A 55,807-nucleotide genomic window follows, 5' to 3' on the forward strand; every position below is an offset into this window, starting at 1 on the left:
GATAGCAGACCTCGAAATGCAGGAAGGGATGGTCCTCGATGCAGCCCCAGTGGCGGCCGTAGAGCGTATCGCCGCCGATGAAGTTGATCGCGCCGGCGATATAGCGCCCGTCGCGCTTGGCCATGACGAGCAGGATGTCGTCGGCCATGCGCTCGCCAATCAGCGAGTAGAACTTACGGGTGAGGTAGGGCCGGCCCCACTTGCGCCCGCCAGTATCCATATAGAATTTGAAGAACTGGTCCCAGATGCGTTCCGTCAGGTCGCGGCCGGTCAGCCAGTCGATGCCGATACCGTTTTCGAGGGCGGCGCGGCGCTCCTTGCGCAACGCCTTGCGTTTGCGCGAGGCAAGCGTTTCGAGAAATTCCTCGTGATTGGCATAGCCGTCATTGATGAAATGGAACTGCTGGTCGGTGCGATGCAGATAGCCGTCCATCTCGAAGACGCCGATCTCTTCGTCCGGCACGAAGGTGATGTGGGCCGAGGAGATGCCGAGCCGCCGCACCACCTCCTTCAGGCTTTCGGCGATCGCGCTCTGGATCGGTAGCCGTTGCAGCCCCTCGGCGACAAGAAGACGCGGGCCTGTCGCCGGGGTGAACGGGATCGAGCACTGAAGTTTCGGATAATAACGCCCGCCGGCCCGCTCGAAGGCGTCGGCCCAGCCGTGGTCGAAGACATATTCGCCCTGGCTGTGGTTCTTGAGATAGCCGGGCAGGGCGCCGATCAACTCGCCGCGATCGGTCTCGAGCAGCAGATGGTGGCCGAGCCATCCCGTCTCTGCGTCGGCCGAGCCGGATTCCTCCAGCGACGATAGAAAAGCGTGTGAAACGAAAGGGTTGTAGGCAATCGTAGCGCAGGCCTTCGACGCTCCGGAAAGCTTGGCCCAGCTCTCCGGGGAAATCGCGGTAAAGGAGCGTTCGACGCGAATGGATAGTTCGTCAGTCATCGGACAAATGCGAAGCCTGTGGGAGGATGGTTTCGGCTCTGTCTCAGTCTGCGCATGATCTTGGCCAAAAAGCGAGCGTCAAGCAGCCACACGCGGATCGAAGCCTTCGAAGGTCATCTGGTCTGCGTTTGCGAATGTAAGCCGGCGCGCTGCTTCGTCACGCACCGTCCAGGTAATGACAGGAATGCCCTTTTCGCGTTCGCTGGTGATAAAGGCGTTCGGCAGATCGCCATAATGATAGGAGATGAAATCGAGACCGATCTCCATCGCCTTCGCATGCGTCTTGAACGCCTCCGGCGTGTTGCCGTCGGCCGTCAGCCCGAGCGGGTAAGGTGCGCCAAGCGCCTTCAGATCGCGCAGCAGCCAGTGGTTAAAACTCATCAGCGCCACCTTGCCCTCATAGCCTTCGAGCACCTCGAGCACGGCTTCGGCGAAACCTTCGTCATCGGCCTCCCGCCCCTTGAGCTCTAGCACCAGCGGCACCTTGCCCTTGACGAGATCGAGGAGCTGGCGCAGCGTCGGCACCTTGTCGCTAGTGCCGCCGATGGCGATCAGTCCGAGTTCCCGGGAGGTGCGCTCGCGGATGTCGCCGTGGAGGTTGCACAGGCGCTGCAGGTCCTCGTCATGAAAGATGACCGGTACGCCGTCGGAGGCGTAGTGCAGGTCGCATTCGATCGCAAACCCCGCTTCGACGGCGCGCGAGAAGGCGGAAAGCGTGTTTTCCCAGACATGCGTGTTGAGATCGTGATAGCCGCGATGGGCGACCGGCAGGTCCCTGATCCAGGCAACATTGGTCATTCTGCGATTTCCATGATAGCGTCTATCTCGACGGCGGCATTCAGCGGCAAGGCCGCCATGCCGACAGCGGCACGCGCATGTTTGCCGGCTTCGCCAAGCACGCCGGCAATCAGGTTCGAAGCGCCGTTGATGACGAGATGCTGCTCGACGAAGTCGGGCGCCGAGGCGACGAAGCCGTTCAGCTTGATGACGCGCCGGATACGGCCGAGATCGCCGCCAAGTGCCGCCTTTGCCTGGGCAAGGATGTTGATGGCGCAGAGTTCTGCGCCGCGCTGGCCCGTTGCAACGTCGACGGTCTTGCCGAGATGGCCCGAGACAGTGACCTTGCCGCCTTCGAGCGGCAGCTGGCCGGAGATGTAGAGAAGATTGCCGCTGATCACATAGGGAACGTAATTTGCAGCAGGTGCTGCGGCTTGGGGCAGGGTTATCCCCATCTCAATCAGGCGCGCTGCAATTTCATCGGACATTTTCGTCTCCGCTTTTGTTGTCAATTCTTCAAAAATTATGCATCAAGACTAGAATCTTTAATATGACAGTTTCGAGCCTCGATTTGGCCGAAAGCGTTCTTATAACATCGCGACCGAGTCCAACAGGAGTTAATGAATGTTCCGATCGAGTCTTGTCGCTCTGCTTCTCGCCAGCGTTTCCGCCAATGCATGGGCGGCTGCGCCCGCGGTTAGCGCTGCGATCGCGACCGGCCTCGTCGCACATCGCGCCGTCTACGATCTGGAACTGAAGGACGCCTCGGACCGCTCTGGCATCGCCGGCATGTATGGTCGTATGGTCTATGAGTTCGACGGCAGCTATTGCCAGGGCTTCACCACCAATTTCCGCTTCGTGACACAGATCGACACCGGCGACAGCGTGCGTGTCAGCGACCAGCAGACGAAGACCTTCGAGAACCTGAAGGACGGCAAGTTCACCTTCGACACCAAATCCTTCACCGACGAGCAGCTCGACAAGGAGGTCAACGGGGCGGCGCAGGACCAGCCGGATGGTGTCAAGGTCGATCTCAAGCAGCCGGCGAACCGTGAACTGCAGCTTGCTGAAAGCCGTTTTCCCACTGAACATATGCTCGATGTGATCCAGCACGCCAAGGACGGCAAGCGCTTCTTCGAGGCGCGCGTCTTCGACGGTTCCGATGACGGCGACAAGTCGCTGGCGACGACGACGATCGTCGGCAAGCAGGAGACGCCGATCGCCGAGGAAGCCGATGCCGGCAATGCCGGCGCCTTCTCGAAGACGGCCTTCTGGCCGGTGACGATCGCCTATTTCAACGAGAATGCGAAATCCGATGCTTTGCCGGTCTACCGCATGTCTTTCAAGCTCTATGAGAACGGCATCACCCGCGACCTGACGATGGATTACGGCGATTTCGTCCTGACCGGCAAGCTCGCCAAGCTGGAGCTGCTCGACCGCAAGGCCGAGGTTTGCAAGTAGGCGACGAGCTCTCGCCCGTCATAAAACTGTATCATAAAATTCACTATGGTTCGGCGATCAGCGATGACTGAGTCGCCGTCTGTCGTCCTGCTTTTCGGGTCGGTGCGATCCTGCTGCCGGCCGAGGTCGATGCCATCCTGCCGATGCCGGATGCAGGCGTCATGCTGTCGCTGCAGCCGACGCTGGCAGGCTGAGCCGCCAGGTTTTTTCGGCATAAGTCTTGCTTTTGTGCCAAATCGAATGTATGGGCACCGGCATTCCACACGTAAGGCATGGGATCGTCCGGGAGAAATCCGGGCTGTTCCGCCCGGTGGCATCCTCGAAGAGGGTGCTGTTCGCCTTGCGGAGGTTCAACCGGAAAAGGAGTAACAAGGCATGGCATTGCCTGATTTTTCTATGCGCCAGCTTCTTGAAGCAGGCGTCCACTTCGGCCACCAGACGCATCGCTGGAACCCGAAGATGAAGCCTTACATCTTCGGCGATCGCAACAACATTCACATCATCGATCTGGCCCAGACCGTTCCGATGCTGTCGCGCGCCCTTCAGGTCGTCAGCGACACCGTTGCCCGCGGCGGCCGCGTTCTCTTCGTCGGCACCAAGCGCCAGGCGTCTGAGATCATTGCCGACAGCGCCAAGCGCTCGGCCCAGTACTACGTCAACTCGCGCTGGCTCGGCGGCATGATGACGAACTGGAAGACGATCTCCAACTCGATCCAGCGCCTGCGCAAGCTCGACGAGATCCTGAACGGCGAAGCCCAGGGCTTCACCAAGAAGGAACGCCTGAACCTCGAGCGCGAGCGTGAAAAGCTCGACAAGGCCCTCGGCGGTATCCGCGATATGGGCGGCACGCCTGACCTGATGTTCATCATCGACACCAACAAGGAAAAGATCGCGATCGACGAAGCCAAGCGCCTCGGCATCCCGGTTGTCGCCATCATCGATTCGAACTGCGATCCGGACCTGATCGACTATCCGATCCCGGGTAACGACGACGCATCGCGCGCGATCGCTCTTTACTGTGAGCTGATCTCCCGCGCTGCCATCGACGGCATCGCGCGTCAGCAGGGCTCTTCCGGCCGCGATCTCGGCGCATCCTCCGAACTTCCGGTCGAACCGGCTCTCGAGGAAGCAGCCGAAGGCTGATGAAAGCGGGCGGATCCAAAGATCCGCCAAAGCTTACAGAGACTGGGAAAGGCCGCTCGCGACTCATCGAAGTTCGGCGGCCTTGCCCGTTTCAGGGCGAAGGCATCAGGCTCTTCGCCAGAGAAGTTTCGTTATGGCGCGTCTTCATCACGCTGTCATACATACAGGTACATTTCGTGCCTCAATCCGGTGCTGAGCCGCGCTTTACGGCCCACCGTATGAACCGACAAGAGGAAGCTAATGAGCGAGATTACGGCTGCAATGGTGAAGGAACTGCGCGAAAAGACCGGCGCAGGCATGATGGACTGCAAGAAGGCTCTTGCTGAAACCGGTGGCGACATGGAAGCGGCGATCGACTGGCTGCGCGCCAAGGGCATCGCCAAGGCCGACAAGAAGTCCGGCCGCACCGCTGCCGAAGGCCTCATCGGCGTTTCGAGCCAGGGCACCAAGGCCGTCGTCGTCGAAGTCAATTCCGAAACCGACTTCGTCGCCCGTAACGATGCCTTCCAGGAACTCGTCCGCGGCATCGCCAAGGTCGCCGTCTCGACCGACGGCACGGTCGACGCCGTTGCCGCTGCGACCTACCCGGCATCCGGCAAGTCCGTTTCCGACACGATCAAGGATGCGATCGCCACGATCGGCGAGAACATGAACCTGCGCCGTTCGACCGCTCTCTCGGTCGAGGACGGCGTCGTCGCCACTTATATCCACAATGCTGTTTCCGACGGCCTCGGCAAGCTCGGCGTTCTCGTGGCGCTGAAGTCGACCGGCGACAAGGAAGCCCTGAACGCCATCGGCCGTCAGGTCGCCATGCACATCGCGGCGACCGCGCCGCTGGCGATCCGCCCGGAAGAAGTCGATGCCGCCGTCGCCGAGCGCGAGCGCAACGTCTTCATCGAGCAGTCGCGCGCTTCCGGCAAGCCTGACAACATCATCGAAAAGATGGTCGAAGGCCGCATGCGCAAGTTCTTCGAGGAAGTCGCTCTTCTCTCGCAGGCTTTCGTCATCAATCCGGACCTGACGGTTGCTGCCGCCATCAAGGAAGCTGAAAAGGCCGTCGGCGCGCCGATCGAAGTTGCCGGCATGGCCCGTCTGCTGCTCGGCGAAGGCGTCGAGAAGGAAGAAACCGACTTCGCGGCCGAAGTTGCGGCTGCCGTCAAGGGTTGATCTTCCAGTCATAATTGGGAAAACACGAAGGGCATCGCGTGACAACGCGGTGCCCTTCGTGTATCGGGCATTCACGGCAATTTACGAGGAGCCAAGATGTCTTTAGAGCCTGTCTATAAACGCGTTCTACTCAAGGCTTCCGGCGAAGCGCTCATGGGTGGCCAGGGTTTCGGGATCGATGTGACGGTGGCGGACCGCATTGCATCCGACATAGCCGAGGCACGGCATATGGGCGTGGAAGTCGGCGTCGTCGTCGGTGGCGGCAATATCTTCCGCGGTGTCGCGGTGGCGTCCAAGGGCGGCGACCGGGTCACCGGCGACCATATGGGCATGCTCGGCACCATCATCAACGCGCTGGCGCTGGCGACCTCGCTGCGCAAGCTGAACATCGACACGGTGGTGCTTTCGGCCATCTCCATGCCCGAGATCTGCGAGAGCTTTTCGCAACGCGCAACCCTTTATCATCTGTCGATGGGACGCGTGGTGATCTTTGCCGGTGGCACCGGCAACCCCTTCTTCACCACCGATTCCGCCGCAGCACTTCGCGCCGCCGAAATGGGCGCGGAAGCGATCTTCAAGGGTACGCAGGTGGACGGCATCTACACCGCCGACCCGAAGAAATATCCCGATGCGACTCGCCTCGACCGCTTGACGCACCAGGAAGTGCTGGACAGGGGGCTTGCGGTGATGGACGTTGCCGCCGTGGCGCTCGCCAGGGAAAATTCCATTCCGATCATCGTCTTCTCGATCCACGAGAAGGGTGGTTTTGCTGAAATCTTGACGGGCGGTGGCCTCAAGACCATCGTCTCCGACAACTGATAAAGCTGCGCCGCGGTTTCGGCGCAGCCCTCGCCAGACGGGAGCATCGACATGAGTGAAGGTATCGATATCAAGGAACTGAAGCGCCGCATGGACGGCGCCATTTCCGCATTTAAGAGCGACATCGCATCGCTGCGCACCGGCCGTGCTTCGGCCAACATCCTCGACCCGGTGACGATCGAGGCCTATGGTTCTCGCATGCCGCTGAACCAGGTCGCCAACATCACCGTGCCCGAGCCGCGCATGCTGTCGGTTTCCGTCTGGGACAAATCGATGGTCAGTGCTGTCGAGCGCGGCATCCGCGAATCCAATCTCGGCCTCAACCCGATCGTCGACGGCCAGAACCTGCGCATTCCGCTGCCGGAACTGAACGAGGAGCGCCGCAAGTCGCTCGTCAAGGTGGCGCACGACTATGCCGAAAAGAGCAAGGTGGCGATTCGCCATGTCCGCCGCGACGGCATGGACGGCCTGAAGAAAGCCGAAAAGGACGGCGTCATCGGCCAGGACGAGAGCCGGGCGCAGTCGGAACGTGTACAGAAGATGACGGACGAGACGATTTCCGAAATCGACCGCTTGCTTGGCGAGAAGGAAAAGGAAATCATGCAGGTCTAGTGGATCTGTGCCTTTGCCTGGAAAGACCGGACGGGAAATGTCGGAATCTATATTTGTGACTGTGCCAGAGCATGTTGCCATCATCATGGACGGCAATGGCCGTTGGGCCAAGCAGCGTGGTCTGCCGCGCACGATGGGCCATCGCAAGGGCGTCGAGGCGGTGCGCGAGACAGTACGCGCCGCCGGTGCGGCCGGCATAAAATATCTGACCCTCTTTGCCTTCTCCTCGGAGAACTGGCGCCGGCCAGAAGCCGAGGTCTCCGATCTGCTCGGCCTGCTCAAGGCTTTCATCCGGCGCGACCTCGCCGAGCTCCACCGCCAAAACGTGCGGATCAAGGTGATCGGCGACCGCCACAGCCTGCGCAGCGATATTCTCGGCCTGCTTCTGGAGGCGGAGGAGACGACCAAGGACAACACGTCACTGACGCTCGTCATCGCCTTCAACTATGGCTCGCGCGACGAGATCGCCCGCGCCGTGGTGAGCCTCGCCAGGGATGTCGAGGACGGCCGCCTGAGGGCGCAGGATATTACACCCGCGCTGATTAACGCCCGCCTCGATACCGCGGGTATCCCCGACCCGGATCTTATTATTCGCACCAGCGGCGAAGAGCGGCTTTCCAACTTCCTCCTGTGGCAGGCCGCCTATTCGGAATTCATCTTCCTTCCGGAATACTGGCCGGATTTCAGCCCTGAGATCTTCCGCTCGGCGCTCGAGAAATTCGCCTCTCGCGACCGGCGCTTCGGCGGCCTGTCGTCGCAGGCGGCTGCGGTCGGCACCTGATGCAGAGGGAACTGAAGCTCCGCATCGTTTCAGGATTGATTCTTGCGGCCATCGTTCTTGCCGCCACCTGGTATGGCGGCCTTGCCTTCCGTATCCTGGCGGTCGCCATTGGCCTGCTGATCTACTATGAATGGTCGAAGATCACCGGCATCGCGCGGGATTGGATCGTCAATGCCGTCGGCTGGATCGGTGAGGCGGCGGTCGCCTTCCTCGTGCTTGTCGGCAATTTCGAATTCGCCGCCGGCATGTTGGCCGGCGTCACCGCCGTCGGCATAGCCCTGGTCATCCTGCATGGTACGAGCCGCTGGTTGCCAGTGGGCCTGTTTTATGCCGGCGTCACCGGCCTGGCGCTTGCCGCGATCAGAAGCGATGACCGGCTTGGCCTTTACGCCATGCTCTTCGTTTTTGCCGTCGTCTGGGCGACCGATATCCTTGCCTATTTCGTCGGCCGGGCGCTCGGAGGACCGAAGCTTGCTCCTTCGATCTCGCCGGGAAAGACCTGGTCCGGCGCAATCGGCGGCGCCGTTTCGGCGGTCGCAGCCGGCGTCGTTCTCATCCATTTTCTCCTTCCGGGCGCTGAAATCATCGCCGCCTTCGCAGCGCTTGTTCTCTCCATTTGCAGCCAGTCCGGCGATCTTTTCGAATCGTTCATCAAGCGGAGATTCGGCGTCAAGGATTCCAGCCGTCTCATTCCGGGCCATGGCGGTGTCATGGACCGTGTCGACGGACTGATTTTTGCCTGTTTTTCGGCGTTCTTGCTTGCAGGGCTTTTTTCCCTGATAAAGGGGACCGGAATGACGTCGCTTGGCGCGGCATTGTTCGGACTCTGACAACGCGGCAGTCTGACGGAAGGCACTCATGGAAACGCTGAGCGGCATATACGCATTTTTGATGGGGAATATCGTTACCTTCATCCTCGTGCTGTCTCTGCTCGTCTTCGTGCATGAGATGGGCCATTACCTCGTCGGGCGTTGGAGCGGCATTCGCATCCTTGCCTTTTCCGTTGGCTTCGGTCCGGAGATATTCGGCTTCACCGATCGCCACGGAACGCGGTGGAAGATCGCGGCGATCCCGCTTGGCGGCTACGTCCGGTTCTTCGGCGACGAGGATGCCTCGAGCAAGCCCGACACCGACAAGATCGCCGCCATGTCCGAGGAAGACAGGGCGCGCTCCTTTGCTGGCGCCAAGCTGTGGAAACGCGCTGCAACCGTCGCGGCTGGCCCGATCGCCAATTTTCTGCTGGCGATCGCCATCTTCACCATTCTTTTCTCGGTCTATGGCCGCACGATCGCCGATCCTGTCGTTGCCGAGGTCAAGCCTGATGGCGCCGCGGCTGCCGCTGGCGTGCTTCCAGGCGATCTATTGGTCGCCATCGATGGCGGCAAGGTCGAGACCTTCGACGACGTGCGCCGCTATGTCAGCATCCGTCCGAGCCAGAAGATCGTCGTGACCATCGAGCGTGGTGGGCAGAAGCTCGATCTGCAGATGGTGCCGCAACGCGTCGACATGACTGACCAGTTCGGCAACAAGGCTGAGGTCGGCCAGATCGGCATCGTCACCAACCAGCAGGCCGGCAATTTCCGCCTGCAGACCTATACGCCGCTGCAGGCGTTGCGTGAGGCTGTGCTCCAGACCCGGGATATCGTTACCGGCACCTTCAAATATATCGCCAACATCTTCAGCGGAACGATGCGCGCCGATCAATTGGGTGGGCCGATCCGCGTGGCGCAAGCTTCGGGCCAGATGGCGTCGCTTGGGATAGGCGCGGTGTTGCAGCTTGCGGCGGTGCTTTCCGTTTCGATAGGATTGCTTAACCTGATGCCGGTTCCGGTACTTGATGGCGGCCACCTGATGTTCTATGCGGTGGAAGCGGTGAGGGGAAAACCGCTGGGCTCTTCGGCCCAGGAAATTGCCTTTCGCATCGGCCTGGCGATGATACTGACATTGATGGTTTTCACGACCTGGAACGATATTGGCTCGTTGAGAGGGTAAACGAGCAAGGCGAGGGTAATTACTATTTATTTACGATGTTTCAAGGCTGTAGTGGCGAATGGGTCACGCTTGCAAATGAAGTAAACAGAAATTAACGACCTGCCTTGCTTGTATGTCAAAAGCGGGTAAAACGACACACGTGACCGGAATCGGGTTCTCCTGGAACCGGGGACGAGGGAAACAAAAGGTAATGGGTGAAATGAAGGCTGGTTCAAAGTTTTTGAACGCAGTATCGGCGGTTGCGCTGTCTGCTAGTGTTGTTGCTTCGGGCGCAGGTGCTTTGACGTTCGTTTCCGCTACGGCCGCTGAGGCCGCGGTTATCCAGCGCATCGATGTGCGCGGCGCAAGCCGTGTCGGCGCGGAAGCCGTTCGGTCGAACCTCACCATCGCTCCTGGAAAGAGTTTTTCGAACAGCGATATCGATGCATCGGTCAAGCAGCTCTACGGGACGGGTTACTTCTCCGACGTCAAGATCTCGGTCTCCGGAAGCACGCTCGTCGTCAACGTTCAGGAAGCCCAGCTCGTCAATCAGGTCGTCTTCAACGGCAACCGCAAGATCAAGGACGACAAGCTCGCGACGATCGTCCAGACCCACGCTGCTGGTCCCTACAGCGACACCCAGATCCAATCCGACATTCAGTCGATCAAGGAAGCTTACGCTGCCACCGGCCGCAGCGAGGTCGAGGTCACGACGCAGGTGGTGCCGCTCGGCGAAGGCCGCGTCAACCTCGCCTTCGTCATCAACGAAGGTGATCGCACCAAGATCGATTCGATCAACTTCGTCGGCAACAATGCCTACAGCGCCGGCCGCCTGGCTGCCGTCATCAACACCAAGCGTTCGAACTTCCTGTCGTTCCTGACCCGCAAGGACGTCTATAACGAAGACAAGCTCCACGCCGACGAAGAAGCGCTGCGCCAGTTCTATTACAATCGCGGCTACGCCGACATGCGCATCGTTTCTTCCGATGCCGCCTTCGACGACGCGACCAACAAGTACACGCTCACCTTCAACATCGAGGAAGGCCAGCGTTACGACTTCGGACCAGTGACCGTCCAGTCGACCGTCGAAGGCGTCGGCTCCGACCAGTTGCAGCCGCTCGTACGCACTCGCGAAGGCCAGGTCTATAACGCCAAGGAAGTGCAGAAGTCGATCGAGGCGATCTCCGATCAGGTGGCGTCTGCCGGTTATCCCTTTGCGCGCGTCACGCCGCGCGGTAACCGCGACCTCAACAACAACACGATCGGTGTCGAATATCTGGTCGACCAGGGCGAGCGCGCCTATGTCGAGCGCATCGAGATTCGCGGCAACAGCCGCACGCGCGACTACGTCATCCGCCGTGAATTCGACATGAGCGAAGGCGACGCCTTCAATCAGCAGATGATCACCAAGGCCAAGCGTCGCCTCGAAGCGCTCGGCTATTTCTCCTCAGTCAACATCTCCACCCAGCCGGGCAGCTCCCCGGACCGGGTCGTGGTGGTTGTCGATGTGCAGGATCAGTCGACCGGTTCGTTCGGTGTCGGTGCGGGTTATGCCGCCGGCGGCGACGGCCTGCTGCTCGAAGCCTCGATCGAGGAAAAGAACTTCCTCGGCCGCGGCCAGTATATCCGCATCTCGGCCGGCGGCGGTCAGGAAGGCTCGCGCGCCTACGGCGTCAGCTTCACCGAGCCTTATTTCCTTGGCTACCGTCTGGCGGCAGGCTTCGACGTCAACCGCAGCGAAACGTCGAGCAATGACAACTACGATTACGAGGAAACCAGTGTCGTCCTGCGCGTCACCGCGCCGATTACCGAGGATCTGGCGACGACCTTCCGTTATAACTACAAGCAGATGAAGTATGACGCTGATAACAGCGATCTTTCCGATCTGTCTGCTCCGTATCAGCACCTGGTTGAGGACAGCCCGTGGACACGTTCTTCCGTCTCGCAGACGCTGACCTACAACACGCTTGACGACACGGTCCTGCCACGCGAAGGCATCTATGCGACGGCGACGCAGGAAATTGCCGGTCTCGGCGGTGACTCGCAGTTCTACAAGATCTACGGCAAGGCTCGTTACTACCGTCTGCTCGCCGACGATGCCGATATCATCGGTTCGGTCTCGGCTTCGGCGGGTTATGTCATCGGCTTTGGCGACCATCTGAACGTCTTCGACCAGTTCACGCTGACCAACGGTGACATTCGTGGCTTCGAAAACAAGGGTATCGGCCCGCGCGTTTCCGGTACCAACGACGATCCGCTGGGCGGTACCACTTATTTCACAGCATCGGCCGAAGCGACCTTCCCGATGCCCGGCTTCCCGCGTGACTTCAACCTGCGCGGCGCGGTCTTCGCCGACGCCGGCACGTTGTTCGGCAACGACGTTGACCTGAGGGGCGACGGCATCGAAGGCGAAGACGCCTCCCTGCGCGCTTCCGTCGGTGTCGGTGTCGTCTGGCAGTCTCCCTTCGGTGCGTTGCGTCTGGATTACGCGATCCCGGTCCTCAAGGAAGACTTCGACAAGACGCAGAACTTCAAGTTTGGCATCAACAACCAATTCTGATATCGGCAGTCCGGAACTGTAAGACTCAATTCCGTTCTGGAGCATTGCCGATGGAGCAAAACGTTTTCTTTCTGCCCCATGAAGGTCTGAAGCTCGCTGAGCTGGCAGAGTTTCTTGGGGCGGAACTTGTCAATTCCGACCATGCCGGTGTTATTGTCAGGTCCGTTGCCCCCATCAGCCGGGCACGGGCAGGCGATGTCTGTTATATCCTGTCGCGCCGCAGCCGCGATGAGCTGGCGACATGCGAAGCCTCGGTGGTGATCTGCGACAAGGCGCTTGCTGATCTCGTACCTCAGCATATCCCGGTCATTCTGTCGTCCAATCCGCATGCGGCCTTCGCGATGGCGGGCGGCCTGCTTTATCCCGCAGCCTTGCGCCCGGTCACCTTTTCGCCAGGTGAAGGCGAGATCGCGCCAAGCGCGGTGATCGATCCGAGCGCCAAACTCGAAAAAGGTGTGATCGTCGAGCCGATGGCCGTCATCGGTGCGCATGCTGAGATCGGCGAGGGGACGCGCATTGGCGCGCAGAGCATCATCGGTCCGGGCGTCAAGATCGGCCGGGATTGTTCGATTGCGGCCGGTGCGAGCATTCTCTGTGCACTGCTCGGCAATGGCGTCATCATCCACAACGGCGTCCGCATCGGCCAGGATGGTTTCGGCTACGCGCCGGGTCCGCGCGGCATGATCAAGATCGTCCAGATCGGCCGGGTGATCATTCAGGACAATGTCGAGATCGGCGCCAACACCACGATCGACCGCGGCGCCATGGACGATACGGTGATCGGCGAGGGCACCAAGATCGACAACCAGGTCCAGATTGGCCACAACGTTCAGATCGGCCGCCATTGCGCCGTCGTTGCGCAGGTCGGCATCGCCGGTAGCGCGAAGATCGGCAATGGCGTGCAGATCGGCGGCCAGGTCGGCATCAAGGGGCATGTGACGATCGGCGACGGCGTGCAGATCGCCGCCCAAAGCGGTATCATGACCGATCTTGCCGCCGGCGGACAATATGGTGGCACACCTGCGCGTCCGCTAAATGACTATCTGAGAGATGTCGCGCAAATGATGTCCAAGACGAGAGTGCGCGGGAAGAAACCTGGAGGCGAGCAAAATGACTGAGGAAGCCACGACAACGCTTTCTTCGGCTGACATCATCGAGATCATGAAACTGCTGCCGCATCGCTACCCGTTTCTCATGGTCGACAAGATCATCGAGATCGACGGCGACAACACAGCGATTGGCATCAAGAACGTCACCGTGAACGAACCGCATTTCACTGGCCATTTTCCGGAATCTCCGATCATGCCCGGCGTTCTCTTGATCGAGGGCATGGCCCAGACCGCGGGTGCGATCTGTGCCAAGAAGGATGGACAGCCCGGCAACCTCGTCTATTTCATGACCATCGAGAATGCGCGCTTCCGCAAGCCCGTCGTACCCGGCGATCGTGTTGAATTCCATGTCAAGAAGCACAAGCAGCGCGGCAATATCTGGAAATTCCATTGCGATGCCAAGGTCGACGGCGCGCTTGTCGCCGAAGCCGATATCGGCGCGATGATCGTTCGTAAGGATCAGGCATGAGCACTATCGCCGAAAGCGCCCGCATTCATCCGATGGCCGCCGTCGAAGACGGTGCTGTTATCGGTGAGGGCGTCAAGATCGGTCCCTTCTGCCATGTTGGGTCGCACGTCGTCCTGCATGCGAATGTCGAGCTTTTGTCGCATGCGGTCGTTACCGGCCGCACCGTGATCGGCAAGGGCACGCGCATCTTCCCGATGGCGGTCGTCGGCGGCGATCCGCAGAGCGTGCATCACGGCGGCGAGGAGACGACGCTGACGGTCGGCGCCAACTGCACGATCCGCGAAGGCGTGACGATGAACACCGGCACGGCCGATTTCGGCGGCCAGACGATCGTCGGCGACAACAACCTCTTCCTTGCCAATTCCCATGTCGCGCATGACTGCCGGGTCGGCAATCACGTGATCATGTCGAACAACGTCATGCTCGCCGGTCATGTCGTCATCGAGGATCGTGTCATCCTGGGCGGTGGCTCGGCCGTTCACCAGTTCACCCGCGTCGGCCGTCAGGCCTTCGTCGGCGGGCTCTCGGCAGTGAGCTACGACGTCATTCCCTACGGTATGCTGAACGGCAATCCCGGGCTGCTGAGCGGCCTCAACGTCGTCGGCATGACGCGCGCCGGTGTCGACCGCGCCGTCATTCATAGAGTGCGCCGCGCCTACAAGTCGATCTTCGAAGGAACGGGCTCGGTCCGCGAAAACGCCGCCGCCATCCGCGAAGAATATGCCGATTGCGAGCAGGTGGTCCACATCCTCGATTTCATCGCCGCTGACAGCGACCGCGCCTTGTCCTCGCCGACCCGGGGACAGAAGGGCTAGTCCGTGACTTTATCCGGCGACACCGCTGCGGGCCGGCTGGCGATCATCGCCGGCGGCGGCCTTCTGCCTTCCTATGTCGCCGAAGCCGCGCGAGCGGCGGGTGAAAATCCCGTCATCGTCGCGCTGAAGGACGAAAGCGACCGGCGCTGGGAAGGGTATGACCATGCCGTCATCGGCATCGGCGATTTTGCAGCTCTCGAGGGCCTCTTGAACCGCTACGGCATCGGCCGTGTCGTCATGTCCGGCAGCGTGCGGCGCCGGCCGGAATGGCGCGAGGTGCGCCCGACGCTGCGCACTCTGATGAAGATGCCGGCCGCGATCCGCACCTTGCTGTCCGGCGGCGACGATACGGTGCTGCAGATGGTGATCCGGCTGATCGAGGGAAACGGCCGGCGCGTCGTCGGTGCCCATGAGATCGCCCCCGACCTTCTTGCCGCCGTCGGCCCGCTCGGCACGGCGATACCGGGCGAAGAAGACCGGCGCGATATCAACCGCGCGGCGGAAGCCGCCGAAATGCTCGGCCGGCTCGATGTCGGCCAGGGCGCCGTCGCCATCGGCGGGCGTATCGTCGCGCTGGAGGGTCTTGAGGGCACGGACGAGATGCTGGAGCGTGTCGCGGGTCTCAGAGCCGCCGGGCGCATCTCGCCGCGCCGCCGCGGCGCGCTTGTCAAGCTCTGCAAGCCGCAACAGGATATCCGTGCCGACCTGCCGGCGATCGGCGTTTCCACGGTCTTGAACGCGAGGAAAGCCGGCCTTGCCGGCGTCGCCGTCGAGGCCGGCCGCTCGCTGGTGCTCAATCGCGCCGCCGTCATCAAAGCCGCTGATGAGGCCGGGCTTTTCGTCTGCGGCATCGATCGCGGCCTGCCGTCATGGGGGCTCGAATGAACGGGGCGCCGCTGAAGATCGCCGTCATTGCCGGCGAGGTGTCGGGGGATCTGCTTGGAGCAGATCTCATTGCCGCCCTGAAGCGGATTCATAGCGGACCGGTGGAACTCGTCGGCGTCGGCGGCGAGGGGCTGCAGGCGGAAGGCTTGCGGTCCCTGTTCGATTTCTCCGAGCTGTCGATCATGGGCATCACCCAGGTGCTGAGTCGGCTGCCGAAGCTCTATACCCTGATCCGCCAGACGACGGCTGCCATCATTGCCGCAAAGCCTGATATTCTTCTCATTATCGACAGCCCGGATTTCACCCATCGCGTCGCCAAGCGTGTCCGCACCGCGCTGCCCGATCTGCCTGTTGTCGATTACGTCTGTCCGAGCGTTTGGGCCTGGAAGGAATATCGCGCCACGCGCATGCTCGGCTACGTCGATCATGTGCTCGCCGTCCTGCCCTTCGAGCCGGCAGTGATGCGCACGCTCGGCGGGCCTGAGACCACCTATGTCGGCCATCGCCTGACCGCCGATCCGGCGCTGCTCGAAGCGCGGCGGTTGCGCGCCGGGCGCGCACCCGTCGGCGAAGCGGGTAAGACGATCCTGATGCTTCCTGGGTCAAGATCCTCCGAAATCAGCAGGCTGCTGCCGTTTTTCGAGGACGCGGCCAGGGAACTCGTCGCCCGCAACGGCCCGATGCGTTTCCTGCTGCCCACCGTGCCGCACAATGAAGCGCTGGTGAAGGGTCTCGTCGCCGGCTGGGCCACGCCGCCGGAGGTCGTGGTCGGATCCATGCAGAAGTGGAAGGCCTTTGCCGAAGCGGATGCGGCGATGGCGGCTTCCGGTACGGTCATCCTCGAACTCGGCCTTGCCGGCGTGCCGACGGTGTCCGTCTATAAGACGGATTGGATCATCAGCCTGCTGACCAAGCGCATCAAGGTATGGACGGGCGCATTGCCCAATATCATCGCCGATTATGCCGTCGTGCCGGAATATCTGAACGAGGTGGTCCGCGGCGCAAGCCTGGCGCGCTGGATGGAGCGGCTGTCGGCCGATACGCTCCAATTGAAGGCAATGAACGAGGGTTACGATCTCGTCTGGCAACGCATGCAGACCGAAAAGCCGCCCGGCGAGCACGCCGCCGAGATCCTTCTCGACGTGCTGGAAAAGAAAAAACCCGGTCATTTCTGACCGGGTTTTCTTTTGGGTTCTTTTAAAGCGATCAGCGCTTCGAAACCGGGATGTAATCGCGCTTCGGTTCGCCGACATAGAGCTGGCGCGGACGGCCGATGCGCTGTTCCGGATCCTCGATCATCTCGTTCCACTGCGCGATCCAGCCGACGGTGCGGGCAAGCGCGAAGAGCACGGTGAACATGGTCGTGGGGAAGCCCAGCGCCTTCAGCGTGATGCCGGAATAGAAGTCGATGTTCGGATAGAGCTTCTTTTCGATGAAATATTCGTCGGTGAGCGCGATGCGCTCCAGCTCCATCGCCACTTCGAGCAACGGATCATCCTTGATGCCGAGTTCGCCGAGCACTTCATGCGTCGTCTTCTGCATGATCTTGGCGCGCGGATCGTAGTTCTTGTAGACGCGGTGACCGAAGCCCATCAGGCGGAACGGATCGTTCTTGTCCTTGGCGCGGGCGATATATTCCGGAATGTGGTCGACCGAGCCGATCTCGTTCAGCATGTTGAGCGCTGCTTCGTTGGCGCCGCCATGCGCGGGGCCCCAGAGGCAGGCGATGCCGGCGGCGATGCAGGCGAACGGGTTGGCGCCCGACGAACCGGCGAGACGGACGGTCGAGGTCGAGGCGTTCTGCTCATGATCGGCATGCAGGATGAAAATGCGGTCCATGGCGCGGGCAAGCACCGGATTGACCACATATTCCTCGCAAGGCACGGCAAAACACATGCGCAGGAAGTTCGAGGCATAGTCGAGGTCGTTCTTCGGGTAAACGAAGGGCTGGCCGATATGGTACTTGTAGGCCATGGCGGCAAGCGTCGGCATCTTGGCGATCATGCGCAGGCTGGCGACCATGCGCTGGTGCGGATCGGTGATGTCGGTGGAGTCGTGGTAGAAGGCCGACAGCGCGCCGACGCAGCCGCACATGACGGCCATCGGATGCGCATCGCGGCGGAAGCCGGTGAAGAAGCGGCTCATCTGCTCGTGCACCATGGTGTGGTGCGTGACGCGATAATCGAAATCCTTCTTCTGCACGGTGGTCGGCAGTTCGCCGTAAAGCAAGAGGTAGCAGACCTCGAGGAAGTCGCCATGTTCGGCGAGCTGCTCGATCGGATAGCCGCGATGCAACAGGACACCTTCGTCGCCGTCGATGTAGGTGATTTTCGATTCACAGGATGCAGTCGACGTGAAACCCGGATCGTAGGTGAAGGAAGCCGTGTTCTTGTAGAGGGCACCGATATCGATGACGCTCGGGCCGATCGTGCCGCTTTTAACGGCAAGGTCGACTGATTTGTCACCGATTTTTATTGTAGCGCTTTGATCCGTCATGCTGATCCTCCGAAATGGCGGTGGCGCCATAAAAGCGCCATAGGGGTTAAGCGTCCTCACCGATAGCTATATGATCGCGAGGCTAATGCCAAGTTACCGTGATGGCATTTTGTGCATTGCAGTATCACCTTTTAGGCACTGCAGCGATGAGCCGCATGCATATCGGAAGCCGATGATTCGACTGCTCTTTTGGCTCTTTCAATTTTCCCTCACTTTTCAATCGATTATTCTTGCCGGATTTGATTGGCGGTTGCATTCTGCCTGTCGGGGCGAGTGACCTTGGGCAGCACATGCAGGAGTTGACGACAGTCGAATTGCGGCCGGAAGCAGGCGCCGGCCTTGCCGACTCCGCCGGTTTTTCTCCGGCTGTCGTGGTGACGCGGCTGCCAACGACGCAGTCGGCGACACCGTGGCGCCACCGGCTGCCGGCAGCAGCCTCGCAATCACTGCGTGCCGGCATGCGCATGCTGGGCGAAGAGGCGGACCATGGCCGCCTGCTGCTGTTCTCACCGGTCTTCCTCGGGGCCGGCTCAGCCTTCTGGTTTCTAGCGGCATCGGACTTCCCGCTCATTGCATCGCTGCTCTGCCTGTTGGTGCTGACCGTCGCGGTTCTCATCGCCAGCCGCAGCCGGGCGGCTTTGCGGGCAACGCTGCTGGCGCTTGCACTTGTCGCCTGCGGCGTGGTCTCGGCGCAGCTCGAGAGCCGACGGGCTTCGACCGTGATCCTCGATTCATCAGTGACGACGACGGTGACCGGCCGTGTCGAGCGGCGCGAAGGCGATGGTCGCGGGCGGTGGCGCTATATTCTTGCCGTCACCGGCACAGAGGCGCCGGAGGTGAAGCGGCCGCCGGGGCGCATAACCGCGATCGTCCGCGGCGCGGACGCGCCTTTCGAGATCGGTGATATCATAACCGGCAGAACACGGCTGACGCCGCCAGCAGGTCCAGCGCTTCCTGAGCTCAACGACTTCTCCTTCGGTGCCTATTTCGATCGCATCGGCGCCAACGGCTTCTTCTACGGTGCGCCGACAAAGGTCGATTTGCAGGCAGGTCCGCAAGCGGCCAGATCGACGACGGAAGCGCTGCTCGAAGGTCTCTACCGGCTGCGCAGCGGTATCGGCGACCGCATAAGGTCGATCCTGCCCGGCGACACCGGCGCTTTTGCCGCTGCTCTGGTGACGGACGAGCGGCGCGCCATCTCGAATGAGACGACGGAGGCGCTGCGCCAGTCCGGTCTGGCTCATATCATCGCTATCTCCGGCCTCAATATGGCGCTGTCAGCCGGCATCTTCTTCGTCGGTTTCCGCATGCTGCTCAGCCTCTTTCCCGGTGTCGCCCAAGCCTATCCGACCAAGAAGATCGCCGCTGCCGGCGCGCTCATCGCCGTCACGGCCTATTTCCTGATCTCCGGCTTTGCCGTCTCGGCCGAACGCGCCTTCATCATGATGGCGATCATGTTGATTGCCGTCTTCTTCGACCGGCCGTCGATCAGCCTGCGCAATGTCGCTCTCTCGGCGCTCGTCATTCTCGCCATTTCACCGTCTGAGGTCTTGGGTCCGAGCTTCCAGATGTCCTTTGCTGCGACATTGGCGTTGGTATCTGGCTACCAGCTGTGGAAGGACCGGCGCGTCCGCGAAAACGCTTTCCTGAAGCTGCCGGTTTTTCGGCCCGTCGTTACGGTTGCGGGTTTCTTCGGCGGCGTCTTCCTGACCTCGCTGATCGGCGGCTTTTCTACCGCGCTGTTTTCGATCGAGCATTTTCATCGCCTGACTGCCTATGGCCTGCCGGCAAACCTCGCGACGATGCCGATCATCTCCTTCATCATCATGCCGGCCGGGTTGCTGGCGATGCTGCTCATGCCTTTCGGTCTGGATGTTTTGCCTTGGAAGGTCGTCGGATTCGGCCTCGATCTGGTGATCTCGATCGCAAAGACGGTGTCCGGCTGGGGTGGCGACATCGGCATCGGCCGCTTGCCCGCTTGGTATTTCGCGATAGCCGTCGCAGGCTTTCTGCTGCTGACGCTGCTCCGCACCCGGCTGCGCCATATCGGCACGTCGATCATCGCGATCTCGACGCTAGTCCTCTTGCTTCTGCCGGTTCCCCGGCCGCCGGATCTGGCGATTTCGGAGGATGGTGGTCTCGTCGCAATCGTCGAGGCGGGGGCCATGGCTTCCAACCGTGAAAGACCGCCGGATTTCATCTTCGACCAGTGGCAGAGAGCGCTGGTCCTGCCGACGCATCACCCGCCGAAGATGCTGGATGGTCCTGTTATTCCGCCGGAGGGAGAAGACCGCCGCGTCAGGCTTTCCCGCGATCAGCAGAACGAAGCAAGGTCGGCGATGCGGGCGGCTGCAGCGGCCGGTGAAGCAAACCGCTTTTCCTGCGTCAAGAAGGCCTGGTGCACATCAAGGCTTGGCAATGGTCACGTGGTTGCTGTCATCGACAATGCCGCCTATCTCGGTCCGGCATGCGACGCGGCCGATATCGTCGTGACGTCGGTCCGCCTGCGCTTCAACAGCTGCCGCTCAGGGGCGACGCTCTTCACCGGCGAAACGTTGCGCAAGACCGGTTCCGTCGAGTTGCGCTTCGCCGACGCCGGCCTGGAGGTCGCAACCGCATTCGATGCATTGTCGCGGCCATGGATGCGGCATCGCGCCTATGACTGGCGCAGCAACAGTTTTGCCGAATCCAGACTGCCTGATGTCAGTGATAGCGGCGAATGAGGCCGACGAGCTTGCCCTGAACCTTGACGCGGTCCGGCCCGAAAATCCGGGTCTCGTAAGCCGGGTTGGCCGCTTCCAGTGCGATCGAGGCGCCCTTGCGGCGGAAGCGTTTGAGTGTCGCTTCTTCGTCGTCGACGAGAGCAACGACGATGTCGCCAGGACTTGCGGTGCTGCCGTTGCGAATGATCACGGTGTCGCCGTCGAAGATGCCGGCGTCGATCATCGAATCGCCCTTGACCTCCAGCGCATAATGTTCACCGGAACCGAGCATGTCGGCCGGAACGACGATGTCGTGGGTGTTGTTCTGGATCGCCGAGATCGGAACACCGGCGGCGATACGGCCCATGACCGGCACGGAGACCGAGTTGCCGTTGTCGGCGACGGGTTTTGTGGGAGCAGGAGTGGCGACCGGCTGCGGCTTGCCAAGGCTGCCCTCGATGACGCTGGGCGAAAAGCCCCGCCGGGGCTGAATGCTGGGGCTGTAGGCCTCCGGAAGCTTGATGACCTCGAGCGCACGGGCGCGGTTCGGTAGGCGGCGAATGAAGCCACGTTCCTCGAGCGCCGTAATCAGCCGGTGAATCCCGGACTTGGAAGCGAGGTCCAGGGCATCCTTCATTTCGTCGAAAGATGGCGGAACGCCGGATTCCTTCATGCGCTCATGAATGAAAAGGAGAAGCTCCTGTTGTTTGCGCGTGAGCATCGACGTTGTGACCTCGTGATTGAAACAAATCCAGAACAGACACTATATGTTCCATATGTGTTCCGCAAGTAGCTAAATTTCCGTAAAACTTGGCGCCAACTCGTTGAGATTTTTATTTTCATTCGCCGGATTGGGACACATGTCTTGCATTGAGGGGCGCGCCATCGCACATCTCTTGCCGTTTCCAGGAGGGATATCATGAACGAGCGTTCCGCCAAGCCGCACCCGCTGGATCATGTGGTGCTGCCCGTCGTCAACATTGATCTGGCGCGCGAGAGGCTTGGCAAGCTCGGCTTCACCGTTGCCGCCGATGCACGCCATCCCTTCGGAACGGAAAACGCCTGCGTCTTTTTTGCCGACAAGACCTATCTGGAGCCGCTCGGGATTGCGAGTGTCGAGGAGAGCGAGGCCTCAGCGCGGCAAGGCAATGTTTTCACCGCCCGCAACCGGGCCTTCCGCTTCCGCTGCGGCGAGGAGGGGCTTTCGGGGCTTGCTTTCGGTAGTAAGGATGCCGGCATCGATCATCAGAACTTCGTCGGCAACGGATCGAGCGCCGGCGAGATGCTGCAGTTCACCCGGCCGATGACGATGCCGGACGGTTCTGAGAGCATCGCCGGCTTCAAGCTGGCTTTTGCCGGCGACCTGCGCGCGCCCGATCTCTTCCTTTTCAGCGTCGAACGCGTCAATCCGCTGCCGGCCGACCGCGGCGCGCTGGAGACGCATGCCAATGGCGTCACCGGCATTGCCGAGATCGCGCTCTGCGCGCCTGATGCCGCCGCTTTCGGGGCCTTCGTCGGCCTTGCCGCGGCGCAGGCGGCAGTCGAGAAAACCGGTTTTGGCGTCAATGTTGCTGCTTCGAACGCGAAAATCAGCCTGATGACGCCGGAAGGGCTAGAAGCCTATTTCGAGATCGCCGGCTCATCCGCCGATCGCGGCCTGCGTGGCCGGGCAATCCTCTTCATTGTCGCCGATCTTGCCGTGACAGAAGCGCATTTGGCTGCTAACGGGGTGACATACACGCGCAAGAACAATCGCATTCTGGTGAAGCCCGCGCCCGGGCAGGGCACGCTCTTCGCCTTCGAGGAGACACGATGAGCACTGAGACGAATTCCGAAGTCAAGATCGGCGAAGGCCAAGGCCAGGTCACCTTTTCCAATACCGGCCGCCTGTCGCTGATTGCCGGTCCCTGCCAGATGGAGAGCCGCGACCACGCCTTCATGGTTGCCGGCACGCTGAAAGAGCTTTGCGCAAAGCTCGGCATCGGCCTCGTTTACAAGAGCTCCTTCGACAAGGCGAACCGCACCTCGCTCTCGGCTGAACGCGGCATCGGGATCGAAAAGGGCATGGAGGTCTTTGCCGACCTCAAGAAGGAATTCGGCTTTCCTGTCCTGACCGACGTTCATACCGCCGAGCAATGCGCGGAGGTGGCAAAGGTCGTCGACGTCCTGCAGATCCCGGCCTTCCTTTGCCGACAGACCGACCTTCTCATCGCCGCCGCCAAGACCGGCCGCGTCGTCAATGTCAAGAAGGGCCAGTTCCTCGCTCCCTGGGATATGAAGAACGTCCTGAAGAAGCTCAACGCCAGCGGCAATCCGAACGTGCTGCTGTGCGAGCGCGGCGCCTCCTTCGGCTATAACACGCTGGTTTCCGACATGCGCTCGCTGCCGATCATGGCGGCGATGGGCGCGCCCGTTATCTTCGATGCCACCCATTCCGTGGCGCAGCCGGGTGGGCAGGGCGATTCCTCCGGCGGTCAGCGGGAATTCGTGGAAACGCTGGCGCGCGCAGCAGTGGCCACCGGTATTGCCGGCGTCTTCGTCGAAACCCACCAGGACCCCGACAATGCACCTTCGGACGGCCCCAATATGGTCTATCTCAAGGACATGCCGCGGCTGCTTGAAAAGCTGCTTGCCTTCGATGCGGTCGCCAAGGTTTGACGTTCAACAGCCTGACATGATCGTGCTATAGGCATGTCGCGAAAAAGTGTGCAGCGGTTTTGCGACAACGACATGCGGAAAGCCAAACACCTAAAGCGTGGCAAGCGAATCTGAAGATCGCGACGCGCTTTAGGCGAGATCCGAACGCTGGTTCGAAGGCTGGAAATTGCAGCATTGTAATTTGCACGCCTTCGACTAAGACAGGTTTCGAACCGACTTATCACCACCCACCGAGCAGGAAGAACCCATGACTGCAATCACCGATATCATCGCCCGCGAGATTCTCGATAGCCGTGGCAACCCCACCGTCGAAGTCGATGTCTATCTCGAAGATGGCAGCATGGGCCGCGCGGCCGTTCCCTCGGGCGCCTCCACGGGCGCGCATGAGGCGGTCGAACTGCGCGACGGCGGCAAGCGCTACCTGGGCAAGGGTGTCGAAAAGGCGGTGGAAGCCGCCAACACCGAGATCTTCGACGCGATCGGTGGCATCGATGCTGAAAACCAGATCCAGATCGACAACATCATGATCGAGCTGGACGGCACGCCGAACAAGTCGCGCCTCGGCGCCAATGCCATCCTCGGCGTGTCGCTCGCCGTCGCCAAGGCTGCCGCCCAGGCGTCCGGCCTGCCGCTCTACCGTTATGTCGGCGGCGCTTCCGCCAGCCTGCTGCCGGTGCCGATGATGAACATCATCAACGGCGGCGCCCATGCCGACAATCCGATCGATTTCCAGGAATTCATGATCCTGCCGGTCGGCGCCGATTCGATCGCCGAAGCCGTGCGCATGGGTTCGGAAGTCTTCCATACGCTGCGCAAGGAACTTGCCGCGCAGGGCCATAACACCAATGTCGGCGACGAAGGCGGTTTCGCACCGGGTCTGAAGAGTGCTTCGGAAGCTCTCGACTTCATCATGAAGTCGGTCGAGAAAGCCGGCTACAAGCCGGGCGAGGACATCTACCTCGGCCTCGACTGCGCCTCGACCGAATTCTTCAAGGACGGCAAATACGTTCTCGAAGGGGAAGGCCGCACGCTGGAATCGGGCGCCATGGCCGAATATCTGGCTGAGCTCGCCGCCAAGTATCCGATCATCTCGATCGAGGACGGCATGGCCGAAGACGATTGGGACGGCTGGAAGACGCTGACCGACCTGACCGGCAAGAAGACCCAGCTCGTCGGCGACGATCTCTTCGTTACCAACTCCGCCCGTCTTCGCGACGGCATCCGCATGGGCGTCGCCAACTCGATCCTCGTCAAGGTCAACCAGATCGGCTCGCTGACGGAAACGCTCGATGCCGTCAACACGGCGCACAAGGCGGCCTATACCGCCGTCATGTCGCACCGCTCCGGCGAGACCGAAGATTCGACCATCGCCGATCTCGCGGTCGCCACCAACTGCGGTCAGATCAAGACCGGCTCGCTGTCGCGTTCCGACCGTCTTGCCAAGTACAACCAGCTGATCCGCATCGAAGAGGGCCTCGGCCCGCAGGCCCAGTATGCCGGCCGCTCGATCATTCGCGGCTGATCGGATCTGATGTTCAATGCTTGACCCGCGCCTTCCCGGCGCGGGTTTTTTATTGCGCGGTTTTTAGAGTCAACGAACGGTTAATCTCTGCGCGTTAGATTGAACGAATTGGTAATGCGTTCAAGAGCATGCGTGTATGTGGACAAAGCATCATAAGAAGAGAAAGATCGGTCGCTTCGTCATTCCGGCCATGACGGTCGCCTTCCTCTCCTATTTCGGTTATCATTGCATCCATGGCGATTACGGCCTGCGCGCAACGGAGACGTTCGAGCATCAGCGTGTCGCGCGTGAAAAAGAGCTTGCAGTCTTGAAGGCGAAGCGCGAACATCTGGAAAATCAGGTCGCGCTCCTCAGTGACGGCTCGCTCGACAAGGATATGTTGGACGAAAAAGCGCGTTATCAGCTCAACATGTCGCGCGCGGACGAGATCGTCATATTCAACCATTATTCCAATTAACCGAAAACAGGTTAATTGGAATTTTCATAGTTCTTCCAATAATTTAGCAGCGAATACGAGCCATGCAATTATGGCATTGCTGTGGTCATATTTCTTCCCTATGGTACGCCCCACCAAGAAACGACAAACCCATAGGGAGGGTTGAATGGCGCCGCGAAAGACCGCGACCGTTTCCAGCCGCAAAACTGCAGCAAAACCGGCAGCCAAAGCATCGAATGGAGGCCCTGTAGCCGACTTCGATCGCAATGAAGAGCTCAAGGCCTATCGCGAGATGCTTTTGATCCGCCGCTTCGAGGAGAAGGCCGGCCAGCTTTACGGCATGGGCTTCATCGGCGGCTTTTGTCACCTCTACATCGGTCAGGAAGCTGTCGTCGTCGGCATGCAGATGGCGCAGAAGGAAGGCGACCAGGTCATCACCGCCTATCGCGACCACGGCCATATGCTGGCAACCGGCATGGAAGCACGCGGCGTCATGGCGGAACTGACCGGGCGTCGCAGCGGCTACTCCCACGGCAAGGGCGGCTCGATGCACATGTTCTCGAAAGAGAAGCATTTCTACGGTGGTCACGGCATCGTCGGTGCCCAGGTCTCGCTCGGAACGGGTCTTGCCTTCGCAAACCGCTACCGCGGCAACGACAATGTCTCCATCGCCTATTTCGGCGACGGCGCCGCCAACCAGGGCCAGGTCTACGAGAGCTTCAACATGGCTGCTCTCTGGAAGCTGCCGATCGTCTATATCGTCGAGAACAACCGTTACGCCATGGGGACGTCGACCGCGCGCGCCACTGCGCAGTCGAACTACTCGCTTCGCGGATCCGGCTTCGGCATCCCCGGCATTCAGGTCGACGGCATGGACGTCCGCGCCGTCAAGGCTGCGGCCGACGAGGCGCTCGAACATTGCCGTTCCGGCAAGGGCCCGATCATTCTCGAAATGCTGACCTATCGTTATCGCGGTCACTCCATGTCCGACCCGGCGAAATATCGCTCCAAGGACGAAGTGCAGAAGATGCGCTCCGAGCATGACCCGATCGAACAGGTCAAGGCTCGCCTCGTCGAAAAGGGCTGGGCTTCCGAAGACGATCTGAAGGCGATCGACAAGGATGTCCGCGATATCGTCGCCGACAGTGCCGATTTCGCCCAGGCCGATCCGGAGCCGGATGCATCCGAGCTCTATACCGACATTCTGCTCTAATCGGGGAGGGAACCCATGCCTATCGATATCCTCATGCCCGCCCTCTCTCCGACCATGGAAGAAGGCACACTGTCCAAATGGCTGAAGCAGGAAGGTGACAAGGTCACCTCCGGCGACGTGATTGCCGAAATCGAAACCGACAAGGCGACGATGGAAGTCGAAGCCGTCGATGAAGGGATCATCGGCAAGCTGCTCGTCGATGCCGGCACTGAAGGCGTCAAGGTCAATACCAAGATCGCCGTTTTGCTGCAGGACGGCGAATCCGCTTCGGACATTTCCGCCGCCAAGCCCGCCGCCCCGGCAGCGCCCGCCGTTGCCCAGGAAGAGAAGCCGACCAGCACCGGTTCCGCCTCCGCGCCGCTTCCGGCCGAGCCGAAGGCTGTCGTTCCGAACGACCCCGAAATCCCGGCCGGCACTGAAATGGTGTCGACGACCGTGCGCGAAGCGCTCCGCGACGCCATGGCCGAAGAAATGCGCGCCGACGAAAACGTCTTCGTCATGGGCGAGGAAGTCGCCGAATACCAGGGCGCTTACAAGGTCACGCAGGGGCTGCTGCAGGAATTCGGCCCCCGCCGCGTCGTCGATACACCGATCACCGAGCATGGCTTTGCCGGCGTCGGCGTCGGTGCCGCAATGGCCGGCCTTCGCCCGATCGTCGAATTCATGACCTTCAACTTCGCCATGCAGGCGATCGACCACATCATCAACTCCGCCGCCAAGACGCTCTATATGTCCGGCGGCCAGATGGGTGCTCCGATCGTCTTCCGCGGTCCGAATGGTGCCGCGGCTCGCGTCGGCGCCCAGCACAGCCAGGATTATGCAGCCTGGTACAGCGCCATTCCCGGCCTGAAGGTCGTCATGCCCTATACGGCATCCGACGCCAAAGGCCTGCTGAAGGCTGCGATCCGCGATCCGAACCCGGTCATCTTCCTCGAAAACGAAATTCTCTACGGCCAGCACTTCGACGTGCCGAAGCTCGACAATTTCGTCCTGCCGATCGGTAAGGCCCGCATCCATCGTCCGGGCAAGGACGTCACTGTGGTCTCCTTCGGCATCGGCATGAGTTATGCGACCAAGGCTGTCGCCGAACTCGAGAAGATTGGCATCGACGTCGAACTGATCGACCTTCGCACCATCCGCCCGATGGACCTGCCGACTGTCATCGAATCGGTGAAGAAGACTGGCCGTCTGGTCACCGTCGAGGAAGGTTATCCGCAGTCCTCCGTCGGCACCGAAATCGCCACCCGCGTCATGCAGCAGGCCTTCGACTATCTCGATGCGCCGATCCTGACGATCGCAGGCAAGGACGTTCCGATGCCTTACGCCGCCAATCTCGAAAAGCTTGCCCTTCCGAACGTCGGCGAAGTGGTCGATGCGGTGAAGGCTGTTTGCTACAAATAAGGGGAGGGTGTTTCGATGCCGATCAATATCACGATGCCCGCCCTCTCTCCGACCATGGAGGAAGGCAATCTTTCCAAATGGTTGGTCAAGGAAGGCGACAAGGTCAAGTCTGGCGATGTGATCGCCGAGATCGAGACCGACAAGGCGACGATGGAAGTCGAAGCCGTCGATGAAGGCACGGTCGCCAAGCTCGTCGTTGCTGCCGGCACCGAAGGCGTCAAGGTCAATGCGTTGATCGCGGTTCTCGCCGCCGATGGCGAGGATGTCTCCGCTGCCGCAAGCGGCGCGGGTTCCGCCGCCCCAGCGCCGAAGGCAGACGGTGCAGCGGCGCCGAAGGCCGAAGCTGCACCGGCTCCGGCCCAGTCCACTCCGGCTGCGGCACCTGTAACCGCCGCCGCGCCGGCCTCGGTTTCATCGGATGGCAGCCGCACCTTCTCTTCGCCGCTTGCCCGCAGGTTGGCCAAGGAAGCCGGTATCGACCTTTCGGCAGTCGCAGGCTCCGGCCCGCACGGCCGCGTCGTCAAGAGCGACATCGAAGCCGTCGTTGCCGGCGGTGGCGCCAAGGCTGCTGCTGCGCCCGTATCCGCTGCCGCCCCGCAGGCTGCCGCGCCTGCTCCGGCCGCCGCTGCACCGAAGGGCGCGTCCGAAGAAGCCGTGCTCAAACTCTTCGAACCGGGCTCTTACGAGCTCGTGCCGCATGACGGCATGCGCAAGACGATCGCCAGGCGACTGGTCGAATCCAAGCAGACGATCCCGCATTTCTACGTCAGCGTCGATTGCGAGCTCGATGCGTTGCTGGCGCTGCGCGCCCAGCTGAACGATGCGGCTCCGCGCAAGGACAACGCTCCGGCCTACAAGCTCTCGGTCAACGACATGGTCATCAAGGCCATGGCTCTGGCGCTGCGCGACGTTCCGGATGCCAACGTCTCCTGGACCGACAGCAACATGGTCAAGCACAAGCACGCCGATGTCGGCGTCGCCGTCTCGATCCCCGGCGGCCTGATCACCCCGATCATCCGCAAGGCCGAGGAAAAGACCCTGTCGACGATCTCCAACGAGATGCGCGATCTCGGCAAGCGGGCCAAGGATCGCAAGCTGAAACCTGAGGAATATCAGGGCGGCACCAGTTCGGTCTCGAACATGGGCATGATGGGCGTGAAGAACTTCGCAGCCGTCGTCAACCCGCCGCATGCGACGATCCTCGCGGTCGGCGCCGGCGAGCAGCGGGTCGTCGTCAAGAAGGGCGAAATGACGATTGCCACCGTGATGTCCGTCACGCTCTCGACCGACCATCGCTGCGTCGACGGCGCGCTCGGCGCCGAGTTGCTCCAGGCCTTCAAGGGCTACATCGAGACCCCGATGGGCATGCTTGTCTGATAGCGGCGCGGAGGCGGAAATGACCAAGACCGTTCTTTGCTATGGTGACTCGCTGACTTGGGGTTATGACGCCGAGACGATCGGCCGTCATGATTACAAAAATCGCTGGCCGAGCGTGCTTCAGGCAGCGCTCGGCCATGAGGCGCGCGTCATCGCCGAAGGCTTGAACGGTCGCACTACCGCTTTCGACGACCATCTCGCCGATTGCGACCGCAATGGTGCGCGCATCCTGCCGACGATCCTGCAGACGCATGCACCGCTCGACCTCGTCATCCTTCTGCTCGGCACCAATGACATGAAGCCGGTTGTGGCAGGTTCCGCCTTTGCCGCCTGCCAGGGCAACAGCCGCCTCGTGCGGCTGATCCGCAATCATGCCTGGCCCTTCGAATTTGATGGGCCGGAGATTCTGATCGTGGCGCCGCCGGCGATCCGCGCGACGGGCAACGTGCCCTTCGCCGCATCCTTTCCCGGCGGTATCGAGGAATCGGCAAAGCTTGCAACGCTCTATCGTGATCTTGCCGACGAACTCGGTTGTGGCTTCTTCGACGGCAATTCCGTCGCCAAGACCACGCCGATCGATGGCATTCACCTCGATGCGGACAATACGCGCGCGCTCGGACGCGGGCTGGAATCGATCGTGCGGATGATGCTGGGGATCTGACCATGGCCTCCTTCATCGCCCTCCGGCAGGCCTCACGGCGGGATGCCTCGGAGCTGGCGATTCTGGCGGATATCGCATCGCGCGGGTTTGCCTCCTGGCTCTGGTTTGCCGGTGTGGAAAACGGCGTGAGCGATACGCCGCTGGAGCGGGGCCGGCTGAAGATGAGCGAGGAGGAAGCCGTCGGCGGTTGGCGGGATGCCGTCATCGCCGAGGCCTATGGCGAGGTTGCGGGTGTGGCGATCGGCCATGCGCTGGGTGAGGGGATAGGCGATATCGAGGCGACGATTCCGGCAACCGCACCGATGCTCGCCTTGCAGAAAACGGTTGTGGGAAGCTGGTTCATCGGCAGTCTCGGCGTCTATCGCCATCTGCGCGGCATCGGCATCGGACGCAGGCTGCTGGACGATCAGATCGAAAGGGCCGATCGGCGGCCCGTCAGCCTGATCACCGCAAGCGACAACGAAGCGGCTTTATCGCTTTATGGAAGAAACGGGTTCCTGGAGGCTGCGCGCGCCGATGCCGTGCCGCTCTTCGAAAATAGCAAGAGACACGCGTGGGTGCTCATGACCCGCAGCGCAGCATAACAAAGGCAGGAAACACATGGCTGAATCCTACGACGTCATCATCATCGGCTCGGGTCCCGGCGGCTATGTCGCTGCTATCCGTGCCAGCCAGCTCGGCCTCAAGACCGCGATCGTCGAGCGCGAGCATATGGGCGGCATCTGCCTGAACTGGGGCTGCATCCCGACCAAGGCGCTGCTGCGCTCGGCCGAGGTGCTCGACCACGCCAATCACTTCAAGGATTTCGGCCTCGTTCTCGAAGGCACGGTCAAGCCGGATGCCAAGGCCGTCGTCGGCCGCTCGCGCGCCGTCTCCGCCCGCCTGAATGCCGGCGTCGGCTTCCTGATGAAGAAGAACAAAATCGACATCATCTGGGGCGAAGCGAAGATCACCAAGCCCGGCGAGATCGTTGTCGGCAAGGCGTCGAAGCCCGTTGTCGAGCCGCAGCATCCGCTGCCGAAGAACGTCAAGAGCGGCGAGGGCACCTATACCGCCAAGCACATCATCATCGCGACCGGCGCCCGTCCGCGCGCGCTGCCTGGCATCGAGCCGGATGGCAAGCTGATCTGGACCTATTTCGAGGCGCTGAAGCCGGATGTTTTGCCGAAGTCGCTGATCGTCATGGGCTCAGGCGCGATCGGCATCGAATTTGCAAGCTTCTATCGCTCGATGGGCGTCGATGTGACCGTCGTCGAAGTCATGCCGACCATCATGCCGGTCGAGGATGCCGAAATAACCGCCATCGCCCGCAAGCAGCTTGAAAAGCGCGGCCTCAAGATCTTCACCAGCGCCAAGGTCACGAAGGTCGAGAAGGGCGCCGGCAGCGTCACCGCCCATGTCGAGACGGCCGATGGCAAGGTGCAGCAGATCACTGCCGACCGGCTGATTTCGGCCGTCGGCGTTCAGGGTAATATCGAAAACCTCGGCCTCGAGGCGCTCGGCGTCAAGACCGACCGCGGCTGCGTCGTCATCGACGGCTACGGCAAGACCAATGTCGCCGGCATCTATGCGATCGGCGATGTCGCCGGCCCACCGATGCTGGCGCACAAGGCAGAGCATGAGGGCGTCGTCTGCGTCGAAAAGATCGCCGGCCTCCCGAACGTCCATCCCACAGACAAGGGCAAGGTCCCGGGCTGCACCTATTGCAATCCGCAGGTCGCCTCTGTCGGCATCACTGAAGCGAAAGCCAAAGAGCTGGGCCGCGACATCCGCGTCGGCCGCTTCTCCTTCGCCGCGAACGGCAAGGCGATCGCGCTCGGCGAAGACCAAGGCATGGTGAAGGTGATCTTCGACAAGAAGACCGGTGAGCTGCTCGGCGCCCACATGGTCGGCGCCGAAGTCACCGAGCTCATTCAGGGCTTCGTCGTGGCGATGAACCTCGAGACGACCGAGGAAGAGCTGATGCACACGATCTTCCCGCATCCGACCGTGTCCGAAACGATGAAGGAAGCGGTGCTCGATGCTTACGGCCGTGTGCTGAACGCTTGAGAATTTCCGAAGCTGCCCTTTATGTCCGGAGTGGAAAGCCACGCCGCTAGGGTGGAAAAAACGAAAGGAAATCATCATGTCTATGGAGACGCAGGCGTTGCTGGTATTTTTGCTGATCGGGCTGGTTGCAGGCTTCCTCGCAAGCCTGGTCGTCGGTGGCGGCGGGCTGATAAGATGCCTGCTGAGCGGCATCATCGGCGCCTTCGTCGGCGGTTATCTGTTCAGCGCGCTCGGTATTTCGCTGGGCATTGAAAACGCGCTGGTGGTGCAGATCATCCACGCCACCGTCGGCGCCATCATCGTGGTTCTGATCGCAAGGGCGGTCGCTTGAGGCGTAACTGAGGGCAGGGCATGGAAAGCGTCGGTTGGATTTCGGCAATCATCATCGGTGGGCTTGCGGGCTGGCTCGCCGGCAAGCTGATGGAAGCGCGATACGGGATTTTTCTGAACATCGTGCTCGGCATCGTCGGTTCGGTCGTCGCAAGCGCCGTCCTCGCGCAATTCCATGTCGAGGTGGTCGGCGGACGGCTCGGTTATTTCGTGACGGGTTTCCTCGGAGCCTGCCTGTTGATATTCCTTGCGCGGCTGGTGCGGCGCTAGATCCGATCGATTTGCCGCATAGGGGCGGTAGAAAGCTGAAACTGCAATGGTGACGATCCTCGATACGATCAATCCCGACGCCAAGCGCGTGCGGCATCCCGAGAAGGCGCATCGGCCTGATACGGAAGTCATGCGCAAGCCGGACTGGATTCGCGTCAAGGCGCCGACCTCCAAGGGTTATGCCGAGACGCGCGCGATCGTGAAGGAGCACAAGCTCGTCACCGTCTGCGAGGAGGCCGGCTGCCCGAATATCGGCGAGTGCTGGGACAAGAAGCACGCGACCTTCATGATCATGGGCGAGATCTGTACCCGCGCCTGTGCCTTCTGCAACGTCGCCACCGGCAAGCCGAATGCGCTCGACATGGCCGAGCCGGAGAATGTCGCCAAGGCGGTCAAGGAGATGGGCCTATCCCACGTCGTCATCACCTCGGTCGACCGTGACGACCTGGAGGACGGCGGCGCCGAACACTTCGAAAAGGTGATCTGGGCAATCCGTGCCGCCTCGCCGATGACGACGATCGAGATCCTGACGCCCGACTTCCTGAAGAAGCCGGGTGCGCTGGAACGCGTCGTCGCCGCCAAGCCCGACGTCTTCAACCACAATATGGAAACAGTGCCCGGCAACTATCTGACGGTTCGCCCCGGCGCCCGCTACTTCCATTCTGTCCGCCTGCTGCAGCGGGTGAAGGAACTCGATCCCACCATGTTCACCAAATCGGGCATCATGGTCGGTCTTGGCGAAGAGCGAAACGAAGTCCTCCAACTGATGGATGATTTGCGCACAGCCGATGTCGACTTCCTGACGATCGGCCAGTACCTGCAGCCGACGCGCAAGCACCACAAGGTCGAAAGCTTCGTCACCCCCGACGAGTTCAAGTCTTATGAGACCGTCGCCTACAGCAAGGGCTTCCTGATGGTCGCCTCCAGCCCGCTAACCCGCTCCTCCCACCATGCCGGCGACGACTTTGCCCGGCTGAGAGCGGCGCGCGAGAAGAAGCTGTTGATGGCGGCCGAGTAACATCCGGCATTTGCTTTTTGATTGAACCGCGGCGATCTTCGCTGCGGTTTTTCTTTGGGCAGTCGACTATGAACATCACCCGCGGATTGAAATCGACTCTCATCGAACCGACGGTATCCCGTTGATCGGCTGTCCCGGCAGCGGCGAGAGCATGCTGGCAAAGCGGCTCTCGCGAGCGAGCGGCCTTCGCTACGGCTCCATCAAATCAAAAATGCAACTGTAATGTCACTCAGGGCCGGCGGATCGCCCATTGCAACGCGGGATAGCTGCCGATCATCTCGAACGCGCCAGCGCCGACTGCTTCGCGAACAGCGACCGCGACGCCACTATGGGCATGATCGAGAGCCTCGTGCCAATCATCGCCGGCGATGATACCGCCGGATTTGACTTTACGCTTCAGCACTTTGAGCTCCTCGACCGTGCCATCATAGGAGTGCGAAGAATCCAGATAGACCCAGTCGAGATGGTCGTCGGGAAGCTGCTCTAAGAAGGGCACCGAATAGTCGACATGGACCGATACGTTTGCGCCTTGCGCAGACCTTTTGATACGTCGCGAGGCCACATCGTGGGCGCGGCTCGTCGATAACCGGCCATTGGCGGTATAGATGCCCCAGTCCGGATAGAAATTTCCGAAAATCAACCACCAAGGATCGACGAAATAGGCAGACTTCGGTTTGGCCCGGTCCAGCAGAATGGTCGAGAACAATCCGGTAAACACGCCAAACTCGGCGCCGACACCACCCTTGGGGAACAAATCGCAGAGAAATTGCCTGCTCTTCAATCGGTGGTCGGACAAAAACTCAGCCTGTAGAAATTTCGAGTCTAACGGTATGCTCCCGACCGAAAGTATATCTTGTGCGTTTCTGATAAAATGCTCTGTCAAGAAGCTCATTCGCGCCGCACCCATAATTTTCGGCAATGTATAGGTTGTGAATATAGGGCGAGCAAGCGATATTATTAGACGCGTTCTGGATTTGGTGCAATTATATTATATATCATAAATACTTAGTATTGATGGTATATAAAGAGTACATATGGGATTATTGTTTTATTTATATTGGCTTGCCATCGTGAGGGAGAAGCGGCAGCCTTCGCGCGTATTTGATGCGGCATCTTGCGCGGTCAGCTTCGGAAATTCAGCCGTGCTACACTGACGGCGCACCCTGGCGCACCCTCGTTAAGTTGGTGGTCTCCAGCCTTGAAGACAGTTGGGTGTATAAAAATAGCCGCTCGGATGCAGATACTGGCCGTTGTCCATCCACGGTTTATAAAACCGCGCCAATGTAGCGGCGCGCCCGCGAATCTTGTCGATGAAGCTGGCCGGTTGATAATGATCGCCGGGCACGCTGTAAGGTTCGGCTACGGAATATTCCGTCTGTACACCTGCGTTCGACGTCCCCTTTAATTCTAAGAACGCGATGAGCTCAGCATTGCTGATGCGATGCCATCGCCAAAATTCCGGTCCTCTTGTGCAAACGCCTATATAATTGAGCGATATTTTAACCGCGAAAACCAATACGACGACGAACACGAAGCCTGACAGCAGTGTGACGAAGGTCCGCCTAGCGCTGCTTTTCTGTAGGCGAATCAAGCCAACCTCCATCGGCCTAGGGACTTTGCGCTTCGTCGTTGATTCATTCCCATCTCCGAAACGCAATGCACCGAATCTTCTTAGCGGAGTGTACTACGGTAGAAGGCAGACCCGGTCGCCGTCCCGTCAATGTTACTTTGCTTGAAATTTCTACTCGTCATGTTTGTGAAATGGCAGAGTTGACGTCAATCACTGTTTGCAGAATTTGATGTGTGCAAGTTATGGCTATTGTCTTCATCCGGCTGTGCCGCGATGGGGCTCGGCAATTTGAAGCGCTCTTGAAGCTTTGGCGCGCGCGCTTCTTCAACATTTCGAGCGATAACTCTCTCAGTTGGTCGAAATCGGACGTTCTCGACCCCGCCGATGTACCCGTGCATGGCTTCCAACAAGTTGTCCTCGCGCGGAAGGAAGAGGCTAAAATCCCGCCGCCAGATGCGCGAGCTTCTTGATCTTCTCGGCCGGCCCGATTAATTGCCGCCTATGCCGCAATTCGAAACGCACCGTCCCGTCCCGCATACGCCCGAGCAGATGTTCGACCTCGTCGCCGATGTCGAGCGCTATCCGGAATTCCTGCCGCTCTGCGAAGCGCTGGCCATCAGGAGCCGCAAGGAGCGCGACGGCAAGATCCTGCTCGTCGCCGACATGACGGTCGGCTACAAGGCGATCCGCGAGACCTTCACGACGCAGGTGCTGCTGAACCGGGCCGAGCACGTCATCGAGGTCAAGTATATCGATGGCCCGTTCAAATATCTCGACAATCGCTGGCATTTCGCCGAGACGCCTTCTGGCGGCTGCACCGTCGATTTCTTCATCGACTATGAGTTCAAGAGCCGCATTCTCGGCGCGCTGATGGGCTCGATGTTTGACCGCGCCTTTCGCATGTTCACCGAGGCCTTCGAGACCAGGGCAAACAGGATCTACACGCCGGCTTGATGAGCGAACCCGCGTCAGGCAGCAAGGAGCGAGCGTACCATCTCCAGCGCCGTCCTGATCGTCGCCAGCCGAACCTCGCTGCGGCCGATATCGCCATAGAGCATTTTCCGATGGATGAGCGCGCCGGCGCGCGATTTGGCGGCGAGATGCACCAGGCCGACCGGTTTTTCCGCCGATCCGCCGCCAGGGCCGGCAATACCGGTGACGGCAACGGCGATCTCGGCGCGCGAACGGAAGAGGGCGCCATGCACCATCTGTTGCGCCGTTTCCTCGGAGACGGCTCCGAAACGCAGCAGCGTTTCCGCCTGTACGCCGAGCATCTCCATCTTTGCGGTATTCGTATAGGTGACGAAGCCGCGGTCGACGACGGCTGATGAACCCGATATCTCCGTCAGCGCCCCGGCAATCAGTCCGCCGGTGCAGGATTCGGCTGTGGAGAACATCAGCCCCGCAGCCGTGAAGTCACGGATGATCGCCTCCGCCATCGAAATTATATCCTGAGGAAAAAGGCTCATCATTTCCTTCCGCGATAGACGACGGTGGCAGTCGCGATCGCCGCGATGCCTTCGCGCCGGCCGACGAAGCCGATCGTCTCGTTGGTCGTCGCCTTGACCGAGCAACGCTCGATATCGATGCCGAGATAATCCGACAGTTTCGCGCGCATGGCCTCGCGATGCGGGCCGACCTTCGGCGCCTCGGCGATCAGCGAGACGTCGGCATTCATGATCGTGCCGCCGCGCTCGCGCACGATCCGGGCGGCATGCTCGATGAAGATCCGCGAGGCCGCCCCTTTCCATTGCGGGTCGGACGGCGGGAAATGATCGCCGATATCGCCGGCGCCGCAGGTGGCGAGCAGCGCGTCCGTCAGCGCATGCAGCGCGACGTCGGCATCCGAGTGACCTTTCAGCTTCTGATCATGCGGAATGAACACGCCGCAGAGTGTCACGCCATCGCCGGCTACGAGCTGGTGCACGTCGTAGCCGTTGCCGGTGCGCACGTCTGGAAGCAGCGAAGTCGACAGCTTGTCGTCGGCCATGGCGATATCGTTCCTGACCGTCAGCTTGACGTTGTCGGCCGTGCCCTCGACGATCGTCACCGGAATGCCCAGCCATTCGGCGATCGAGGCATCGTCGGTGAAATCGCTTCGTCCGCTCGCCGCCGCCTTCTCATGCGCCTCGAGGATCGTTTCGAAGGCGAAGGATTGCGGCGTCTGCGCCGCGTAGAGATGCTCGCGTGAAACCGTCGTCAGCACGGTGCCGGTGCTGTCGGCGCGTTTCAGCGTATCGGTGACCGGGATTGCCGGCAGGACCGCCTGTGCGCCGGCGTCAAGGCTCTCGGCAATGCGGTCCAGAAGCACATGGTCGAAGAACGGCCGAACGGCATCATGGATCAGCACATGGCTGATTTGCTTGTCCTTGAGGTATCTGAGGCCGGCAAGCACGGATTGCTGCCGGGTGGCGCCACCATGCACCGTTTCGATCGGCGTTGCCGAGATGATGTGGCGGAAGGCTCTTGCAAACAGCGCCTCGTCATCGGGATGAATGACGACGACGATCTGCTTTGCCGCTTCCCATGTCATGAAGTTTTCAAGCGTATGCACGATAACCGGCTTGCCGCCGATCATGCGATACTGCTTGGGGCCCTCCGTGGAGGATCCCGCGCGCTCGCCGCGGCCGGCGGCCACGATGACAATTCCAGCCGATATCGGTTGCTTAGAAGGCATTTGCAGCATAAATCCCCTAAAATATGCGGAATTGACCCGAGTGCTCTAACGTCTTGCTTTGGCCTTTTCCAGCATCTGCCCGAAAAATATCAATTCCCATCCCAGCCCCCTTGGCAAGCTAGGGAATAATGGCTAAAAATAATGCAGTTCTATTGTGTGCCCGAAAGATAATCAATTGATTTCCAAGGACCTCGCAGCGCCTTTCCGAATCGGACCCGTGTCCGTGCGGAACCGCGTTGTGCTGGCGCCGATGTCCGGCGTCACGGATATGCCCTTCCGCGAGCTTGCGTGGCGCTTCGGTGCCGGCCTCGTCGTCACCGAAATGGTGGCGAGCCGCGAACTGGTCAATGACACGGCCGAGTCCTGGTCGCGGCTGCGGGCTGCGGGCTTCCGGCCGCATATGGTGCAGCTTGCCGGGCGCGAGGCGCACTGGATGGCCGAGGCTGCCAAGATCGCCGCCGATCATGGCGCCGATATCATCGACATCAATATGGGCTGTCCGGCAAAGAAGGTGATCGGCGGTTATTCCGGCTCGGCGCTGATGCGCGATCCCGATCATGCGCTCGGCCTCATCGAGGCGACGGTCAAGGCCGTGGACATTCCGGTAACGCTGAAGATGCGCCTTGGCTGGGACGAGAATTCGATCAACGCGCCTGACATTGCGCGCCGCGCCGAGGCCGCCGGCATCCAGCTTGTGACCATTCACGGGCGCACCCGCATGCAATTCTATGAAGGCCGGGCCGATTGGGACGCGATACGCGCCGTCCGCGACGTAATCTCAATCCCGCTGATCGCCAATGGCGATGTCGAAACCGCAGGCGACGCGCAGGAAATATTGCGCCGCTCCGGCGCCGATGCCGTGATGATCGGCAGGGGCTGCCAGGGCAGGCCGTGGCATACCGGCGTCATATCAGGTGCGCCTCCACCGCAATCCCTGAAGATCGCCGAGCTCGCCGTCGAGCATTACCGCATGATGCTGGATTTCTACGGCGAAGCGGTGGCGATCCGCCACGCCCGCAAGCACCTTGGCTGGTATCTCCAGCGTTTCGCGCCTGATCTGTCAGGCGCTGAAAAGGCGGAGATCATGACCTCGCGCGACCCGCGCGAAGTGGCCGCGCGCCTCTACGACGCGCTTGCGGCAAGTATTGTCGACAGCCGGGAGGCGGCATGACGAAGGATATGACATCTCCGTCCGATCACGCCGGCGGGACCGTCGCCATGGCCGTGCTGAACGCCATCCAGAACCCCGTCATCATGGTCGACGAATCCGGCTTTGTCGTTTTCGCCAATTGGGAGGCGGAGGCCTTCTTCGGCGCCAGCGCCTCGCATCTGGCCCGTTACCGTATCTCGACCTTCATTCCCTTCGGCAGCCCGCTGCTCGCCTTGATCGACCAGGTGCGCGAGCGCAAGGCGCCGGTCAACGAATATCGCGTCGACCTGAGTTCGCCCCGCCTCGGCCAGGACAAGCTCGTCGATCTCTATGTCGCCCCGGTGCTCAGCGAGCCCGGCGCCGTCGTCATCGTTTTTCAGGAACGCTCGATGGCCGACAAGATCGACCGGCAGCTGACACATCGCGCCGCCGCCCGCTCGGTGACCGGTCTTGCCTCGATGCTGGCGCACGAGATCAAGAACCCGCTCTCCGGCATACGCGGCGCCGCCCAGCTGCTTGAGCAGTCTGCGATCGATGACGATCGGGCGCTGACCCGGCTGATCTGCGACGAGACCGATCGCATTGTCTCGCTGGTCGACCGTATGGAAGTCTTTTCCGACGAACGCCCCGTCGACCGCATGCCGGTCAATATCCATTCCGTGCTCGATCATGTGAAGGCCGTCGCCAAGGCAGGTTTTGCCCGCAACATCCGAGTGACCGAAAGTTATGACCCGTCGCTGCCGGCCGTTTATGCCAATCGCGATCAGCTCGTCCAGGTCTTCCTCAATCTGGTGAAGAACGCCGCCGAAGCGGTCGGCGATCGGCCGGACGGCGAGATCATGCTGACGACGGCCTATCGCCCGGGCATCCGTCTTTCGGTCGCCGGCACGCGCGAAAAGATCTCGCTGCCGCTGGAATTCTGCGTCCATGACAACGGTCCCGGCGTTCCCGCCGATCTGGTGCCGCATCTCTTCGATCCCTTCATCACCACCAAGCCGAACGGCAGCGGCCTCGGCCTGGCGCTGGTCGCCAAGATCATCGGCGATCACGGCGGCATCATTGAATGCGACAGCCAGAACAGCCGCACGACATTCCGCGTTCTCATGCCGGCGTCGAAGGACGCCTCGCTCGATGACGCCTCTATAGCAAGCTCGACAGGACCTTCTCGATGACAGCCACGATCCTCGTTGCAGATGATGATGCGGCCATCCGGACCGTGCTCAACCAGGCTTTGAGCCGCGCCGGCTATGACGTTCGCATCACCTCCAACGCCGCTACCCTCTGGCGCTGGATTTCGGCAGGCGAGGGCGATCTGGTCGTCACCGATGTGGTGATGCCCGACGAGAACGCCTTCGATCTGCTGCCGCGCATCAAGAAGGCGCGGCCCGACCTGCCCGTTCTCGTCATGAGCGCTCAGAACACCTTCATGACCGCCATCAAGGCCTCGGAAAAGGGCGCCTACGACTATCTGCCGAAGCCCTTCGATCTCACCGAGCTGATCGGCATCATCGGCCGGGCGCTTGCCGAGCCGAAGCGCAAGCCTGCCAAGCTTGAAGACGACATGCAGGACGGCATGCCGCTGGTCGGCCGGTCGGCGGCGATGCAGGAAATCTACCGTGTGCTCGCCCGCCTGATGCAGACGGACCTGACGCTGATGATCACCGGCGAATCCGGCACCGGCAAGGAGCTCGTCGCCCGCGCGCTGCACGACTACGGCAAGCGCCGCAACGGCCCGTTCGTCGCAATCAACATGGCGGCGATCCCACGTGATCTGATCGAATCCGAACTCTTCGGCCACGAGAAGGGCGCCTTCACCGGCGCGCAGACCCGCTCGACCGGCCGCTTCGAGCAGGCCGAGGGCGGCACGCTCTTCCTCGACGAGATCGGCGACATGCCGATGGACGCCCAGACACGGCTTCTGCGCGTCCTGCAGCAGGGCGAATACACCACCGTCGGCGGCCGCACGCCGATCCGCACCGATGTGCGCATCGTTGCCGCCACCAACAAGGACTTGAAGCAGGCGATCAACCAGGGCCTCTTCCGCGAGGATCTCTATTACCGCCTCAATGTCGTGCCGCTACGCCTGCCGCCGCTGCGCGACCGCGCCGAGGATATTCCCGACCTGGTGCGCCATTTCATCCAGCAGGCGGAAAAGGAAGGTCTTGGCTCCAAGCGCTTCGATCAGGAAGCCCTGGAACTGATGAAGGCCTATGCCTGGCCGGGCAACGTCCGTGAGCTGGAAAATCTCATCCGCCGTCTGATGGCGCTCTATCCGCAGGATGTGATCACCCGCGAGATCATCGACGCGGAACTCCGCTCCGACGTGCCTGACAGCCCGATCGATAAGGGGCCGATCCGCAGCGGCTCGATGACGATCGCGCAAGCCGTCGAAGAGAACATGCGCAGCTACTTTGCAGGCTTCGGGGACAATCTGCCGCCCCCCGGCCTCTATGACCGTGTGCTGACGGAAATGGAATATCCGCTGATCCTCGCCGCACTGACGGCAACGCGCGGCAACCAGATCAAGGCGGCCGATCTCCTCGGTCTCAACCGCAACACCTTGCGCAAGAAGATCAGGGAACTTGGCGTCTCGGTCTACAGAAGCTCCCGCACCGCCTGAGCGTGTTGGGCTTGCACGGTGCTGCGGAGGGATGTCGAACGCGCATCCTCCCGGTCGCGATGACGCTCATGAATGGCTCATCAGCGCACGCGCCGGCTGAGCTGGCCCGATATCAGATAGTGCTTCATGAGCATGGTGACCTTGCAACTCAGGCTTCAAACGACTGAGCGCAAGACTGACAGAAAGGTGTGTGTGGGACGGCGTCAAGCCTCTTCTCGCCGATCGGCTTGCTGCATTTCACACATGTGCCAAAAGTTCCGGCTTCAATCCGGTCCAACGCCGCTTGGACGGCTAAGAGCTCCTTTTGTCCAGCTTCGCCGAGTTCTTCCAGGACTTCATCGTTATTTCGCTCTGTGGCACGATCATCATCGTCAGGATTCCGAGGTTCTTCGAAATCATTCTCGATCGCTTGCAGGCGGGTTTCTAGCTCGCGCCGGCGTTGCTCAAGGATCGCCTTGTGCTTTTCGATATACTGCCTCGTTTGCGAGGAGGACTGCTTCTGCATGATCGCTCTCCAGCCGGCCTATGTTCGTGACCGACACCTTGTTTTGCGGGGAATTTCGCCCCTGACGGGACGTAGCTTTCGGTCCGCGAGTGTCCAGGCTTCCTTGTCCGAAGAGCCAACTTGCAGGATACTGCTTTACATTGGCTTTGCCCACGGCCGTGACTCGGAAACGGGCAGAAGAAGGTCACAGACCCATGCGGGCAGTTTCCTTCAATGTGACATGAGCACCGGCAGCAGAGGCTTTTCCAAGACGCCATCGGTTGCTCCGCCCAGGACGAAATCTCGCAACCTCGAGTGTCCAAATCCTCCCATGACCAGCATATCGGCGCTCAGTTCCAGTGCTGTTTGTTGAATGCTCTGACCGGTCGATGACGACGTAAAGCGAGTGACCGTTGCGCTTGCATTGACGCCGCTCGAAACCAAGATCTCAGCGAGATGCGCCCCGGTTGTCTCCGGCAGCGGCTTTTCGCCCGTCAGAGATAGGACCGAAACCCGCTTGGCCTTGTGAATGAATGGGTTTGCATCGCTGACGGCCCGAGCGGCGGCTCGACTTCCGTCCCAGGCGATGACCAGATGGTCGATTGGGCCCGCAAGGGTCTTGTTGGGAAAGATGATGGCTGGCCGGCCGGATACGAATATGACCGCTTCGGCGACAATACGGGTATCCGGAACGTCCGCGATACATTCGAGAATAGCCAGATCGAAGAACCGTGCTTCCTTGGCCACCGTCTCGTGCAATAGAGGCAAGGTGGTTTTGACCGTTCGACAAGATAATTCAACCATGGCGTTTGCTGCGAGGTTGGTCGCCGCGGCAACCAGGGTTGCGGCGCGATCGCGGCTCAAAGTCTCGGCATGCTCGATCATCTGTGGAGTATCGAGCAGCAACGACGACCAGGCGTTGGGAATGTGCGGGATCTCGACCCTTAGCGCGCAGGCGTGAAGATTTGCACCGTAGTACCCAGCAAACGCTACAGCGTTCGAAATGATCAATCCGGAACTTGAATCGGGATACGTTGCCAGCGGGAGAAAATATTGTGCCGTCATGTCCTGCTCCATCTCTCGCGGACCGTCACGATTGCAATCTATTCCATTCGTCACAAGTCGGCATTGATGTAACGCAATTGCCGGCGCTCCGGCTTCTCTGGCCTTGGCACGGCGCCGCGTAAGGCTGGCCCCGAAGGAGCATTGCACCTGGAGTTGGTGGTCGCTGCAATGCCGAGGCGCCGGTCACATGTCCTGCATAAACGCCTGCATTTCTTCAGGTGTGACTTTGCCGTCATTGTTTGCGTCGACCGCGTCGAAGACGCGTTTGTGGATTGCGGTCAACTCTTCGAAAGAAATTGCGCCGTCCCCGTTGGTATCGGCGACGACGAACATGATCTTCATCATATGACCGCGCATTGGCCCCATCATGCGCATTCCTTCATTCATGTCCGATGACATCATGTTGCGGCTCATCATGCCGGGCATCATTTCCGATCCTTCGGCCGCGGGCTTAACCTCCGACTGAGCCGAGTCTGGACTTTTCGTCTGGGCGGACGCGATGCCCACGGCACCGACGCCACCGAGCAAGGCCAGCACAGTGATAGTTGGCAGTCTGAACATGGACATTCTGCATCTCCTCTTTGAGCCATTATCCTCCATGACTATGGAGCTGCTTTTAGAGATACGACGAATGCCGGATTCAAGCGTTGCGTTGGATCAAACTGCCTGTGCTACTTCGCAGGCTTCGGGGACAATCTGCCGCCGCCCGGCCTCTATGATCGTGTGCTGACGGAAATGGAATATCCGCTGATCCTCGCCGCACTGATCTTCTCGGTCTCAACCGCAACACCTTGCGCAAGGAGATCAGGGAACTTGGCGTCTCGGTCTACAGAAGCTCCCGCACCGCCTGAGCTCGCTCGGGGGCGCGATAAAAAGAAGGCGGCGGGCCCTCATGTTTGCCCACCGCCCACCCCTCCCGGCGTCCGCCGCCACGGTCGGGAGGAGAGGTAAGCCTATCTGAGCCAGGTCGCGGTTTATATCCAAGCAGACAAACAAAGGTGCGGTGTCATTCAACAGTCACATAAGCATTTGTGAGGAGTGATTTGGCGCCAGGCGAATGTCATTGAAGTTGCTGCGGTCGTCGTCGCCATGCCTGTGGATAAGCTGTGGATATCCGGTGGACGACACGATCAACCAGCGGGCGATAACGTCGCAGATACCAATCGCATGTTGCCTATCCGTTCCGAATCTCATCATTCTGCGGTCGCTGCTATCGACCTCCGCCGCAAACGTCGTCGATCGCATGCCACGGGCGCTCCGACTGATGTCGTGGAGCGCCCTTTTCTTTACAGTCGGGCTGACGGGAACTGCGACATTGTGTTTTGGTCAACTTGCCGGGCTGAGCCTCGCATATCGTTGAGCATGCCATAGATTACGCGAATCGGTCGTCGATCAATCGGGCGACACCGACCCCGGTGACAGACCGGCACATATTCATAATTTACGGGAGTTGCATGATGGAATATCGACGTTTGGGAAAGTCGGGCCTGAAAGTGAGCGAGTTCTCCTTCGGCTCATGGGTCACGTTCGGCAAGCAGGTCAATGGAGGCGACGCCGTCGACCTCATGAAGCTTGCCTATGACAACGGGGTGAACTTCTTCGACAATGCCGAAGGATACGAGAGCGGTAAGTCCGAAATCGTGATGGGCGAGGCGCTCAGCAGGCTTGGCTGGAGCCGCGACAGCTTTGTCGTTTCCAGCAAGGTCTTCTGGGGAGGCCAGAAGCCGACGCAGCGCGGCCTGTCGCGCAAGCATGTGACCGACGCCTGCCACGCAGCGCTCAAGCGGCTTCAGGTCGACTACCTCGACCTTTACTTCTGCCACCGCCCGGATATCGACACGCCGATCGAGGAAACAGTCCGGGCGATGCACGATCTCGTTGCCCAGGGCAAGGTGCTCTATTGGGGCACGTCGGAATGGTCGGCGCAGCAATTGACAGAAGCCTACGCCGTTGCCCGGGACTTGCGCATCACGCCGCCGACCATGGAGCAGCCGCAGTACAACATCTTCGAACGCCAGAAGGTCGAGTCCGACTATCTGCCGCTCTATGACCTGATCGGCCTTGGCACCACGATCTGGTCACCGCTCGCCTCGGGCGTCCTAACCGGCAAGTACAATAACGGTGTGCCGGCCGACAGCCGTATGAACCTGCCGGGCTATGAATGGCTGAAGGAAAAGTGGTCGAGCGATGCCGGCCTGGCCCAGCTCAAACAAGTTGGCGAACTCGCAAAGCTCGCGGACGAGATCGGGATATCGATCACGCATCTCGCCCTTTTGTGGTGCCTTGCCAACCGGAACGTCTCGACCGTCATTCTTGGAGCCTCGCGCGCCAGCCAGTTGCAGGACAATCTCGCGGCCCTCTCACACCGAGAGAAGGTGACGTCTGACGTGCTGGACCGGATCGACACGATCGTCGGAAACAAGCCCGAAGGACCACGTCGGTTCTAAAGCATGTCGCGCAAAAGTGTGCAGCGGTTTTGCGCTAACGAACATGCGTCAAACAAAGACCTAAAGCGCGAGGAGCGATCTGAAAGATTGCGACGCGCTTCAGGTGAAACAACTTCCCTCGACGGGTCAGATTAAGGCTCGTCGAGGGAAGCACGGCTTGACAACGTGACGAGACGCGTTGCATTTTCGCCACAATGCGTTGCTTAAAGGTCACGCAAGGGTTTAGGTATTTCGCTCCCGATCGAGTCGTTGCGACGCTGGCTTTCTGAGCCGGCGTTGCTTGGTTTCGATTGATGGCGAGGGCGGCAGGTGCCGTCCGAAGAGAGGCCGAATGACGCAGGATGGGGTATCGCCGGCGGCGGCGGGCGAGACGGTGACGACGGTGACCGATCGCCGCGCCCTTTTTGCTGTGCCTGGCCTCGTGCTCGCCGGCGGCGCGCTTCTCTGCGCCACGGCCACGCTTTTCGTGCTGCTCGGCCTGACGCCGATCGCGCCGACGTCGCATGTCGTCATCACCTCGGTGATCGTCAATTCCTTCTTTGTCCTGACGCTGCTCGCCTTGATCGCTCGCGAGGTAGCAAGGCTGCTGAAGGCGCGCACCCGCGGCCGTGCCGCAGCCCGCCTGCATATCCGCATCGTCGTGCTCTTTTCGATCGTCGCGATCACGCCGGCGATCCTCGTCGCCATCTTTGCCAGTATCACGCTGAATGCCGGCCTTGACCGCTGGTTTGCCCTGCGCACCCAGTCGATCGTCAGCTCGTCGCGCAATATCGGCCAGGCCTACATGATGGAGAATGCCAGCTACCTGCAGGGGCAGACGGTCTCCATGGCCAACGACCTGGAGCGCAACCGCGCGCTCTACAGCCTCGACAGGACGGGCTTTGCAGACTTGATGACCCGCCAGGCGAGGGGCCGCGGCCTGCTTGGCGCCTTCCTCGTCGAGCGCGACGGCTCGGTGATCGTCCAGGCCGATATCGCCACCGAAAAGCCGCTGCCGGCCATTCCGCAGGACGCATTGGAAAAGGCCGCCGCCGGCCAGCCGACGCTGATCCCGCCCGGCGTTACCAATCTCGTCGGCGCTATCATCAAGCTCGATGCCATCCAGAGCACCTTTCTCTATACGGTGCGCGCCGTCGATCCCAAGGTCATGGGCGCCATGCGCATGATGGAGGAGAACGCCACCGAATACCGCTCGATGGAGGCCAACCGCTTCTCGCTGCAGATCGCTTTTGCCGTGCTCTACATCGGCTTCGCGCTGATCGTGCTCCTGGCGGCGATCTGGACTGCGATCGCCGTCGCCGACCGCATCGTCCGGCCGATCCGCCTGCTGATCACGGCGGCCGACAGCGTTGCTTCGGGCAATATGGATATCGTCGTGCCGGTGCATGCCGTCGACGGCGACGTCGCCAATCTCTCGCGCACCTTCAACAAGATGATCTCGGAAATCCGCACCCAGCGCGACGAGATCCTCGAGGCCAAGGACGAGGTCGACGACCGACGCCGTTTCATCGAAGCGGTGCTATCGGGCGTCACCGCCGCCGTCATCGGCGTCGAGCAGGACCGCCGCATCGCCATCGTCAACAGCTCGGCCGAGACGCTGATGTCACTGTCGGCCGACGAAATGCTCGGAAAGCAGCTGGTCGACATCGCGCCGGAGGTCGATCAGGTGCTGACCGAGGCGGCGGTGCGTTATCGCGGCGATTTCCGCAAGCAGATTGCGCTGGTGCGCGGCGGCACTGTGAGGACGCTGAGCGTGCAGGTCACCCGCGAGGAAGTGCGCGACATGAGCGAATCCTACGTGATCACGCTCGACGACATCACCGATCTCGTCATCGCCCAGCGCTCGACTGCCTGGGGCGACGTGGCCAGGCGCATCGCCCATGAGATCAAGAACCCGCTGACGCCGATCCAGCTTTCCGCCGAGCGCATCCAGCGCCGCTACGGCAAGCAGATCGATCCGGGCGACCGGACCGTCTTCGACCAGTGCACGGATACGATCATCCGCCAGGTCGGCGATATCGGCCGCATGGTCGATGAATTCTCCGCCTTTGCCCGCATGCCGAAGCCGACCAAGGAGCCGAGCGACCTGCGCAATATCCTGCGCGACGCGATCTTCTTGCGTGAGATGGGCAACCATCACGTCACCTTCGAGCAGGATTTCGGGGAGCAGCCGCTGGAGGGCCTGTTCGACAGCCGCATGCTCGGCCAGGCCTTCGGAAATCTCATCAAGAATGCCGTGGAATCGATCGAGGCAGTTCCGAGCGACGAGCGGGACGAACGCAAGATTCTCGTCCGCGCCGCACTCGATACCGGCCGCGACCGCTTCACCGTCGACGTCATCGACAATGGCCGCGGCCTCCCGGTCGAGAACCGCCACAGCATTCTGGAACCCTATATGACGATGCGCGAGAAGGGCACCGGCCTCGGCCTCGCCATCGTCAAGAAGATCATCGAGGAACATGGCGGGCAGCTCGAGCTGCATGATGCGCCCGCCGATTTTGACCGGGGAAGAGGGGCCATGATCCGCGTGCATCTGCCACGCCTGGATCCGACGCCTGCTGCCCCCGCAGCCAATGACAAGGAAAGCGTTTATGGCTTCTGATATTCTCGTCGTCGACGATGAGCATGATATTCGCGAGATCGTTTCCGGCATTCTCTCCGACGAAGGGCACGAGACGCGCACCGCCCATGACAGCGACAGCGCGCTGGCGGCAATTTCCGATCGCGTGCCGCGGCTGATCTTTCTCGATATCTGGATGCAGGGCAGCAAGCTCGATGGCCTGTCGCTACTCGACGAGATCAAGACTCGCCATCCGGAATTGCCGGTCGTGATGATATCAGGCCATGGTAACATCGAGACCGCCGTCTCGGCGATCAAGCGCGGCGCCTTCGATTTCATCGAGAAGCCTTTCAAGGCCGACCGGCTGATCCTGATCGCCGAACGCGCGCTGGAGAATTCCAAGCTGAAGCGCGAGGTTTCCGAGTTGAAGCGCCGCACCGGCGACGCACTGGAGCTGATCGGCACATCGGTCGCCGTTTCGCAGCTGCGCCAGACGATCGAGAAGGTGTCGCCGACCAACAGTCGCATCATGATTCTCGGCGCCTCTGGCTCCGGCAAGGAGCTGGTGGCGCGAATGATCCACAAGAAGTCGGCCCGCGCCAACGGCCCCTTCGTTGCGATCAACGCCGCCAACATCACGCCCGAACGCATGGAGGTGGCGCTGTTCGGCACCGAGGGCACGCCCGGCCAGGCGCGCAAGATCGGCGCGCTCGAGGAAGCCCATCGCGGCATCCTCTATCTCGACGAAGTGGGCGAAATGCCGCGCGAAACGCAAAACAAGATCCTCCGCGTGCTGGTCGATCAGCAGTTCGAGCGCGTCGGCGGTTCCAAGCGCGTCAAAGTCGATGTCCGTATCATTTCCTCGACCGCCTACAATCTCGAGAGCCGCATCGCCGAGGGTTGGTTCCGCGAGGATCTCTACCACCGCCTTGCCGTCGTGCCGGTGCGTGTGCCGGCGCTGGCCGAACGGCGCGAGGACATTCCCTTCCTCGTCGATCAGCTGATGCGCCAGATATCAGAGCAGGCCGGCATCCGTCCGCGCCGCATCGGCGACGACGCCATGGCCGTGCTGCAGGCGCACGACTGGCCCGGCAACATCCGCCAGCTGCGCAACAATATCGAGCGACTGATGATCCTTGCCCGCACCGACGGCCCGGATGCGCCGATCACCGCCGACATGCTGCCGACCGATCTCGGCGACATGCTGCCGAAGGTGTCCGCCAAGAACGACTATCACATCATGACGCTGCCGCTGCGCGAAGCCCGCGAGATGTTCGAGAAGGATTATCTGATCGCCCAGATCAACCGCTTTGGCGGCAATATCTCTCGCACCGCGGAATTCGTCGGCATGGAGCGTTCGGCGCTGCACCGCAAGCTGAAGTCGCTCGGCGTCTGATTGTATCCGGCGCGGCCGAGGCCGCGCCGCCTCCTATATATTGCTTCCCGGAAGACCAGGTTTCCCATGCCGAGAATTGCCTATGTGAATGGCCGTTACGTCAAGCATTCCGATGCCAGCGTGCATATCGAGGATCGCGGCTACCAGTTTGCCGATGGCGTCTACGAGGTCTGCGAAGTGCGCCACGGCTATATCGTCGATCTCACGCGCCATCTGAACCGTCTCGACCGTTCGCTCGGTGAATTGCGCATCGCCTGGCCGATGAGCCGGGCGGCGCTGACGCAGGTCATTCGCGAGACGCTGCGCCGCAACCATGTCCGCAACGGGCTTTTCTACATGCAGGTGACGCGCGGCGTCGCCCGCCGCGATCATGTCTTCCCGGCCGAGGGAACGCCGCCCTCGCTCGTGATCACCGCCAAAAGCACCGATGCCAAGATCATCGCCGCCAAGAACGCCAACGGCATCAAGGCGATCACCCTTGTCGACAATCGCTGGGACCGCGTCGACATCAAGTCCGTCGGCTTGCTGCCGAATGCCATGGCCCGCCAGCAAGCCAAGGAGGCCGGCGCCCAGGAAGCGATCTATGTCGACGGCGACGGCATGGTGAAGGAAGGGGCGGCGACCAATGTCTGGATCGTCGATCCGGACGGAACGCTGGTGACGCGCCCGGCCGAACACGGCATTCTGCGCGGCATTACCCGCACCACTCTGATGGATGTCGCAGCCAAGTTGGGGTTGCAGATCGCCGAGCGGAGCTTCTCCGTTTCGGAGATGCTCGCAGCCCGCGAAGTCTTCCTCACTGCAGCCACAAGCATTTGTTTTCCGGTCGTTTCCGTCGATGGCCAGGCCATTGCCAACGGCCATCCGGGCAGCGTTTCGCAGAAAATTCGCGAAGCCTTTTTCGACGTTGCGGAAAAGATTGCGATTTGATACCAAGATTTGCTGGACAGGTGGAATGAGGATGCCACCGGTCTTCGCATGGTGAGGTTGATTGATATTCTACCGGCCAGATCAGGTCGGCAATAAAGAAAGAAGCGGCGCGATGGCGGAACGTTCTCAGAATCTTCAGGACTTATTTCTCAATACTGTTCGCAAGCAAAAGATTTCCCTGACAATCTTTCTGATCAACGGCGTGAAACTCACGGGCGTTGTTACGTCTTTTGACAATTTCTGTGTTCTTCTTCGCCGTGACGGCCATTCGCAGCTCGTGTATAAGCATGCGATCTCTACGATCATGCCGGGCCAGCCCATGCAGATGTTCGAGAGCGAAGAAGCAGCGTCCTAACAGGATCAGCCGTCATTTCGACACGCGATACCAAGAACGATTCGATCATCCCTGAGGCCGCCAAGCACAGGGACGACATGCGCGCGACTGTCGTTGTGCCGGTTCTGAAATCGCGCAGTCGCGGCGGCCAGAGCGAATCGGCCTCGACCCGCACGCCGGAAAGCCGGCTCGAAGAGGCGACGGGCCTTGCCCAGGCGATCGACCTCGATGTCGTCAATGGCCAGATCGTCCCGGTCAATGATCCGAGGCCGGCCACATTGCTCGGCACCGGCAAGATCGAGGAGATCAAGGCGCTGCTCGACGAGCGGGATTCCGGTCTCGTCATCGTCGATCATCCGTTGACGCCGGTGCAGCAGCGCAACCTCGAAAAGGAATGGAACGCCAAGGTCATCGACCGGACGGGCCTCATCCTCGAAATCTTCGGCCGCCGCGCCTCCACCAAGGAAGGCACGCTGCAGGTCGATCTCGCCCATCTGAATTATCAGAAGGGCCGTCTGGTGCGAAGCTGGACCCACCTTGAACGCCAGCGCGGCGGCGGCGGCTTCATGGGCGGCCCCGGCGAAACCCAGATCGAAGCCGACCGACGGATGCTGCAGGACCGCATCATCAAGCTCGAACGCGAGCTGGAGCAGGTCGTGCGCACCCGCCAGCTCCACCGCGCCAAGCGCCGCAAGGTGCCGCACCCGATCGTGGCGCTCGTCGGTTATACCAATGCCGGCAAGTCGACGCTGTTCAACCGCATCACCGGCGCCGGCGTGCTGGCCGAAGACATGCTCTTTGCCACGCTCGACCCGACGCTTCGGCGCATGAAACTGCCCCACGGCCGCACCGTCATCCTGTCCGACACCGTCGGCTTCATCTCCGACCTGCCGACCCATCTGGTCGCCGCCTTCCGGGCGACGCTGGAAGAGGTGCTGGAAGCCGATCTCATCCTGCATGTCCGTGACATGTCCGATGCCGACAACCAGGCGCAGAGCTCCGACGTGATGCGCATCCTGAACGACCTCGGCATCGACGAGGCCGAAGCCGAAAAGCGGCTGATCGAAGTCTGGAACAAGATCGACCGGCTGGAGCCCGAGGTGCACGATGCCATGGTGCAGAAATCGGCCGGCGCCAGCAACGTGGTGGCGGTTTCAGCCGTCAGCGGCGAGGGCGTCGACACGCTGATGGAAGAGATCAGCCGCAGACTGTCAGGCGTGATGACCGTTGCAACGATCCGCCTTCCGGTCGACAAGCTGGCGCTGCTGCCCTGGCTTTACGATCATGCGATCGTCGACGGCCGTGAGGATAATGAGGACGGCACGATCACGCTTGATCTGCGCCTGTCCGAAACCGAAGCGACCGAACTCGAGCGCCGCATCGGCATTGGACCGAAGTCTTCAAAGGAAGATTGGGAGCGGTAAGGCGTTCAAGGGGGACGTGGCAACGTTCCGCTCACTCCGCCCCCGACGTCACAGCCCGCTCGATCGCCTTCGCTGCCTGCCAGATTTCCTCCATCCGCTCCAGCGTCGCGTCTTTCAGCGTCTCGCCTTCTGCTTCAAGAACCTGTTCTATATGGCTGAACCGACGACGGAATTTCGTATTCGTTCCGCGCACTGCCTGTTCCGGATCGGCCTTGACGTGACGGCCGATATTGACGACCGCGAAGATCAGGTCGCCGAGCTCGTCGCTGACCTTTGCCTGATCGCCTTCGCGAAGGGCTGCCCGCAATTCGCCGATCTCCTCCTCGATCTTGTCGAGGATCGGCTCCGGTGCTGACCAATCGAAGCCGACCTTGGCGGCGCGTTCCTGTAGCTTCAGGGCTTCCGTCAGGGCCGGGAAGCTGCGCTGCACCGAGCCGAGGAAGCCGCTGTTGACGTCCTCGGTGATGCCGCGCCGCGAGCGCCGTTCGGCGCGCTCGCGTTTCTCCGCCTGCTTGATCTCGTCCCATTGGATCTTCACCGCGTCCGGCGTATCCGCCGCCGAGCGGGCAAAGACGTGCGGATGGCGGCGGATCATCTTGGCGGTGATGGCGTTGACCACGTCGCCGAAGGAAAATTCGCCGGCCTCCTCGGCCATGCGGGCGTGAAAGACCACCTGCAGCAGCAAGTCGCCCAGTTCGTCGCAGAGATCGTCCATATCGCCACGCTCGATCGCATCGGAGACCTCATAGGCCTCCTCGATCGTATAGGGCTTGATCGTCTCGAAGTTCTGCACGATGTCCCAGGGGCAGCCGGTTTCGGGATGGCGCAGCGCCGCCATGATCTCGATCAGCCGCGAAATGTCTTTGGAAGGTTGCATGTTGCCTCGGTTCAGCGGGCTTAGTTCAATGGAATGTCGTTGGCGCTCTTCGACGACTGGTAGCTGGTCGACAGCGCGTCGTAGCGCGCCTTGATGCGGGCGGTCTGTGTCTTCAGCGCGGTCTTCAGCGGAGCCTCCTCGGTCTCGACGAGATCGGCGACGGCAAAGCTGTTCCAGAAGGCGTTTTGCCTGCGATAGCCGCCGGGTTCAAGCCCGAAGACCTCCTTCAGGATCTTCAGGTCGTGCGGAATGGCGAAGGCGTCGCGCGAATCCTCATGGCTGAAAAAATAGTAGAAATTGTCGAAGCCGGCCCAGGTGATCGCCGACACGCACATGGTGCAGGGTTCGTGCGTCGACAGGAAGATCAAATCCTTGGTCGGCGGCTTGTCGCCAAGCTCGTAGAAGCGCTTCAGCGTATGCACCTCGCCGTGCCAGAGCGGATTCTCCAGCTCGTTATTGGTCTCGGCGACGACAAGCGAAAGATCGGATTTCCGCAGGATCGCCGCACCGAACACCTTATTGCCAAGCGAAACGCCACGCTCCGTCAGCGGCAGGATATCGTCTTCCATCACCGAAAGCAGGCGGGAGGCAATGGTCTTATCAGGCATGAGGGCCCTCCAGTTTTCCTCAGTCTATCGCCTTGGCGGCGCGAGTGAAATGCGTGAAGCACCGGTGGACGTTTTTTGTCACAGGCTTTATTCTGCACTGCAGCAAGCGGGCTGGGAATATGCGGCTTTTTGGCAGCACGGGTGACTTTTCTCAAATCACGGACGGCACGAGCAAAAGAATACCTGCTTGCTTGGGCTTTCGAATTTCTGTTCCTTCAATCCCTTGTCGATCAAGGGCATATTCCGGCAACTTCGAAGTGGATTGATGATGCCTCCCAAGACTGAACAGCTTTCGGTATTTCCCGCCTTCTTTCGCGTGGAAGGCCAGAAGACGGCTGTCTTCGGCAATGGCGATGAAGCTTTCGCCAAGGTGCGGCTGCTGCTCAACACAAAGGCGCGGATTGTCGCCTATGCCGACCGGCCGGAAGCCGATTACCACGCGTTCCTGATCGCCAACCGTATCGAGACCGTGCGCGCTGCCTTCTCCGCCGAACAGGTCGAGGGTTCGGCGCTCGTCTTCGCCGCAACCGGCAATGAAGCCGACGACCGGAGCATCGTCGACGCTGCGCGCGCCGCCAGAATTCCGGCCAATGCCGTCGATCAGCCCGATTACTGCGATTTCTTCACGCCGGCGCTGGTCAACCGTGCGCCCGTCGCCGTTGCGATCGGCACCGAAGGGGCAGGGCCGGTTCTGGCGCAGATGATCCGCGCGCAGATCGACCAGCTTCTTTCGCCCTCGCTCGGCCGCCTTGCCGGGCTGGCGACGAGCTACCGCAAGGCCGTCGACCAACTGATTCCGAGAGGCGTCTCCCGCCGGGTCTTCTGGCGCCGTTTCTTTTCCGGTGCCGTCGCCGATGCGGTCGCCAATGGCAACCTGCCGCAAGCCCGCCATGCCGCCGACCGGCTGCTGCACGCGATGGACAAGGTCGCCGGCCACGTCTGGCTGGTCGGCGCCGGTCCGGGTGCCGAGGATCTGCTGACGTTGCGCGCCCAGCGCGTGATGATGGAAGCTGACGTCATCGTCTATGACGCCCTCGTGCCGCAGGCGATCGTCGATATGGGCCGCCGTGATGCCGAGCGGCTTTCCGTCGGCAAGCGCAAGGGCTGCCACTCGAAGTCCCAGGAAGAAATCAACGACCTGCTGGTCGATCTAGGCCGTCAGGGCAAGCGCGTCGTCCGTCTGAAATCCGGTGATCCCCTGGTCTACGGCCGGGCAGGGGAAGAGATGGCGGCATTGCGCGCTGCCGGCATCACCTATGAAGTCGTGCCTGGCATCACCTCGGCTTTCGCAGCCGCTGCCGATTTCGAGCTGCCGCTGACGCTGCGCGGCGTTGCCTCCTCGCTGGTCTTCACCACCGGCCATGATCTTACAGGCGACGTGCTGCCCGATTGGGCAAGCCTTGCCGTTTCCGGCGCGACCATCGCCGTCTATATGGGCCGCACGGTTGCTGCCTCCGTCGCCGAGCGGCTGATGCAGGCGGGCATTCCCGCCGAAACGACCGTTGCCGTCATCGAAAATGCCAGCCGCGCCGATCGCCGCCTGCTGCATGGCACGCTCGCCGATCTGCCCGATCTGCAGCACCGCGACGAATTGACCGGGCCTGTCATGGTCATCATCGGCGATGCGGTCGCCGGCGCCAATTTCGAACTGTCCGAGCCCCTGGTGCGCGCAAACGCCCGGCTCGAGGAACTTGCAAGGAGCTGAATATGGGTGACAAGGTTCTGACCGCCAACCGGCTGACGGACGGCATTGCCGTCTGGCTGGATGCGAACGGCAAGTGGTCCACCTCGCTGCAGGAGGCGCTCGTTGCCCGTCATGCCGAGGCCGTTGCCGCGCTGGAGGCGATCGGCAAAAAATCCTATGCCGACAACGAGGTCGTTGACGTCGCCGTCGTCGACGTTCAGGAAACCAACGGCATTCTCTGGCCGCTTCGCTTGCGCGAGCGCATCCGCGCGCAAGGCCCGACCATGGAATATGCCCCGGGCTACGCTCCTGCCGATCCCGAATTCATTGCAGTCT

Annotated in this window: 54 protein-coding genes and 1 pseudogene (2 of these 55 only partly in view); 41 read left to right on the forward strand and 14 right to left on the reverse strand. The window is 61.0% G+C overall.

The genetic code is table 11. The annotated features are described in order from the left end of the window. The 3 genes from AC1D2N_RS21435 to AC1D2N_RS21445 form a co-directional block, all read right to left on the reverse strand. A protein-coding gene (locus tag AC1D2N_RS21435; RefSeq protein ID WP_112902882.1) for a GNAT family N-acetyltransferase crosses the window boundary here: on the reverse strand, nt 1–943 show its 5' portion. It extends 248 nt beyond the left edge of the window; only the first 943 of its 1,191 coding nucleotides appear in the window; its start codon is at nt 941–943; its stop codon lies off the left edge, out of view. A gap of 78 nt (nt 944–1,021) precedes the next feature. Next, nucleotides 1,022–1,741, reverse strand: a complete 720-nt coding sequence (locus AC1D2N_RS21440; protein ID WP_130652310.1) for a glycerophosphodiester phosphodiesterase — start codon at nt 1,739–1,741, stop codon at nt 1,022–1,024. Next, on the reverse strand, nt 1,738–2,208 hold the full coding sequence (locus AC1D2N_RS21445) for a RidA family protein (protein WP_018241885.1): 471 nt from the start codon (nt 2,206–2,208) through the stop codon (nt 1,738–1,740). The genes AC1D2N_RS21440 and AC1D2N_RS21445 overlap by 4 nt, the downstream gene beginning before the upstream one ends. Before the next feature lie 136 nt (nt 2,209–2,344). Here AC1D2N_RS21445 and AC1D2N_RS21450 point away from each other — a divergent pair, with 136 nt between their 5' ends. The 14 genes from AC1D2N_RS21450 to lpxB all read left to right on the forward strand — a co-directional run bounded on the left by AC1D2N_RS21450 (nt 2,345) and on the right by lpxB (nt 16,687). Next, nucleotides 2,345–3,181 (forward strand): cell envelope integrity EipB family protein, encoded by an 837-nt coding sequence (locus tag AC1D2N_RS21450; protein WP_018241886.1) that lies wholly within the window; start codon nt 2,345–2,347, stop codon nt 3,179–3,181. 375 nt (nt 3,182–3,556) lie between these two features. Further along, nucleotides 3,557–4,324: a 30S ribosomal protein S2 gene (gene rpsB / locus AC1D2N_RS21455; RefSeq protein ID WP_003559062.1), complete on the forward strand. Its 768-nt coding sequence runs from the start codon at nt 3,557–3,559 to the stop codon at nt 4,322–4,324. A 240-nt stretch (nt 4,325–4,564) separates the two neighbouring features. Continuing rightward, nucleotides 4,565–5,491 (forward strand): translation elongation factor Ts, encoded by a 927-nt coding sequence (gene tsf, locus AC1D2N_RS21460; protein WP_018241887.1) that lies wholly within the window; start codon nt 4,565–4,567, stop codon nt 5,489–5,491. Between the two features lie 96 nt (nt 5,492–5,587). Next, on the forward strand, nt 5,588–6,310 hold the full coding sequence (gene pyrH, locus AC1D2N_RS21465; RefSeq protein ID WP_003539289.1) for a UMP kinase: 723 nt from the start codon (nt 5,588–5,590) through the stop codon (nt 6,308–6,310). A 51-nt stretch (nt 6,311–6,361) separates the two neighbouring features. Further along, on the forward strand, nt 6,362–6,922 hold the full coding sequence (gene frr, locus AC1D2N_RS21470; RefSeq protein ID WP_018241888.1) for a ribosome recycling factor: 561 nt from the start codon (nt 6,362–6,364) through the stop codon (nt 6,920–6,922). Nucleotides 6,923–6,959: 37 nt separating this feature from the next. After that, nucleotides 6,960–7,703, forward strand: coding sequence for an isoprenyl transferase (locus AC1D2N_RS21475; RefSeq protein WP_028732002.1), 744 nt, complete (start codon nt 6,960–6,962; stop codon nt 7,701–7,703). Next, nucleotides 7,703–8,533: a phosphatidate cytidylyltransferase gene (locus tag AC1D2N_RS21480; protein WP_130652311.1), complete on the forward strand. Its 831-nt coding sequence runs from the start codon at nt 7,703–7,705 to the stop codon at nt 8,531–8,533. The genes AC1D2N_RS21475 and AC1D2N_RS21480 overlap by 1 nt, the downstream gene beginning before the upstream one ends. 28 nt (nt 8,534–8,561) lie before the next feature. Continuing rightward, a complete protein-coding gene (rseP, locus tag AC1D2N_RS21485; protein ID WP_130652312.1) occupies nt 8,562–9,695 on the forward strand; it encodes an RIP metalloprotease RseP in 1,134 nt (377 codons plus the stop codon). A 199-nt stretch (nt 9,696–9,894) separates the two neighbouring features. Beyond that, the gene (gene bamA / locus AC1D2N_RS21490) at nt 9,895–12,234 is read left to right on the forward strand and encodes an outer membrane protein assembly factor BamA (RefSeq protein ID WP_113542290.1); all 2,340 of its coding nucleotides are present in this window, start codon (nt 9,895–9,897) and stop codon (nt 12,232–12,234) included. Nucleotides 12,235–12,284: 50 nt separating this feature from the next. Further along, nucleotides 12,285–13,352, forward strand: coding sequence for a UDP-3-O-(3-hydroxymyristoyl)glucosamine N-acyltransferase (lpxD, locus tag AC1D2N_RS21495; protein ID WP_018445462.1), 1,068 nt, complete (start codon nt 12,285–12,287; stop codon nt 13,350–13,352). Further along, the gene (gene fabZ, locus AC1D2N_RS21500) at nt 13,345–13,812 is read left to right on the forward strand and encodes a 3-hydroxyacyl-ACP dehydratase FabZ (RefSeq protein ID WP_018241894.1); all 468 of its coding nucleotides are present in this window, start codon (nt 13,345–13,347) and stop codon (nt 13,810–13,812) included. Before lpxD ends, fabZ begins: the two co-directional genes overlap by 8 nt. After that, on the forward strand, nt 13,809–14,627 hold the full coding sequence (gene lpxA / locus AC1D2N_RS21505; protein ID WP_018241895.1) for an acyl-ACP--UDP-N-acetylglucosamine O-acyltransferase: 819 nt from the start codon (nt 13,809–13,811) through the stop codon (nt 14,625–14,627). The genes fabZ and lpxA overlap by 4 nt, the downstream gene beginning before the upstream one ends. Nucleotides 14,628–14,630: 3 nt before the next feature. Continuing rightward, nucleotides 14,631–15,512 (forward strand): LpxI family protein, encoded by an 882-nt coding sequence (locus AC1D2N_RS21510; RefSeq protein WP_130652313.1) that lies wholly within the window; start codon nt 14,631–14,633, stop codon nt 15,510–15,512. After that, nucleotides 15,509–16,687, forward strand: a complete 1,179-nt coding sequence (gene lpxB / locus AC1D2N_RS21515) for a lipid-A-disaccharide synthase (protein WP_130652314.1) — start codon at nt 15,509–15,511, stop codon at nt 16,685–16,687. The genes AC1D2N_RS21510 and lpxB overlap by 4 nt, the downstream gene beginning before the upstream one ends. Nucleotides 16,688–16,718: 31 nt before the next feature. Here lpxB and gltA read toward each other — a convergent pair whose 3' ends face one another. Then, nucleotides 16,719–18,008 (reverse strand): citrate synthase, encoded by a 1,290-nt coding sequence (gltA, locus tag AC1D2N_RS21520; protein WP_018241898.1) that lies wholly within the window; start codon nt 18,006–18,008, stop codon nt 16,719–16,721. A gap of 290 nt (nt 18,009–18,298) precedes the next feature. Between gltA and AC1D2N_RS21525 the strand changes: the two genes are divergently transcribed. Then, nucleotides 18,299–20,731 (forward strand): ComEC/Rec2 family competence protein, encoded by a 2,433-nt coding sequence (locus tag AC1D2N_RS21525; protein WP_130652315.1) that lies wholly within the window; start codon nt 18,299–18,301, stop codon nt 20,729–20,731. On the opposite strand, the gene lexA is transcribed toward AC1D2N_RS21525, so the two are convergent. Then, nucleotides 20,712–21,431 carry a transcriptional repressor LexA gene (gene lexA / locus AC1D2N_RS21530; protein WP_028731996.1) on the reverse strand — a complete coding sequence of 240 codons (720 nt, stop codon included), beginning with the start codon at nt 21,429–21,431 and terminating at the stop codon, nt 20,712–20,714. The two genes, AC1D2N_RS21525 and lexA, sit on opposite strands and share 20 nt — an antisense overlap. Nucleotides 21,432–21,629: 198 nt before the next feature. On the opposite strand from lexA, the gene AC1D2N_RS21535 reads away from it, so the two are divergent. The 13 genes from AC1D2N_RS21535 to lipA all read left to right on the forward strand — a co-directional run bounded on the left by AC1D2N_RS21535 (nt 21,630) and on the right by lipA (nt 33,645). Beyond that, nucleotides 21,630–22,526 (forward strand): VOC family protein, encoded by an 897-nt coding sequence (locus AC1D2N_RS21535; RefSeq protein WP_130652316.1) that lies wholly within the window; start codon nt 21,630–21,632, stop codon nt 22,524–22,526. Continuing rightward, nucleotides 22,523–23,368 (forward strand): 3-deoxy-8-phosphooctulonate synthase, encoded by an 846-nt coding sequence (kdsA, locus tag AC1D2N_RS21540; RefSeq protein WP_028731994.1) that lies wholly within the window; start codon nt 22,523–22,525, stop codon nt 23,366–23,368. Before AC1D2N_RS21535 ends, kdsA begins: the two co-directional genes overlap by 4 nt. 247 nt (nt 23,369–23,615) lie before the next feature. After that, nucleotides 23,616–24,890, forward strand: coding sequence for a phosphopyruvate hydratase (gene eno, locus AC1D2N_RS21545; RefSeq protein ID WP_018241901.1), 1,275 nt, complete (start codon nt 23,616–23,618; stop codon nt 24,888–24,890). 136 nt (nt 24,891–25,026) lie between these two features. Then, nucleotides 25,027–25,347 (forward strand): FtsB family cell division protein, encoded by a 321-nt coding sequence (locus tag AC1D2N_RS21550; RefSeq protein ID WP_018241902.1) that lies wholly within the window; start codon nt 25,027–25,029, stop codon nt 25,345–25,347. Between the two features lie 145 nt (nt 25,348–25,492). After that, nucleotides 25,493–26,539, forward strand: coding sequence for a pyruvate dehydrogenase (acetyl-transferring) E1 component subunit alpha (gene pdhA, locus AC1D2N_RS21555; protein WP_003559100.1), 1,047 nt, complete (start codon nt 25,493–25,495; stop codon nt 26,537–26,539). A 15-nt stretch (nt 26,540–26,554) separates the two neighbouring features. Beyond that, nucleotides 26,555–27,940 (forward strand): pyruvate dehydrogenase complex E1 component subunit beta, encoded by a 1,386-nt coding sequence (locus AC1D2N_RS21560; RefSeq protein ID WP_130652317.1) that lies wholly within the window; start codon nt 26,555–26,557, stop codon nt 27,938–27,940. Between the two features lie 15 nt (nt 27,941–27,955). Next, on the forward strand, nt 27,956–29,317 hold the full coding sequence (locus AC1D2N_RS21565; RefSeq protein ID WP_477981962.1) for a pyruvate dehydrogenase complex dihydrolipoamide acetyltransferase: 1,362 nt from the start codon (nt 27,956–27,958) through the stop codon (nt 29,315–29,317). Between the two features lie 19 nt (nt 29,318–29,336). Further along, nucleotides 29,337–29,978, forward strand: a complete 642-nt coding sequence (locus AC1D2N_RS21570; protein WP_130652319.1) for an SGNH/GDSL hydrolase family protein — start codon at nt 29,337–29,339, stop codon at nt 29,976–29,978. Between the two features lie 2 nt (nt 29,979–29,980). After that, nucleotides 29,981–30,562: a GNAT family N-acetyltransferase gene (locus tag AC1D2N_RS21575; protein WP_018241906.1), complete on the forward strand. Its 582-nt coding sequence runs from the start codon at nt 29,981–29,983 to the stop codon at nt 30,560–30,562. A gap of 16 nt (nt 30,563–30,578) precedes the next feature. Continuing rightward, on the forward strand, nt 30,579–32,027 hold the full coding sequence (gene lpdA / locus AC1D2N_RS21580) for a dihydrolipoyl dehydrogenase (RefSeq protein WP_047621703.1): 1,449 nt from the start codon (nt 30,579–30,581) through the stop codon (nt 32,025–32,027). 76 nt (nt 32,028–32,103) lie between these two features. Continuing rightward, nucleotides 32,104–32,358: a GlsB/YeaQ/YmgE family stress response membrane protein gene (locus AC1D2N_RS21585; RefSeq protein ID WP_003539329.1), complete on the forward strand. Its 255-nt coding sequence runs from the start codon at nt 32,104–32,106 to the stop codon at nt 32,356–32,358. A 20-nt stretch (nt 32,359–32,378) separates the two neighbouring features. Further along, complete coding sequence (locus tag AC1D2N_RS21590) at nt 32,379–32,627, forward strand: GlsB/YeaQ/YmgE family stress response membrane protein (protein WP_012757333.1); 249 nt, start codon at nt 32,379–32,381, stop codon at nt 32,625–32,627. A gap of 46 nt (nt 32,628–32,673) precedes the next feature. Continuing rightward, entirely contained in the window at nt 32,674–33,645 is a 972-nt protein-coding gene (gene lipA, locus AC1D2N_RS21595; protein ID WP_003559117.1) for a lipoyl synthase, read from the forward strand. Between the two features lie 229 nt (nt 33,646–33,874). Here lipA and AC1D2N_RS21600 read toward each other — a convergent pair whose 3' ends face one another. Further along, a complete protein-coding gene (locus AC1D2N_RS21600; protein ID WP_245484462.1) occupies nt 33,875–34,537 on the reverse strand; it encodes a class I SAM-dependent methyltransferase in 663 nt (220 codons plus the stop codon). 285 nt (nt 34,538–34,822) lie between these two features. Next, a complete protein-coding gene (locus AC1D2N_RS21605; protein WP_128409088.1) occupies nt 34,823–35,236 on the reverse strand; it encodes a hypothetical protein in 414 nt (137 codons plus the stop codon). Nucleotides 35,237–35,716: 480 nt separating this feature from the next. Here AC1D2N_RS21605 and AC1D2N_RS21610 point away from each other — a divergent pair, with 480 nt between their 5' ends. Then, a complete protein-coding gene (locus tag AC1D2N_RS21610; RefSeq protein WP_003559123.1) occupies nt 35,717–36,169 on the forward strand; it encodes a type II toxin-antitoxin system RatA family toxin in 453 nt (150 codons plus the stop codon). A 14-nt stretch (nt 36,170–36,183) separates the two neighbouring features. On the opposite strand, the gene AC1D2N_RS21615 is transcribed toward AC1D2N_RS21610, so the two are convergent. Further along, a complete protein-coding gene (locus AC1D2N_RS21615) occupies nt 36,184–36,687 on the reverse strand; it encodes a CinA family protein (protein ID WP_197728257.1) in 504 nt (167 codons plus the stop codon). Further along, nucleotides 36,684–37,901 (reverse strand): bifunctional 2-C-methyl-D-erythritol 4-phosphate cytidylyltransferase/2-C-methyl-D-erythritol 2,4-cyclodiphosphate synthase, encoded by a 1,218-nt coding sequence (locus AC1D2N_RS21620; RefSeq protein ID WP_130652321.1) that lies wholly within the window; start codon nt 37,899–37,901, stop codon nt 36,684–36,686. The genes AC1D2N_RS21615 and AC1D2N_RS21620 overlap by 4 nt, the downstream gene beginning before the upstream one ends. Before the next feature lie 145 nt (nt 37,902–38,046). On the opposite strand from AC1D2N_RS21620, the gene dusB reads away from it, so the two are divergent. Genes dusB through ntrC form a run of 3 tightly spaced genes read left to right on the forward strand, consistent with a single transcriptional unit; the run spans nt 38,047 to nt 41,662 of the window. Continuing rightward, nucleotides 38,047–39,063 carry a tRNA dihydrouridine synthase DusB gene (gene dusB / locus AC1D2N_RS21625; protein WP_197728258.1) on the forward strand — a complete coding sequence of 339 codons (1,017 nt, stop codon included), beginning with the start codon at nt 38,047–38,049 and terminating at the stop codon, nt 39,061–39,063. Next, entirely contained in the window at nt 39,060–40,214 is a 1,155-nt protein-coding gene (locus AC1D2N_RS21630) for a two-component system sensor histidine kinase NtrB (RefSeq protein WP_130652323.1), read from the forward strand. Before dusB ends, AC1D2N_RS21630 begins: the two co-directional genes overlap by 4 nt. Beyond that, on the forward strand, nt 40,211–41,662 hold the full coding sequence (gene ntrC / locus AC1D2N_RS21635) for a nitrogen regulation protein NR(I) (protein WP_017964172.1): 1,452 nt from the start codon (nt 40,211–40,213) through the stop codon (nt 41,660–41,662). Before AC1D2N_RS21630 ends, ntrC begins: the two co-directional genes overlap by 4 nt. A 148-nt stretch (nt 41,663–41,810) precedes the next feature. Here the strand turns inward: ntrC and AC1D2N_RS21640 are convergent, their stop codons facing one another. From AC1D2N_RS21640 to AC1D2N_RS21650, 3 genes are all read right to left on the reverse strand, one after another. After that, nucleotides 41,811–42,167: a TraR/DksA family transcriptional regulator gene (locus AC1D2N_RS21640; protein WP_018241915.1), complete on the reverse strand. Its 357-nt coding sequence runs from the start codon at nt 42,165–42,167 to the stop codon at nt 41,811–41,813. A gap of 210 nt (nt 42,168–42,377) precedes the next feature. After that, a complete protein-coding gene (locus AC1D2N_RS21645; protein ID WP_245484463.1) occupies nt 42,378–43,211 on the reverse strand; it encodes a universal stress protein in 834 nt (277 codons plus the stop codon). Between the two features lie 183 nt (nt 43,212–43,394). After that, nucleotides 43,395–43,778: an EF-hand domain-containing protein gene (locus tag AC1D2N_RS21650; RefSeq protein ID WP_245484464.1), complete on the reverse strand. Its 384-nt coding sequence runs from the start codon at nt 43,776–43,778 to the stop codon at nt 43,395–43,397. 78 nt (nt 43,779–43,856) lie between these two features. Between AC1D2N_RS21650 and AC1D2N_RS21655 the strand changes: the two are divergent. From AC1D2N_RS21655 to hflX, 7 genes and pseudogenes are all read left to right on the forward strand, one after another. Beyond that, nucleotides 43,857–44,062 (forward strand): annotated as a pseudogene (locus AC1D2N_RS21655) (nitrogen regulation protein NR(I)); the annotation flags it as partial. A gap of 606 nt (nt 44,063–44,668) precedes the next feature. After that, a complete protein-coding gene (locus tag AC1D2N_RS21660; protein WP_018241919.1) occupies nt 44,669–45,658 on the forward strand; it encodes a potassium channel beta subunit family protein in 990 nt (329 codons plus the stop codon). 331 nt (nt 45,659–45,989) lie between these two features. After that, entirely contained in the window at nt 45,990–48,260 is a 2,271-nt protein-coding gene (locus AC1D2N_RS21665) for a sensor histidine kinase NtrY-like (RefSeq protein ID WP_018241920.1), read from the forward strand. Continuing rightward, nucleotides 48,250–49,614 carry a nitrogen assimilation response regulator NtrX gene (ntrX, locus tag AC1D2N_RS21670; protein WP_018241921.1) on the forward strand — a complete coding sequence of 455 codons (1,365 nt, stop codon included), beginning with the start codon at nt 48,250–48,252 and terminating at the stop codon, nt 49,612–49,614. Before AC1D2N_RS21665 ends, ntrX begins: the two co-directional genes overlap by 11 nt. A 66-nt stretch (nt 49,615–49,680) precedes the next feature. Beyond that, nucleotides 49,681–50,544, forward strand: a complete 864-nt coding sequence (locus AC1D2N_RS21675) for a D-amino-acid transaminase (RefSeq protein WP_130652327.1) — start codon at nt 49,681–49,683, stop codon at nt 50,542–50,544. A 112-nt stretch (nt 50,545–50,656) separates the two neighbouring features. Beyond that, entirely contained in the window at nt 50,657–50,899 is a 243-nt protein-coding gene (hfq, locus tag AC1D2N_RS21680) for an RNA chaperone Hfq (protein ID WP_003539403.1), read from the forward strand. A 77-nt stretch (nt 50,900–50,976) separates the two neighbouring features. After that, entirely contained in the window at nt 50,977–52,302 is a 1,326-nt protein-coding gene (gene hflX, locus AC1D2N_RS21685) for a GTPase HflX (protein ID WP_130652328.1), read from the forward strand. Between the two features lie 31 nt (nt 52,303–52,333). Here the strand turns inward: hflX and mazG are convergent, their stop codons facing one another. After that, nucleotides 52,334–53,179, reverse strand: a complete 846-nt coding sequence (mazG, locus tag AC1D2N_RS21690) for a nucleoside triphosphate pyrophosphohydrolase (protein ID WP_130652329.1) — start codon at nt 53,177–53,179, stop codon at nt 52,334–52,336. 20 nt (nt 53,180–53,199) lie between these two features. Beyond that, complete coding sequence (locus AC1D2N_RS21695) at nt 53,200–53,787, reverse strand: deaminase (RefSeq protein WP_130652330.1); 588 nt, start codon at nt 53,785–53,787, stop codon at nt 53,200–53,202. Between the two features lie 268 nt (nt 53,788–54,055). Between AC1D2N_RS21695 and cysG the strand changes: the two genes are divergently transcribed. Beyond that, complete coding sequence (cysG, locus tag AC1D2N_RS21700; protein WP_112906557.1) at nt 54,056–55,492, forward strand: siroheme synthase CysG; 1,437 nt, start codon at nt 54,056–54,058, stop codon at nt 55,490–55,492. A 2-nt stretch (nt 55,493–55,494) separates the two neighbouring features. Beyond that, nucleotides 55,495–55,807 carry the 5' portion of a DUF2849 domain-containing protein gene (locus tag AC1D2N_RS21705; RefSeq protein WP_011651871.1) on the forward strand. It continues 2 nt past the right edge of the window, so 313 of the gene's 315 nt are visible here — the first part of the coding sequence; it begins with the start codon at nt 55,495–55,497; only part of the stop codon is in view: it crosses the right edge, with 1 base visible at nt 55,807.

Source organism: Rhizobium sp. P1_B8 (assembly GCF_056406515.1).

What these genes read in the sequence shown, in the direction of transcription:
- AC1D2N_RS21440 (WP_130652310.1), bottom strand. Translation starts at nt 1,741, where the DNA reads ATGACCAATGTTGCCTGGATCAGGGACCTGCCGGTCGCCCATCGCGGC.
- AC1D2N_RS21445 (WP_018241885.1), bottom strand. Translation starts at nt 2,208, where the DNA reads ATGTCCGATGAAATTGCAGCGCGCCTGATTGAGATGGGGATAACCCTG.
- AC1D2N_RS21450 (WP_018241886.1), top strand. Translation starts at nt 2,345, where the DNA reads ATGTTCCGATCGAGTCTTGTCGCTCTGCTTCTCGCCAGCGTTTCCGCC.
- rpsB (WP_003559062.1), top strand. Translation starts at nt 3,557, where the DNA reads ATGGCATTGCCTGATTTTTCTATGCGCCAGCTTCTTGAAGCAGGCGTC.
- tsf (WP_018241887.1), top strand. Translation starts at nt 4,565, where the DNA reads ATGAGCGAGATTACGGCTGCAATGGTGAAGGAACTGCGCGAAAAGACC.
- pyrH (WP_003539289.1), top strand. Translation starts at nt 5,588, where the DNA reads ATGTCTTTAGAGCCTGTCTATAAACGCGTTCTACTCAAGGCTTCCGGC.
- frr (WP_018241888.1), top strand. Translation starts at nt 6,362, where the DNA reads ATGAGTGAAGGTATCGATATCAAGGAACTGAAGCGCCGCATGGACGGC.
- AC1D2N_RS21475 (WP_028732002.1), top strand. Translation starts at nt 6,960, where the DNA reads ATGTCGGAATCTATATTTGTGACTGTGCCAGAGCATGTTGCCATCATC.
- AC1D2N_RS21480 (WP_130652311.1), top strand. Translation starts at nt 7,703, where the DNA reads ATGCAGAGGGAACTGAAGCTCCGCATCGTTTCAGGATTGATTCTTGCG.
- rseP (WP_130652312.1), top strand. Translation starts at nt 8,562, where the DNA reads ATGGAAACGCTGAGCGGCATATACGCATTTTTGATGGGGAATATCGTT.
- bamA (WP_113542290.1), top strand. Translation starts at nt 9,895, where the DNA reads ATGAAGGCTGGTTCAAAGTTTTTGAACGCAGTATCGGCGGTTGCGCTG.
- lpxD (WP_018445462.1), top strand. Translation starts at nt 12,285, where the DNA reads ATGGAGCAAAACGTTTTCTTTCTGCCCCATGAAGGTCTGAAGCTCGCT.
- fabZ (WP_018241894.1), top strand. Translation starts at nt 13,345, where the DNA reads ATGACTGAGGAAGCCACGACAACGCTTTCTTCGGCTGACATCATCGAG.
- lpxA (WP_018241895.1), top strand. Translation starts at nt 13,809, where the DNA reads ATGAGCACTATCGCCGAAAGCGCCCGCATTCATCCGATGGCCGCCGTC.
- lpxB (WP_130652314.1), top strand. Translation starts at nt 15,509, where the DNA reads ATGAACGGGGCGCCGCTGAAGATCGCCGTCATTGCCGGCGAGGTGTCG.
- gltA (WP_018241898.1), bottom strand. Translation starts at nt 18,008, where the DNA reads ATGACGGATCAAAGCGCTACAATAAAAATCGGTGACAAATCAGTCGAC.
- AC1D2N_RS21525 (WP_130652315.1), top strand. Translation starts at nt 18,299, where the DNA reads ATGCAGGAGTTGACGACAGTCGAATTGCGGCCGGAAGCAGGCGCCGGC.
- lexA (WP_028731996.1), bottom strand. Translation starts at nt 21,431, where the DNA reads ATGCTCACGCGCAAACAACAGGAGCTTCTCCTTTTCATTCATGAGCGC.
- AC1D2N_RS21535 (WP_130652316.1), top strand. Translation starts at nt 21,630, where the DNA reads ATGAACGAGCGTTCCGCCAAGCCGCACCCGCTGGATCATGTGGTGCTG.
- kdsA (WP_028731994.1), top strand. Translation starts at nt 22,523, where the DNA reads ATGAGCACTGAGACGAATTCCGAAGTCAAGATCGGCGAAGGCCAAGGC.
- eno (WP_018241901.1), top strand. Translation starts at nt 23,616, where the DNA reads ATGACTGCAATCACCGATATCATCGCCCGCGAGATTCTCGATAGCCGT.
- AC1D2N_RS21550 (WP_018241902.1), top strand. Translation starts at nt 25,027, where the DNA reads ATGTGGACAAAGCATCATAAGAAGAGAAAGATCGGTCGCTTCGTCATT.
- pdhA (WP_003559100.1), top strand. Translation starts at nt 25,493, where the DNA reads ATGGCGCCGCGAAAGACCGCGACCGTTTCCAGCCGCAAAACTGCAGCA.
- AC1D2N_RS21560 (WP_130652317.1), top strand. Translation starts at nt 26,555, where the DNA reads ATGCCTATCGATATCCTCATGCCCGCCCTCTCTCCGACCATGGAAGAA.
- AC1D2N_RS21565 (WP_477981962.1), top strand. Translation starts at nt 27,956, where the DNA reads ATGCCGATCAATATCACGATGCCCGCCCTCTCTCCGACCATGGAGGAA.
- AC1D2N_RS21570 (WP_130652319.1), top strand. Translation starts at nt 29,337, where the DNA reads ATGACCAAGACCGTTCTTTGCTATGGTGACTCGCTGACTTGGGGTTAT.
- AC1D2N_RS21575 (WP_018241906.1), top strand. Translation starts at nt 29,981, where the DNA reads ATGGCCTCCTTCATCGCCCTCCGGCAGGCCTCACGGCGGGATGCCTCG.
- lpdA (WP_047621703.1), top strand. Translation starts at nt 30,579, where the DNA reads ATGGCTGAATCCTACGACGTCATCATCATCGGCTCGGGTCCCGGCGGC.
- AC1D2N_RS21585 (WP_003539329.1), top strand. Translation starts at nt 32,104, where the DNA reads ATGTCTATGGAGACGCAGGCGTTGCTGGTATTTTTGCTGATCGGGCTG.
- AC1D2N_RS21590 (WP_012757333.1), top strand. Translation starts at nt 32,379, where the DNA reads ATGGAAAGCGTCGGTTGGATTTCGGCAATCATCATCGGTGGGCTTGCG.
- lipA (WP_003559117.1), top strand. Translation starts at nt 32,674, where the DNA reads ATGGTGACGATCCTCGATACGATCAATCCCGACGCCAAGCGCGTGCGG.
- AC1D2N_RS21600 (WP_245484462.1), bottom strand. Translation starts at nt 34,537, where the DNA reads ATGAGCTTCTTGACAGAGCATTTTATCAGAAACGCACAAGATATACTT.
- AC1D2N_RS21610 (WP_003559123.1), top strand. Translation starts at nt 35,717, where the DNA reads ATGCCGCAATTCGAAACGCACCGTCCCGTCCCGCATACGCCCGAGCAG.
- AC1D2N_RS21615 (WP_197728257.1), bottom strand. Translation starts at nt 36,687, where the DNA reads ATGATGAGCCTTTTTCCTCAGGATATAATTTCGATGGCGGAGGCGATC.
- AC1D2N_RS21620 (WP_130652321.1), bottom strand. Translation starts at nt 37,901, where the DNA reads ATGCTGCAAATGCCTTCTAAGCAACCGATATCGGCTGGAATTGTCATC.
- AC1D2N_RS21630 (WP_130652323.1), top strand. Translation starts at nt 39,060, where the DNA reads ATGACGAAGGATATGACATCTCCGTCCGATCACGCCGGCGGGACCGTC.
- ntrC (WP_017964172.1), top strand. Translation starts at nt 40,211, where the DNA reads ATGACAGCCACGATCCTCGTTGCAGATGATGATGCGGCCATCCGGACC.
- AC1D2N_RS21640 (WP_018241915.1), bottom strand. Translation starts at nt 42,167, where the DNA reads ATGCAGAAGCAGTCCTCCTCGCAAACGAGGCAGTATATCGAAAAGCAC.
- AC1D2N_RS21645 (WP_245484463.1), bottom strand. Translation starts at nt 43,211, where the DNA reads ATGACGGCACAATATTTTCTCCCGCTGGCAACGTATCCCGATTCAAGT.
- AC1D2N_RS21650 (WP_245484464.1), bottom strand. Translation starts at nt 43,778, where the DNA reads ATGTCCATGTTCAGACTGCCAACTATCACTGTGCTGGCCTTGCTCGGT.
- AC1D2N_RS21660 (WP_018241919.1), top strand. Translation starts at nt 44,669, where the DNA reads ATGGAATATCGACGTTTGGGAAAGTCGGGCCTGAAAGTGAGCGAGTTC.
- AC1D2N_RS21665 (WP_018241920.1), top strand. Translation starts at nt 45,990, where the DNA reads ATGACGCAGGATGGGGTATCGCCGGCGGCGGCGGGCGAGACGGTGACG.
- ntrX (WP_018241921.1), top strand. Translation starts at nt 48,250, where the DNA reads ATGGCTTCTGATATTCTCGTCGTCGACGATGAGCATGATATTCGCGAG.
- AC1D2N_RS21675 (WP_130652327.1), top strand. Translation starts at nt 49,681, where the DNA reads ATGCCGAGAATTGCCTATGTGAATGGCCGTTACGTCAAGCATTCCGAT.
- hfq (WP_003539403.1), top strand. Translation starts at nt 50,657, where the DNA reads ATGGCGGAACGTTCTCAGAATCTTCAGGACTTATTTCTCAATACTGTT.
- hflX (WP_130652328.1), top strand. Translation starts at nt 50,977, where the DNA reads ATGCGCGCGACTGTCGTTGTGCCGGTTCTGAAATCGCGCAGTCGCGGC.
- mazG (WP_130652329.1), bottom strand. Translation starts at nt 53,179, where the DNA reads ATGCAACCTTCCAAAGACATTTCGCGGCTGATCGAGATCATGGCGGCG.
- AC1D2N_RS21695 (WP_130652330.1), bottom strand. Translation starts at nt 53,787, where the DNA reads ATGCCTGATAAGACCATTGCCTCCCGCCTGCTTTCGGTGATGGAAGAC.
- cysG (WP_112906557.1), top strand. Translation starts at nt 54,056, where the DNA reads ATGCCTCCCAAGACTGAACAGCTTTCGGTATTTCCCGCCTTCTTTCGC.